This is a genomic window from Rhizobium sp. WSM409 (assembly GCF_057653825.1).
Genome location: NZ_JBYGKP010000002.1, coordinates 339,931 through 396,055 on the forward strand (window position 1 = coordinate 339,931; position 56,125 = coordinate 396,055).

Here is a 56,125-nt window from a genome sequence, read left to right on the forward strand (position 1 = left end):
CTTCCGTCGCCTCGTTGCGGTCGAAGACGGCGGCCAGCTGGCCGTTGCTCAAGACCGCGATGCGATCGGAAAGCGCCATGACCTCCTCGAGGTCGGAAGTCGAAAACAGAATGGCGAGCCCGTTGGCCGCCAGCCGCCGCATGGTGCGGAAGACATCGGCCTTGGCGCCGACATCGATGCCTCGGCTCGGCTCGTCCATCAGAAGCACTTTCGGATTGGTCATCAACGCCTTACCGATGACGACCTTCTGCTGATTGCCGCCGGACATCGAGGTCACCTCGAAATCCGGATTCGGCGCCTTGATCGAGAGATCGCGGATTGCATCGCGAACCGCATTTTTCTCCGCCCCCCTGTCGATATGGAAGAGCCGGGTGAAGCGGCCGAGGCTCGCCAGCGTCAGATTGGAGGCGATCGAGAGCACCTGGACCAGACCTTCCCGCTGCCGGTCTTCCGGAATGAGCGCAAGGCCGCGGCGGATGCGCCGCGTGGTGTCGCGGGCACGAACCTGCTTGCCGTCGATGAAGATCTTGCCGGTCGAGTGTGTGTGACGGCCGATCACGCATTCGAAGAATTCGCTGCGCCCAGCACCCATCAGGCCGTAGATGCCGAGGATTTCGCCCGCCTTGACCGACAGGGAGACATTGTTGACCGAAAGCCCACCCGTCGGCCGCGGCAGGCTAATGTTTTCGGCGCGAAAGACCTCGGCTCCGACGGCGTGGTCCACGGACTTTGCAAAATCCTTGGCATCCGAGCCGATCATGGAACGCACGATCCAGCGCGTGTCGATATCGCGGACCATCGCTTCGCCGGTGACCTGGCCGTCACGCAGCACCGTGATGTAGTCGCCGATCCGCATCAACTCCTCGAGCCGGTGCGAGATATAGACGATCGCCACACCCTGGACCTTGAGTTCCGCGATCACCTTGAACAGGATCTCGACCTCGGCTGCCGAAAGCGCCGACGTCGGCTCGTCCATGATCAGGATACGGGCATTCAACGACATCGCCTTGGCGATCTCGACGAGCTGCTGCTGGCCGATCGGCAAATCCTCGACCATCGCATCCGCCTCGATTCCGGCATCCAGGCGCTTCAAAAATGCATTGGCCTTTTGCACCTGCGCCTTGTGATCGATGCCGAGGATGCCGCGGGTGATCTCACGCGTGGTGAAGATATTCTCGGCGACCGACATGTTGGCGAAGAGATTGAGTTCCTGGAAGATCATGCCGATGCCATTTGCCTGCGCGTGCGCCGGGCTGTCGAAGGATACGGGCTTGCCATCGAGGATGATGCGGCCGAGCGTCGGACGCTCGACACCGGCGATGATCTTCATCAACGTCGACTTGCCTGCACCGTTTTCGCCGACGAGGACGTTCACTGCACCGCGGCGCAGCTCGAGATTGGCGCGCTTGACGGCGACGATGCCAGAATAGACCTTCGACACGTCGTCGAGGCGCAGGATGATGTCGTCCTTTTCTGCCTCTCCTGTGGTCATGGGCCGACCTTCAGTTCCGAAGGTGTTATGAGCGGCAGCTCGCCGCTCTTCGGCAGCGGAAACGCGCCGATCGCGGTCACCGTCTTGCCGGCGAGGCCTTCGCGCGGAACGGCTGACAGAAAGGCCGTATTGGCCTTCTCGTTGAAGGCTTTGCCGAACTGCGCCCACTCGATCTGGTTCTTGAATTCGTTGAAATTGACGAACTCCAGCGTGTCGCGCAGCGCCGTGCCGCGCAGCGCTGGCCCGATTTGCACCTTGGCGTCGGCCTTGCCGTCGCCATCTGCGTCGACATCGAGTGTTGCCGCGCGCGAGGCCGTATCGGCCGCGACAACCTTGCCGGTGATCTTCACCGCATAGGTCCATGGCGAGCTGCTCTGCTTGCGGGGATTGCCGTATTTCTCGCCGGCGGCGTCGGGGCTGGAGGTGGCCAGTTGCATGACGTCCTTGAGGTCGCCGGCGCGCTTTTCGAAATAGGGCACTGCCTCGGACTGCCAGATCGCCTCGACCTTTGCATTCGGATCGAAGGCGGTCTTGGCCGCTGCCGCAGCCTTTTCCTCAGCCGTCGGCGTCTTGATGATCTTGCAACCTGGCAAGGCGGCCGCCACGACGGCAGCGAGCAGGGCGCCCTTCATTCTCAACATGCTTTAAACCTCGACGTCTTGCAAAAATGCATTGCGGAGGGCGCAGCGCTGCGCCCTCCGCAATTCGCGGCTGATCAGTTCATCAGGGCGAAGGTTTCGAGCTTGCCGGCATTGTCGGCGTTGATGAGAACGCAATCCATCAACTGCTTCTCTTCCTTTGGCGTCGTCTTGTTCTTTATGTATGCATCTGCCTGTTCCACCGCCAGCTGAGCCTGCGCATAGGCGGGCTGCAGGACCGTTGCCTTGATGCCGCCCGACTTGATGGAGTCGCGCACGTCGTTGGAACCGTCGAAGCCGACGACGATCACGTCCTTGCGGCCGGCCGCCTGCAGCGCGGCGATGGCGCCCATGGCCATGGTGTCATTGCCTGAAATGACGCCCTTGATGTCGGGATTTGCCTGGAGGATGGTTTCCATCTTTGAATAGGCTTCCGTCTGGCTCCAGTTGGCCGACTGCTTGGCGACGGACTTCAGGTCCGGATAGTCGTCGATGACGTCGTGATAGCCTTGCGAGCGGATGCCGGCATTGGTGTCGGACTCCTTGCCCACCAGCTCGACGTAATTGCCTTTCTCGCCCATCAGCTTGACGAATTCCTGCGCCCCGAGCTGGGCGCCCTGATAGTTGTTCGAGACGATCTGGGCGACGGCAACGCCGGTCGCGTTGATTTCGCGGTCGATCAGGAAGGAGGGGATGCCTGCATCCTTCGCCTTTTTGACGGCCGCGACCGAGGCGTCGGCTCCGGCATTGTCGAGGATGATCGCCTTGGCGCCGCGGCCGATCGCCGTGTCGATCATTTCGGACTGCTTGTTGGCGTCGTCGTCATGCGTCATGAGCAGCGTCTCGTAGCCGAGCTCCTTCGCCTTGGCTTCGGCGCCGACGGCTTCGGCCTTGAAGAAGGGATTGTCATGCGCCGGCGTGATGATGGCGATGAGATCGGCCGAAAAGGCCGGAAGAGCCGTTCCAAGCGCTAGTGCGCCGGCAAAAGCTGCAAGTGTCAGTCTGCGCGTCAGTTTCATATTTTCCTCCCTGTTGTGAATGAAGCCCCTTCTCCCTGGGGCGGTTGAGGGGAGGGCTTGCCTCCCCAAGCCGGTTCACGTGATGCGCCGGATGCTTTCGGCGATCTCCTGTGGTTCGAATACCTTTTTCCAGTCGTCGCGCATCAGCGCCGGGATGCCGAACTCGATCGCCTTGTTGCAGGCATCCGAGAACACGCCGTCGACTTCCTTGAAGATGACCGCGCCGAGCACGTTCATATGGCCGAGCAGGAAGTCGCGGGCGGCCTGTTCCGGCACGCCGCGTGCCACGCATTCGTCCATGGCCTGCCGCATGACGACGAGCAGCGATGCGCAGACGGTTTCCGACAAGCCCGGTTCGAGCATGGCAAGCTGATCGACCGTGACTCGGTGCGAGCGCATGACCGGGGCCCAGATCAGCTTGGCGATTTCCTCGCCGAGCGCGTAGGCGCTTTCCGGACCCTGCATCAGCGCCGAGACGATATGCTGCTTGGCGAAGAGGCCGCCGAAGTGGTCCTTCTTCGCCTGCATGTCCGTCTCGTCATTGAAGATCGGCGGATGGCAGGGATGGGTGACGAAATAGGTAAGATCGTCGCGCTTCGGCAGGTGGCCGGCAAAGGGAGCCGCAGCGTCCAGCGCGATCACCATGGTACCTGAAGTGAGCTTGTCGACGATGCCTGCCGCGACTTTGCCGATTGCCGTGTCCGGCACGGCAAGGATCACCACCTCAGCGCCGTCGAGCCCGATATCGACGGGCACGCAATCGACACCGAGATCGTTCTTCAAACGGGTCTTGCCTGCGTCGCTCACCTCGACATGGCGGACCTCGAAACGCGAGCCTTTGAGATTTTTGGCAAGCCGGTATCCCATTTTCCCGCCTGCGCCGAAGAGGGCAATCTTAGTCATGTTTTCCTCACCTTTTCCGTTCTCAATAGGATCACAAACTGGTATGATGAGTCAATCACCATATCATTACTAAATGTGCTAGGATCCACGCTTTTTTGCGTGAAGCCGGTCGATCGCGCGTTTGATCGATGAAACCTCGGGAAACCATCAGTGCTTCCTTCCGTCGCGGATCTGGACGAAATACTCGTCCGTCCCGACCTGGCCGCCTTTAAGCGCGATCTGCAGGCCGTTGGTCGGCTGATAGTCGCCATGCGCAAGGCAAAGCGGAGAACCCGGCGTCTGGGGCAGCGGAAGAAGCGTCGTCAGGGCGTCGATCTTCAACTGCCTGAGGGCGTGACTGGACGTGTCGCCGCCGGCGACGACCGCACGTGAAAGTCCTTCGCTCTCGATCAGGCGGCGCAAGATCGTGCCGAGCGCGCTGCCGAGCCGATGACGCGCGCCCGGAACCCTGTCGATGTCGGCGCCGCGGTCTGCGCACGGGCCAAGCGCGGTATAAAGGATGACGCTCTTGCCTTGCCGGAGCATCTGGATGCCGGCCTCGACCGCTGCATCCACCGCGCCTTCGCCATGCTCCGAGACCAGTGCAAGCGGATCGAGCGCGATACTCTCGAAGCCGTTGTCGACAGCCGTCCGGATCTGGCGCTCGGTCGTTGGCGATACGCTGCCCGAGACGACGGCGAGGCGATCAACCGGGCCGATATCGGGAAACTCGGCGCCGCTGTTGCCGATGAAGCCGCTCCGCCGCCACGCGTTGAGCAGGGCATATTCGACCCCCGAGGAGCCGGCGACAAAGCTTCCCGAACGGCCGGTGGCACGAAGCAACTGTCGACCCGCGGCCTCCTGCGTCGCCTCGGAGTCGACATCGATGAGCAGGATCCCTTCTGAAGCCGACGCCAGTTCGTCGATCCGCGCATCGGCGTCCGGCGCGGTGATGGCGACGAGATCGGCGAGCAGGACGGGAAGGCGGGTCTGCTTCGACAGGTGCACCGCAAGGTCCGCCTCGTCCATCGGGGTCACCGGATGGCGGCTCATGACGGGATGGCGGTCGATGCGAAAGATCCGGCCCTGGTAAGCGGCAAAGAGATTGCCGAATGCCGTGTAGCGCTTCAGTTGCGGCGCGCCGACGATGACCGGCACCACGGATTGCCCGAATACCGATCGGCCGATTTCGATCGCCTTGCCGATATTGCCGATTTCGGGGCTGGAATCGAAGGTCGAGCAGACCTTGTAGTGGCAGATGTCGGCGCCGAGGGAATTCAGCCACTCGAAAGCGCGCGCAAGGTGCTCTTGCATCCAGGCGGGGGTCTCGCTTCGGCTTGTCCCGGCAATGCCGATTGCCCGGCAATCCCTGAAGCGCGCGAACAGTTCCGGCTTGGGAACGTCGAGGAAGAGCACGGTCGACACGCCGTTCGATGCCAATGCCTCCATGACATCGGTGGAGCCGGTGAAGTCATCCCCGTAATAGCTGACGAGAGGTCCAACCATCGTGGTCACGCGCCCTTGCCGTCGCTGAATTTGGCAATCGAGGCGGCGAGCTCCGGATGATCTTTCGCGTAGGTCTCCAACGGGATGTCCGCGACCGCTGCCTGCCAAGCCTGCTGCACGGCCCGAACGCCGGCCGCCGGTCCGCCGGGATGGCTGACGATGCCGCCGCCGCAGAGATAGAGAAGATCGACGGTGCGGCCGGTCCGCTGATAGGTCTCAGGCGCCTGTCCTCCCCACTGACCCGAACCGGCAACCGGAAGCGGGCAATCGGAGGCATCAAACAGCGGCGTGCTGACGGCCTGGAAGGACGAAACGAAGCTGTCGTCCGGCTCCCAATATTTGACCCTGATGCCGTTGATCTGAAACTGATCGACGCCCAGCAGCCGCCAGAATTGCTGGTAGACCTTGAAATCCATGCCGGCGCCCGGGTCGCGCGTCAGCACGTCCCAACCGTTTCGATGTGCGTGCAGCACCAGACTGGAGCGCTTGCGCAGAAAACTCATGCCGCCGAAGCCGATCGAGTTGATGTTGACGACGGCGCAGTTGCCGGCGGCCTTGGCGACGATGTCGTGGTTGCGCATCATCTCGTCGGGGTCGGCATGCGAGATGCCGAAGGCATACATGACCTTCTTGCCGGTCTTCTGCTCGTGATCGAGAATGCGCGGCATGATCGCCGCAACGCGGTCCTTGAGCGGCGAATAGGCCGGGCTCATCAGTTTTTCGTCATCCTTGATGAAGTCGACGCCGGATGAGATCAACTCGCCGACCAGTTCCGCCGTTTCGTGCGGCCTGAGACCGAGCGCCGGCTTGACGATCGTTCCGATGATGGGTCGGCCTTCGACGGCGGTGAGGCGGCGGCTTCCAGGAATGCCGAACTGCGGTCCGGGATGCGCGCTTTTGAAGGCTTCGGGCAGCGTCATGTCGACGATGCGGATGCCGGTCATGCCCTTGATGGAGTAGACGCCGCTGATCGCAATGGTCATCAATGCCGAAAGGTCGGTGCCGATCGCATCCAGTGGAAAGGCGATGTCGACATCGGCGCGATGAAGCAACGTGCCGGGGGCGATCTCGGGCCAGGTCGGATGACGCGCATCTTCGAGCGGACGGATCGCCAGGACGCGGGCGGCGACGCGCGATTTCAGCTCTTCGGTTTCACCGGGAACAGGCACGAAGGTACCGGTCGACTGGTCGCTCGCGATCTTTTCCGCCATCGCCTCGACGCTGCCGGGCGTTTCGATACGGTAGGTCAGGGTAATTATCATGAAACGGACGGTTGCTCCTCTCGTCACGCAGATTACCATGGCGTCAACTTGTGATCTGGTATAATGAGTATTCCAACTCATGAAAAGTAAAATCTTCGGATCCCCAATTTTTCGCCGACAGCTTTGTTCTCGACCCGGAAACTGTTAGGAGGAAACATTTGAGCCAGCGAGATATGATGACCCAGCCCCTCGAACAAATCGTCCGCCGGAAACTCTCTGACGAAGTGTTTGATCGACTTGAGCGAATGATTACCTCGGGCGAGCTCCAGCCCGGCGACGAAATGCCCTCCGAGCGGGTGCTGATGGAACGCTTCGGCGTCGGCCGGCCGGCGATTAGGGAGGCCATGCAGTCCCTTGCCAACAAAGGGCTTGTCAGCATTTCACATGGCGAGCGGGCCAAGGTTCTCCGGCTGACGGCAAAATCGATATTCCGCCAGGTCGATCTCACCGCCAAGATCATGCTGTCGCAATCGTCGGACTCGCTGGAATATTTGAAGAGCGCGCGCATCTTCTTCGAGCGGGGCATGGCGCGCGAGGCCGCGCAGCGGTCCTCGGCAAGCGATATCGCCGACCTCAGGAACATCATCGAACGCCAGCGAATGTCACTTGGCCGGGCCGAAGAGTTCATCGACGCCGACATGGAGTTTCACACCCGCATCGCGCAGATATCAGGCAACCCGATCTACATTGCCGTCAGCGAAGCAATGCTTGCCTGGCTGAAGGAATATCATACCGAGATGCTGATCTGGACCGGCAAGGAAAAATTCACGCTCGCCGAACACGACGAGATCGTCGACCGCCTTGAAGCAAACGATGTGGATGGCTCGGAAACGGCGCTGCTCAAGCATCTTGAGCGGTCGCGGGCGCTTTACGCGAAATAATCGCCAATTACCTTATGAGCAATCCTCCTGCTTAAAGACCTCGATTGTTGACCGCGTCGCGGCTGTCGGACGCGGCAGTGCATTTATCGGCCGCAGCGGAACAATGATCAAAGAACGAGGTTGTGAATGGGTCAAGCACGCAAAGATCCCCAAGGAGGACATCACAATGCGCATGAAACTTGTAGCAGCTTCCCTCTTCGCTATCGGGATGGCCACATCCGCTTTCGCCCAGTCCAACCCAGCGCCGGCCGGCGCAACGATCGACAAGAATCACGCCGATCAGGGCGGCGGCGCCACTAGCGACACGAAGACTAAAAAGCCGATGGCAACGGATTCCACCACGACGAATTCCACGACCAGCGGCACGATGAAGATGGATAAGACCAAGTGCCCCAATCCGGTCAATAACTCTGCCAATCTTCAGACACAGGGCGGTACGAGCAACGCCACCCCGATGGATGAAGCCTGCGCGGCTCACAACAATTGATCGGCTTCCTCACGAAAATTCCCATCGTGACCTGACCCCCGAAAGTTGGACATCCAACCTCGGGGGTTTTGCGTGGGCGAACTTCAGCAAAGCACGTCCGTCGGGCAGGGCCGCTGCCGGCACGACGGCTTCAGGCCGCTAGCCTTCTTTTCTCGATGGCATGATTCACCAACGCGAAACGTGCCGGATCGGATGAAAGCGACGTGTTTGTCCGATATCGTATGCATTTGGACTTGAAAAACTCCGGCGATGCCGTCCATGCAAGGCCCAACACCGGTTATTAAAAATGCGCCGCCAGACCCCCCAATTCATCCGGCGCCGGCCAAAAGGGGGCGAGAGGACAACTATTGGTGCCGTTGAGTGGCGAACTGGTCCTTTTCTAAGGAGCAGACCAAAGTCATCGTTTCAGGAACTTCGACGCCTGCCGACTGGGAAGGCACCGAACTGGCGACGATCGAGGACGCAAGGCAACAAGCCGTGCAAGATGCGAGAGCGCTGATGAGCCAGCAGTGCTTGCGGGAAAAGACATGTCGGCGAGAAAGATACACATCTGTGACGAACAGGGAACCGTTTTTCTCACTGTGCTTTTCGTCAGAGACGATCAGGAGCTCCGACTAAGACATCCTGTTCTAAATTGATGTCGTCCGAAAACCGCCCACACTTTTCGGCTTCATGCTCTGGCGGAACGCCGGATCGGCAGTCCGATCAAGCGCTCGTATTCCCGTTCCGGAATGCCGTAGCTTCCGGCAGCGATCTCCTCCAGCCTTTCTCGGTCGAGAACCTTGACGTTGGCGCGGGTCGACCTAATGGCTCTCATTCCTTCGATGACATGCAGTTCGTTCGTCACGCCCGAGCGGCGTACGCCGAGCATCAGCGCCAGAAATTCATGCGTGAGCGGCAGGTCGTTGCCATTCAGCCGATCGTGACACATCAACAGCCAGCGGGCGAGCCGCTCATGCATGTTGTAGCGCCCGTTGGCGAGAGCCGACTGAGCCAGTTGTATATCACAGCAATGCATATATTGGAGGAACAGATCGTTGACGGCAGGAAACGCCGCGAGCACCCGCCCGAAGGTCTCGACGGAGACCAGCAGGCCGGATCCCGCGGCCTGCATGAAGGTCCGATTGGGTGTCGTATTCGTCTTCAGAACAACATGCAGTCCTGCCATGCCCTCATATCCGATATGTCCGACCTCGACGGCTTCGTCTTCGGCGTTCGTCGCCACCATCGATGCCAGACCACTTTCGACGAAACAGACATGTTCGTTCGGCTGGTCTGACTCGACCAGCACATGTCTCAACGGCAGCTCGACGCGTTGGGCATCGGCGGCCAGCAGGTCAAAGGCCTCCGCAGGCAAAGCCTTCAACAGCAAGTTATGAACAATACGCTGATCCAGTGCGGGCATGACCCCTCTCCAGCGGGAGGGAGCCCGCGCTCATACCGGCAGCTATGAGATCGCGGTAATGACCAGCTTATGCGTCAAAACAGCAGCCATATCCATATTTGGAAGACGCTTTGTGCGGTTTTGACAAAACTTGCGGGCTGCTCGGGAAATCTGTCAGGGATTTCGGGGCAGACGGATCAGAAAACTCGCGCCGGGCCGCCGATTCTCGATGTGAAGCTCGGCCCTCAACTGCTGCACCAGAACGCGCACGACCTTCATGCCCAAGCTCTTGCCGTCATTTTTAGAGACGGAAAATCCGTCCGGGAAACCTTTTCCATCATCGGCGATTTCAAGGCGGATTTCGTCGGCGGTGGCGCGCGCACTGACGGTGACAGTGCCTGAAATATCGGAATAAGCGTGCTTGAAGGCGTTCGTCACCAGTTCGTTGACGAGAAGGGCAAGCTGGATTGCCCGGTCTGCATCGATAACGCACGCATCCGCGTCGACCGAAACCGTGTGCTTTGATGCCGCCTGCTGCAGGCGCAGACACAGGCTTGACAGAAAATCCGCCAGTTCCACCGTTTCGATGTTCGGTTGGCGCCACAATTGATCGTGTACCTCGGCAATGGTGCCGACGCGCGCTTCGGCATCGCGCAAAGCCTCTCCCACCTCCTGCTGTTCAGCCGAGCGGGCCTGCATCGAAAGCATGGCGGTGACCAGCGTCAGGCTGTTTTTGACACGATGGCTCATCTCGCGCAGCATGATTTGCTGGTGCTCATCTGCAAAGTGACGCTCGGTGTCATCCCGAAGTACCTTGAGATAGCCGGCTCTTTGATGATGGGCGCGCAGCGGCATGGTCAATCCGCTGCCCCAGAACGTGGATCCATCCTTACGCAAATGAAATCGTTCGTTTTCAGCCCGGCCGCGCTCAAGCGCCGTCTCCATCTCGCGGTCAAGCGCCACATGGCCCTCGGTGCGGTCTTCCGGTACGAAGAGAATGCGTGCGTCTTGACCGAGAATCTCATCTTCCAGATATCCAAAGATGCGGCAAGCCCCGGTGTTCCAACTGATGATCCGCCCATCTTGATCAAAGGAAAAGATCGCGTAATCGATCGCGCTTTTAAGAATAAGCTGGAGGCGTTCCTCGCTGGCGCGCAACGCTTCGTCCTGCTGAAGCGTCAGGGTCCGGTCCCGGACGATTTTCGCCAGGCCGTAGATCCCACCCACGTCGTTGCGAAGCGGCATCATCAGCCCTGACGCCCAGAACATGCTGCCGTCTTTTCTGACGTGCCACCGATTGTCGTCGGCGCGGCCGGTGGTCAGCGCAAGCCGCTTCTCTTTGAGCGGCGCTCCGGCGAGTTGATCCTCGAATGAAAAGATGATGACCCCATTCTGTCCGATCATCTCGGATGCCGAATAGCCGAAGAGGTTTTCCGCACCGGCACTCCACGTCGCCACAGTGCCATCGAGATCCATGGCAAAGATCGCATAGTCGAGCGCGCTCTCGACGATGTGGCGATGGATTTCATCCTCGTCGCTCGGGAAGGAATATTGATCCATACCAGTGACCCCCAGCTGGATTACCGTAGGTGAGACTTTAGCATCTGCTAAAGGAATTTCTCGACGCGTGCGATTGCGTACAAAACCCGGTCGGCGAACCGCGTGCTAAAGAGGCACGGTGGGTCAAATGCCTTGCAATCGGCCACCCCGGGGTTCAAAATTTCGGCATCGCCGAGCAGACTTCATGGCGCTCGCGGCTGGGAGACGGCATGCTCTCGCCAAACGACGCGAGCAGAGCGATACGACCGTTCAAAAGCGAAAAATCTATCGCAGCTGGCGGATCCGGAGCTTTCTTTTTCTGGACAGCATTCTCGAGCCATACTCGGCGGCCACCGACGTCGTATGGAGGCTGGCGCCCTTGGATTTCTAGCTAACCGACCTGTCGTTCGTCGATTGGTCGTATATTTGCCGCCGTCCTCAGGCTTTGCACCAGTAGCGATCGGGGCTTGCCCCTCGTCGGCGAGAACAAGTCGTGCTCTGCCTTTGGATAAACAATCTTTTTCCAGTTATGCGGCGGATTGACGCACAACCCAAGGGATGCTACCTATAACTTAATTGGTCAGGCCAATTGACCAGCTGCGCGCTTAAGGAGAAGCCGCCCAGGGAGGCCACGATGTTTTCGCCTGTTGAATCACGGCGCCTGTATCGGCAGGTCGCGGATCAGATTCGTATGATGATCGCCAGCGGCGAGCTTGCCGTCGGCCAGCGGCTGCCGGCCGAGCGCGATCTGGCGGAGCAACTGTCGGTTTCGCGCCCGACCGTCCGCGAGGCGCTGATCGTCCTGGAGGTCGAAGGCCTCGTCAATATCCGCATGGGATCCGGCATTTATGTGGTGCGCCAGCATGCTGCGACCGTCGCTGGGGCCGAGCGCGAGCCGGTGGAGGGGCCTTTCGAACTGCTCCAGGCGCGGGCCCTCATCGAATGCGCCATCGCCGAAGAAGCGGCCGGTCGCGCCAAGCCGGACGATATCGCTCTGCTCGATGAAGCTCTGACGCGCATGGGTGGTGTGGTCAACGATGCAATCGCAGTGCTCGATGCCGATCGCGCCTTCCACACCGGCATTGCCGCCATCATTGGGAATGCGACATTGATTCGCGTGACGGGGGAGATGTTCGACATGCGCATGACGCCTTATTTCGCAAGGCTCGCTAGCCACTTCGAGGGGCCGACGACATGGCGCAGCGCTCTGGATGAGCACCGGGCCATTCGCGACGCGATCGCCGCCGGCGATGCCGCCGGCGCCAAGGCTGCCATGCGCGCCCATCTGACCATGTCGCAGAAGAGGTTTTCCGAAAGCTTCGGGGAGGAGTTCTCGGGGGAAGAGGAGCGCGGACGCAACAAGCGGCCGTCGAAAGGAACTGCCAAGACTTAACCCAAGCTCGGGAGGAGAGAGCAATGAAAAGCAGACTGGCAACGATACTTTGCACTGCAGCCGTAATCATGGCGAGCAGCGCGATCGCACAGGCTCAGACAGTGCTGAAATGGGCTCATGTCTATGAAACGTCAGAGCCCTTCCACACGGATTCCGTATGGGCCGCAGAAGAGATCAACAAGCGCACAGACGGGCGCTATAAGATCGAGGTCTATCCGGCGTCGCAGCTGGGCAAGGAAGCCGACATCAACCAGGGCCTCAAGCTAGGGACCGTCGACATCATCATCTCGGGATCGAGCTTCGCGGCGCGAGACTACAAGCCGATCGGCGTGACTTACTTCCCCTACATTTTCCGCGGTCCCGATCACCTGATCGCCTATACCAAGAGCGATGTCTTCAAGCGTCTTGCCAAAGGCTATGAAGACAAGACCGGCAACCACATCGCGGCCGTCAGCTATTACGGCACGCGCCATACGACATCAAACAAGCCGATCACCAAATGCGCCGATATGCAGGGCTTGAAAATCCGCGTGCCTGACGTTCCGGCCTATCTCGCCATGCCGCGCGCCTGTGGCGCCAACACCACGCCGATCGCCTTTGCCGAGGTCTATCTCGCTTTGCAGAACGGTACGGTCGAGGCGCAGGAAAATCCGCTGACGACGATCGAGGCGAAGAAGTTCTACGAAGTCCAGAAGAACATCATCCTCACCGGCCACATCGTCGATCACCTCAACACCGTAGTCTCGAAGACGCGGTGGGCGAGCCTTTCCGACGAGGACAAGAAGATCTTCGGTGAGGTCATGCAGGAGGCCGCCGAGCGTACGAGCAAGACAATCGCCGGCAAGGAAAACAGCCTCATCGCGACCTTCAAGGAAAAAGGGTTGAATGTCGCCGAGGTCGACAAGGCCGATTTCGAAAAGACCGTGATGGAAAAGGTCAAGTTCGAGGATTTCGGCTACGAGAAGGCCGATTGGGAAGCAATCCGCGCGATCCAGTAAACCTACGCGGCGCGGCGCCTTACAGCGCCGCGCGTCTTTCAGACGCGCAAGGATGCAGTAACACGTTGGTTGCTGCAGGCGCCGCGCTCCTTCATTCCGAACTGGAACAGGGCCGATCATGTCGCAAGAAATTCATACGCAAATCACCGCCGAAGAAATCGGTCACGAGTTCGAAGGGCACGCGCCGACCGCAAACGTCTCGGACTACGCCATTGAAGACTGGATCACGCTGATCGTCTTCTGGCTGATGGCGGGATGCGTCTTCCTGCAGTTCTTCACGCGCTATGTGCTGAACGACAGCTACGCCTGGACCGAGGAGATTGCGATCAACTGCCTGATCGGCGTCGTCTTTCTCGGTTCCGTCATGTGCGTGCGCACCTCGCGGCATATCCAGGTGGATGTGTTCTATCACTATATGCCGGCAGGTCTGGCACGCGTGCTCGCCACTTTCGTCGATATCGTTCGCATTGGCTTCTTCGCCTATGGCTGCCACCTGATGTGGCGTTACGTCGATATCGTCGCGGACGAGCAGATGGTCACCGTCGATCTGCCGCGCAACGTCGTTTTCTACAGCGTTCTCATCGCCTTCGTGCTGATGCTGATCCGCGCGATCGTCGTCTTCATCGCCAATATGCGCCGCGGCTACTCCGTTTTGGAGCGCCCCGAAGAATTCCAGACCGTCGAGGATTGATCTGATGCTACTGCTTCTTGGCTCGTTTCTGGTGCTGATGCTGGTCGGGGTGCCCGTTGCCATCTCGATGGCCGTCGCATCCGTGCTCTACATCGTCCTTTACGACGTGGCGCCCGATATCATCGTCGCCCAGCGCATGATCGCCGGCGTCGAAAGCTTCCCGCTGCTCGCCGTGCCCTTCTTCATCCTGGCGGGCAATCTGATGAACTCGGCCGGCGTCACCGGCCGCATCTATTCCTTTGCCGTCGCTCTCGTCGGCTGGATGAAGGGCGGTTTGGCGCAGGTTAACATCATCGGTTCCGTGATCTTCTCGGGCATGTCTGGCACGGCGCTTGCCGATGCGGCCGGTATCGGCACGATCGAGATCAAGGCAATGAAGGATCATGGCTATCCGGTCGAGGCCGCGGTCGGCGTGACTGCTGCTTCGGCAACGCTTGGCCCGATCTTCCCGCCGTCGCTGCCTTTCGTGATTTACGGCATGATGGCAAACGTCTCGATCGGCGCTCTTTTCATGGCGGGCATCCTGCCCGGCATTGTCATGACGCTCCTGATGATGATCACCGTCGCCGCCTTTGCCTATTGGAAGCGCTGGGGCTCCGACGCGCCATTTGATGTCAGACAGCTGCTGTCGGCGGGGATGGAAATCGTCGTCGTCCTGGCGGTGCCGCTGGCCATCTATCTGCTGATGCAGGCGGGCGTATCGATGAATGTTGCGGCGGGCATTGCCCTTGCCCTGCTTCTTGCCCTCGACTGGTATTTCCGCTTTTCCGCCGTCATGGCGCTGATGACGCCCGTCATCCTGATCGGCGGCATGACGATGGGCTGGTTCACGCCGACGGAGGCAGCGGTTGCGGCTGTCCTCTGGTCTCTGTTTCTCGGTCTGGTGCGTTACCGGACGATGACGCCCTCGACGCTTGCCAAGGCGAGCTTCGATACGATCGAGACGACGGCATCCGTTCTCTTCATCGTCACTGCGGCATCGGTCTTCGCATGGTTGCTGACGGTGAGCCAGGCGGCGCAGTTGCTCTCCGATGCGATCCTGTCGATCACCGACAATAAATGGGTTTTCCTGATCCTCGTGAACCTGCTGATGCTCTTCGTCGGCTGCTTCCTGGATACGATCGCGGCCATTACCATCCTGGTGCCGATCCTTCTGCCGATCGTTCTGAAATTCGGGATCGATCCGGTCCAGTTCGGTCTCATCATGACGCTGAACCTGATGATCGGCCTGTTACACCCGCCGCTCGGCATGGTGCTTTTCGTGCTGTCGAGGGTCGCGAAACTCTCCGTCGAACGTACGACCATGGCGATCCTGCCCTGGCTGGTGCCGCTCTTCCTGGCGCTGATCCTGATCACCTTCGTGCCCGCCATATCGCTGTGGCTGCCGCAGCAACTCGGGCTGCTGAGATAGGAGCGGAAGATGCGGACACGTGTGGCACGGCTTTACCAAAAGGGCGATCTGAGGATCGAGACCGATACGGTTGCGGCCCCTGGTCCCGGCGAGGTGCTTCTCAAAATGGCGGCCGCAGGGATTTGCGGCTCCGACCTGCATTATTATCAGGACGGCGGTTTCGGCCCAGTCCGGGTTCGCGAGCCGATCATACCCGGCCACGAGGCCTCGGGGACGGTGAGCCAAGCGGGCGAAGGCGTCGACCTAAACGCCGGGACGCTGGTGGCGGTCAATCCCAGCCAACCCTGCTGGCATTGCGAATATTGCGAGAAAAACATGCCAATCCATTGCTTGGAAATGCGCTTCATGGGTAGTGCGATGCGCCTGCCGCATGAGCAGGGCATGTTGCGGGAATGGCTGGTGGTGCCGGCCAAGCAGTGCTTCGCGGTCGGAGCAGCGACAACCGCTGCGGAAGCGGCCTGTAGCGAGCCGCTCTCCGTCTGCCTGCACGCGGCATCGCGCGCAGGAGATATCACAGGCAAACGCGTGCTAGTCACCGGCGCCGGCCCGATCGGCGCTCTGATGGTTGCCGTCGCCTCCTATCATGGCGCAAGCGAGATCGTGGTGACCGATCTCGCGGATGCGGCGCTGGACCGGGCCAAAGCGATGGGCGCCAGCCGCACGATCAATGTTTCCAAGAATGCCCAGGCGCTTGCGGAATTCGAGGCGGGAAAGGGCTATTTCGATCTCGTCTTCGAATGCTCGGCCGCCGCCCCGGCCATCCGCGGCGCGATCGCCGCCATCAGACCACGCGGAACGATCGTGCAGGTCGGCGTCACGGGAGACGTCCCGATCCCTCTCAACGCCATCGTCGGCAAGGAGCTTCAACTCCACGGAACGCAGCGCTTCCACGAGGAATTCGGTACTGCCGTCGAGCTGATCTCCAGCCGCAAGATCGATGTGCGGCCGATCATCAGCCACAGCCTGCCGCTCGAACAAGCCACCGCTGCCTTCACGCTCGCCGGCGATCGCGCAGCCGCCTGCAAGGTGCAGCTCACCTTTTAGAGCGCGTTGCGGAAGTGACACCTGCGCGGCGAGGCGATGAACAATCGAATCCGCCCGGCCGACGCAGCATTCGCTTCGCCGTGAAGCAGTAACCTCACTCCCTGAAACTGCTCTATCGCTCAGTCGGCGAGAGGAACCGATTTCGAAGTCCCAAGAAATTTTTGACGTCTACCTTATGTCTACATAATGTATTCCAAAAGGATTATGAGATGGACGATGAAATTATCTCCGAGGTCGGCAACCCCGACCGTAAAACGAATCTAAGCCTGACGCTTCGCAGACGCATCCTGACGATGGAAATGCCGCCGGGTGCGGTACTGGACGAAGTGGCGCTGAGCGAGGAGTTTGGGTTGTCCCGACCGCCGGTTCGCGAGCTGATGCGACAGATGGCTGGCGAAGGCTATATCGAGCTGGAAGCCAACCGTGCTGCGCGGGTCAGTTCGATGAGCTACCAGTCGCTGCATGACTTCTTCCTTCTTGCGCCGATGATCTACATCACCGCCAGCAAGCTGGCGGCCGAGAACGGAACTCGCGGGCAGCTCGACGTGCTGAAGCAGGTTCAGCAATCATTTCGAAAGGCCGTCGACAATTGCGACGTCGAAGGGCGCGTCTTCTACAACGACCAGTTCCACCGGCAGATCGGTGAGATGGCGCACAACGTCTATCTTGTTCCGAGCCTGCGGCGACTGCAGATCGACCATGCCCGCATCGGCAAGGTTTTCTACAAGCATCCGAACACGCCTCGCATGCAGGAAGAACTCGAGCTCGCCACGCAACAACATGATGAGATGATCGAAGCCATCGGGAAACGCAATCCCGACGCAGCCGGAGAACTGGCGCGGCTTCACCTCGAGCTTTCACGACGAAACATGGCCATGTACGCGGCCCCGGAGGGGCTGGAGACGCCGACCCTCTAGGACCTTTGGCTCGACCCTTCGACAGCCTAACGCAGGACACCAAACGAATGTCTGACTTCCAGTTTCCAGGCCTGAATCTTGCCATTACCACGCCGTTCGACGATGCCGGACGCATCGACTACGGCAGGCTCGAATACAATGTCGAGCGCTATCTCTCAGCAGGCGTCAGGAGCTTCCTGTTCAGCTCCGGCACCGGCATGCACGTCTATCTTTCCAAGGAGGAATCCGAGGAGCTGATCCGGCGCGGAGCGCGGATCGTCAATGGCCGGGCGAAGGTGATTGCGCAGACTTCCGCGCTTCTGGTGGAAGACGTCGTCGAACGCACGATCCGCGCGCGCGACGCCGGCGCCGAAGGCGTGATGGTTCTACCGCCCTTCTTCGAAGGGCCGACCGACGACCTAGGCATCGTCGATTTCTACAGCGAGGTTGCGAAGGCCGGTCTTCCGGTGATTGGCTACAACGTTCCCCAGGCGGTCGGCGTCGCCGTCACGCCCGAACTTCTCGACAAGCTGAGCGAAATCCCCGGCTTTTGTGCCGTCAAGGACAGCAGCGGCGATCTTGGAAAGCAGGCAGCACTTATCCGCACCGGCCGTTTCGTCATGAACGGCGCTGACCCTCTCGTTCCCTATGCGCTCTATGCCGGATGCGACGGCCTGATCTGGGGTGGGGCGAACTTCGCTCCGAAAACCTGCGTCGCCCTCGTCGAGGCCGCCGCCGAGCACAAGTGGGACGAGGTTCGCGCGCTCTGGAAAATCTTGGAGCCGTCTATGGGGCTGATCTGGGAAGGCGATTACGTGCAGTCCGTCTATGCGGCGGCGGATCTGGTGGGCTACGGGGCCGGCGTTCCGCGAAAACCGCTGCGCGGTCTTGCCCCAGAAAAGCTTCCGGCCATTCGCCGCTCCCTCGAAACGCTCATGGAGCGGGAAGCGATCTGACGTGACCCAGGCCGCAAGGAATGTCTTCGTCGCTTCCAGGCTGCCGAAACGCGCAGGCGTTTCGGGCTGGGTGGCCATGCTTGCGCCCCGCACGCCACGGCCGGCGCTGACCGGACCGGTCATTGCCGACGTCGCGATCATCGGCGGTGGTTTCGCCGGCCTTTCCGCGGCCCGGCGCATCTCACGTTTGGACCCGGCCGCGCGGGTCGCCGTCCTTGAAGCGGGCATTGTCGGCGAGGGGCCAGCGGGCGCGAATTCGGGCTTCATCATCGACCTGCCGCACGAGGTCTCGTCCGACGATTTCAGCGGAGAGTCGGAGGCCAGGTTCAGGCAATCCGTGCTCATTCAGCGCTCGGCCATCGCTCTGGCGACCGAGATGGCGACGGAAGATGGCTGGGGCAAGGAGGTGTTCGATCCCTGTGGCCGATACAGCGTCGCCATTAGCGCGGAAGGCGACAAGCACCTCGATGACTATGCGCAGCAGCTCACGAACATGGGCGAAGACCATCGGCTCCTGAGCGCCGGGGAGATCGAGGCAGTAACGGGATCGCCGGTTTACACCTCCGGTCTGTTCATGCCCGGCACGATCATCGTGCAGCCCGCCGCCTACATTCGCGCGGTCGCCGACTGCCTGAAGGAGCCTGTCACCCTTTACGAGCGGACGCCGGCGCTCTCGTTCGAGCGCTCCGGTACGGGATGGCTCGTCAAGACGCCGCAGGGTTCCGTGCAGGCGGCAAAGATCATCATGGCAAACAATGGACATGTGGAGAGCTTCGGCTTCTTCCCGCAACGCCTGCTCCACGTCTTCACCTACGCCTCCCTCACCGAGGCGTTCGACCCCTCGCGCCTCGGTGGAGAGCGGAAGTGGGCCGCCACTCCCGCCCTGCCGATGGGAACGACCGTCCGCCGCATCAGCACCGGCGCCGGCGACCGGATCCTGGTGCGCTCGCGCTACAGCTATAATCCGAGCATCGCAGTCAGCGACGCCGCGATCCAGCGGGCCGGCCGCCTCCACGACGGCAAGTTTTCAAAACGCTTTCCCACCCTTGGCGGCGTCGGGATGCAGTATCGCTGGGCCGGCGCGATGGCGCTCACACGCAATCATGTTCCGGCATTCGGCGAGATCGAGCGTGGCGTATTCGCGGCATGCGGCTGCAACGGCCTTGGAGCGTCGAACTCGACAGCATCAGGGATCGCGGCTGCGGAGCTGGCGCTCGGACATGATTCCGAACTCGGCCGCGTCTACGCGCGCCTGGCTGCCCCGACGGCATTGCCGCCGCAGCCGTTCACGACGATCGGAGCAAAGATCCACCTCGCCTATCGCGAGTGGAGCGCAGGATCCGAGTGACGAGGGGTCTCCAGTCTGCGCCAGCGCCGAAGTTGACGATACAGCGAGGCTGGTCATGCGCGCGATCCGGCTGGGTGTGCGGGTGGTATCGCGGTTCAGCCCCGGCCCCTCGTGCGCGTCGCCAGGACATTGCGGATCGAGAAGCTGGAATGAATCCTGAGGACACCGGGCAAGGTCGACAGGATCTCCTTGTGGATCCGCTCGAACTCGCCGGCATTGGCAACCTCCACGCGCAGCAGATAGTCCGAACCGCCCGTCATCAGAAAACATTCCCGGATCTCGGGATGCCGCCGGACTGCCGCCTCGAGGCGGTCGAGATAGTCTTCTGTTTGTCGTTCGAGAGTGATGTTGATGATCACGGCGATCATCTCATCCGCATTGCCGGTGTCTACCAGCACCGTATAGCCGCGGATCACGCCTGATTTTTCCATGATCTTGATGCGCCTGAGGCAGGCCGAGGGAGAGAGACCGATTTCGGCGGCGAGCTTGGCATTGCTCATGCGGGCATCAAGACGCAGCAGTCTCAGAATATTGCGATCGATCGCGTCGAGGGCAGCCATGGTGGATCATTCCAAATTGTGATTGATTATGCGAATATTTAGCAAATCATGCAATAATCGATTGCTGAATGGCCGGCAATTTCGCTCATTCTTTCATAAACTCCTGAGATCGAAAAGGGGTGGACATGGATAGCGATATTTTGGTTTCCCGCACACGCATTGCGACGACCACGCAGGGAGCCACGGGCTATCTGACGATCGATCTTGCCGCCCTTGGTCGTAACTATCGCAAGCTCGTATCGATGCTGGCGTCGGTCCGCGCCGGCGCCGTCGTCAAGGCCGACGCCTATGGCCTTGGCGCCGAGCGGGTCGGAAGAACGCTTTACAGTGAAGGTTGCAGGCACTTCTTCGTCGCCCAGTTTGTCGAGGCCTTGAGGCTCCGGCCGGCCCTTGCGCACGATGCCCAGATTTTCGTGCTGAACGGCTTGCAGCCGGGTAACGAGATCGCCTGCGCCGAGATGGGCGTCGTTCCGGTTCTCAATTCACTGGCGCAGTGGCGGCAATGGTCGACGGCTGCGCGCATTCTGAAGCGCTGCCTGCCAGCCGTCCTGCAGTTCGACACCGGCATGTCGCGGCTCGGTTTTCCCGAGGAGGAAAGGGCGGAGCTGGCGGCAGCCCTTAGCGGCAGCACCAATGTCGAAATCCTGTTCATCATGAGCCATCTGGCTTCGGCCGATGACATGGATAGCGATCAGAACGGCGAGCAGATTGCCGAGATGTCCCGCATCGCCGACGAGTTTCCCGGCTTCGACATTTCCTTCGCCAATTCCGGCGGCGTTTTCCTGGGCGACCCCTATCACGGCGTACTCGCCCGCCCCGGCATCGCGCTTTATGGCGGCGCTCCGAACGCCGGCGAGAAGAACCCGATGGAGCCGGTCGTCAGCCTCAATGTCGCCGTCGTGCAGACGCGCACCGTTCCGGCGGGTGCAAAGGTCGGCTATGGCGGCGCGCATGTGACGCAACGGGAAACGCGTCTCGCCACCATTGCAGCCGGCTATGCCGATGGTCTGCCGCGATGCCTCGGCGACCGCGGCGCCGTCTATTTCAAGGGAATCCGCCTGCCGATCGTCGGCCGCGTGTCGATGGACAGTGCGACCGTCGACATATCAGCACTGCCCGAAGGGGCGCTGACCTTCGGTAGTCTTGTCGAAGTGCTCGGCCGCCATCAGACACTCGAGGACATCGCCTGCGACGCCGGCACCATTTCTTACGAAATCCTAACCGGCCTCGGTGATCGTTACGACAGGCAATATCGCTGAGAGCCGGCGGCTCCAACATTGGGAACATCATGAAGGTCATCGTTCTAGGAGCCGGCATCGTCGGCGTCACATCCGCTTATCAGCTGGCCAAGGCCGGCCATGAGGTCACGGTCGTCGACCGGCAGCCTGGTCCGGCGCTGGAGACGAGCTTTGCCAATGCCGGCGAAGTCTCCTTCGGCTATTGCTCGCCATGGGCGGCGCCCGGCATTCCCATGAAGGCCATGAAGTGGCTGTTCATGAAACATGCGCCGCTCGTCCTGCGACCGAAACTCGATATGGCCATGCTCTCCTGGATGGCCAGGATGCTGTCGAACTGCACCTCCGAGCGCTACGCGATCAACAAGAGCCGCATGCTGCGCCTTGCCGATTACAGCCGCATCGCGCTGGCCGATCTTCGCGCCGAGACCGGCATCGCCTACGACGAACGCATGCAGGGAACCCTGCAGCTGTTCCGCACCCAGCAGCAACTGGAGGCCTCGGCAAAGGATGTCAAGGCGCTGGCTGCCGACGGCATTCCCTATGAGGTGCTGGACCGGGACGGCTGCATCCGCTTCGAACCGGCCCTGAAACATGTGCGCGACAAGATTGTCGGCGGTCTGCTGACGCCGAAGGACGAAACCGGTGACTGCTTCAAGTTCACCAACGCGCTGGCCGCCAAGGCCGAGGCGCTCGGTGTCCGCTTCGTTTACGGAACGACGATCAAGGCGCTGGATGTCGAAGCCGGCCGGGTGCGCGGGGTCATCACCGATCGTGAGCGGATGAGCGCGGAGGCGGTGGTGGTTGCGCTCGGCAGCTATTCGCCGCTGCTGCTCAATCCGCTCGGCATCAGGCTGCCAGTCTATCCCGTCAAGGGCTATTCGCTCACCATCCCGATCACCGAGGCGTCACGCGCGCCGGAATCGACCGTCATGGATGAGACCTACAAGATTGCGATCACCCGGCTCGGCGACCGCATCCGGGTCGGCGGCATGGCCGAAATATCGGGCTATACCAACGATCTCGGCTTGGCTCGCCGCAGCACGCTGGAACATTCTGTCACCGATCTCTTCCCCGGCGGCGATGTTTCCAAGGCCTCCTTCTGGTCCGGCCTGCGCCCGATGACGCCTGATGGCACGCCGGTCATCGGCGCGACCAAGGTCGCCGGCCTCTTCCTCAATACCGGTCACGGCACGCTCGGCTGGACCATGAGTACCGGTTCGGCCCGGCTCATCGGCGATCTCGTTAGCGGCGGCCAGCCGGAAATCGACGTGAGAGATCTCGCAATCAGCCGCTACGGTTGACACCGCCCGGCAACGCAAAAAAGAGACGAACATGATTGCGAAAATCCTTTATCACTTGTGTACATCGTCTTTCGGGGTCACGAATGTCCGTTAATTCTCATATACATAACGATGGCAGCCTCGCCCAACAGCTGGCTGTGCAGAGCATGTTGTTTCGGGAAACGGCGCATAGTGGAACGGACCCGGATGAGCTCTCGGTAGTATTGTCGACGCCAAACTCCCCGATCAAGGTTGTGGCGGAAGGCAATATGCCGATTGCATACCACTGCAATTTCGTCTCCGTCGGAGAAGAGGTAACCGTCGCCGACTGTACCTACGAAGGCACAATCCTGATCAGGCGGGAAGCGCCCAGCGACAGGATGATCGTTTTTCTACCGATGGCAGGGAACGCATCCTTCGAAGGCATGCGGGAGCAAATATATTCTGTTCCCGCCCGTGGCACGATCCTTGAGGCAGGTCGTGCCGCGGGTGCTCGCCTATTCGGCCCCCGCCGTCATTTCTGCCTGTTCGTCGATCAGGCCAAGATCACCAGCCACCTCACGCATATGTTCGAGAGAACGATCAGCGGCGACGTCGATTTTCATCCGCACATCGATCTGACGACCGGCCCGGGGTTTGTATTGCAGCAACTTGTCTCGAGCCTCCATCGCGGCCTCAGCCGGAACGGACCGCTGCAACGGTCGCCGCTGGCCGCCGGTTCGCTCTGCGACGCGGCGATCTATCTGCTTCTGGAGACCTGCCCCAATCGTTATTCGAACGAGCTTGCGCTGCCTGCTCCGGCGCCGGCCCCGCGCCATGTGAAATGGGCCATCGACTTCATGCAGGAACACGTCGCCGAGCCGATTTCGCTCAACGATATCGCGATGGCAGCCAAGGTCAGCGTTCGGACTTTGCAACAGGGTTTCCGGCAATTCAGGGATACGACCCCGATGTCCTACCTGCATGACCTTCGGATGGCCGCCGCCCATCGAGATTTGCTGGAATCCGACGGGAAGCAGGTCATTGCCGATGTCGCGCTCAGATGGGGGTTTTCGCATCTGGGGCGATTTGCAGCCGAATACAGGAAGCGTTTCGGCCAACTGCCGTCACAGACCTTGAAGCGCTGAACTCCTCATCTTGCGCTTGCAGCCGAGGGACGGACGATGCCTCGACCTTCGTCGATTTACCCCGTCTTGCGCATCAGCTTGCCTGAAGCCGTCGACGCACAATCCCTGCGTGGAAGTTTGCCCCATGCAGGAGGCCGGCATCGTTGAAGTCATAGGTCGGGTTATGAAGTGGCGGCGAATGCTCGCCGTTGCCAAGGAACACGAAACAGCCCGGAACCCGCGTAAGGAACTGCGCGAAGTCTTCGGATCCGGTCATGGGCTTGCTCGCGATGGCGACATTTGAAGCGTCGTACAGATCGCGTGCGACGCTCAAGGCCTCCTCCGTCAACGACGGATCGTTCATGAGGGGGATGAATTCCCTGGTGTAGACGACGTCAGCCTTGATGTTGTGCGTCATGGCGGTACCCTCGGCGATCACGCGCATCTGCTTCTCGATCGTCTCGCTGATCTCCGAGCGAAAGCTGCGGGCGTCGCCCAGAACGCGGGCGAAGCCGGGAAGCGCATTCCTCGTGCCGTCGGTGATCAGCTCAGTGACGGAGACGACGGCGATGTCGGCCGGATCCAGTCGCCGCGAGACGATGGTCTGCAGATTGGTCACGAGCGCGCAGGCCGCGACGAGCACTTCATTGCCCCAGTGAGGCCGGGCGGCGTGGCCGCCGACGCCGGTCAGCGTAATCTCGAAATTGTCCTCGGCGGACATGATCGCTTCAGGACGCGTATGGAAGCGGCCAATGTCGATCCCCGGCATGTTGTGGATGCCGTAGATCTCGTCGAAGGGGAATCTTTCGAAGAGCCCATCGGCGATCATTGCCAGCGCGCCTTTGCCCCATTCTTCTGCAGGCTGGAAGATGAAGCGTACCGTGCCGTCGAAACCGCCTTCCCCGGCCAGGACCTTTGCTGCGCCGAGCAGCATGGCGGTGTGGCCGTCGTGACCGCAAGCATGCATGATTCCCGGGTTTTGGGACCGGTGCGAGAGCTCCGCCTGTTCGTTGATCCTGAGCGCATCCATATCGGCACGCAGGGCAATGGCGCGATTGCCGTTGCCGCGTTTCAGCGTTCCGACGACGCCGGTGCCGCCGATGCCCTCGGTGACCTCGTCGAAGCCGAATTCCCGCAGCTTGGCCGCAACGAAGGCGGATGTCCGCCGCTCCTCGAAGCCAAATTCGGGATGAGCGTGGAGATCGCGTCTCCACGCTGTCATTTCCGCATGCAGCGCATCCTTGTCGATTGTCATGCCGGCAGTCCTTCCTTGGCGAGCTGGCGAACGACATCCAGCAGGATGTTCGCTCCGGCAACGAGATCTTCGTCGGCCGTGTATTCCCTCGGGTTATGGCTGATCCCGCCGATGCTCGGGACGAAGATCATCGCCGACGGGGCGATCCTGGCGATCATCTGCGCGTCGTGGCCGGCGCCGGAGGTCATCCGCCGGCAGGCGAGACCCCGGTCCCGCGCAGCCTTTTCGATGAGGCCGACGATCCCTTGGTCGAACTTCACAGGCTCGAACCGGGCAAGCCTTTCCACCGATATGCCGACCTGCTCCTCGGTTGATAGAATCTCCAGGAAGTTGGTGAGCGCGGTCTCCTCTTCTCTGAGGCGATCCTCGTCCGGATCGCGAAGGTCGACGGTGAAGGTTGCCCGCGACGGGATCACGTTGATGACATCAGGTTCGAAGCGCATGCAGCCGACTGTCGCGACCGTCGGCGTGTTCGAAGCCTTCGCCCGCTCGCGCAGGAAGATGACGACTCGCGCGGCGGCATGCCCGGCGTCTCGGCGCATGGAGATCGGCGTTGTTCCGGCGTGATTGGCATCGCCGGTGATGGTCACCCTCTGCCAGGAGATGCCTTGAAGGTCTTCCACGGCGCCGACCGGAATGCCTTCGCGTTCGAGGACCGGGCCTTGCTCGATATGCAGCTCGATATAGGCGTGCGGCAGGAGGAAGCCGGGCTCATGTTCGCCGGCATAGCCGATCCGCTCGAGCTCCTGGCCAAGTATCGTCCCGTCGGTGCCAATGGTGGCAAGAGCCGCGTCGACATCGAGACCGCCGGCATAGACCAGCGACCCCATCATATCGGGCGCGTAGCGCGCACCTTCCTCATTGGTGAAGGCCGCCACGACGATCGGCCGGGATGGCGCCAGGCCTTCGGCCTTCAGCGTCTCGATGACTTCCAGTCCGGATAGCGCGCCGTAGCAGCCGTCATAGATACCGGCGCCGATGACGGTGTCGATATGCGAGCCGAGCAGCAGGGGCGCTTCGTCGGCGACGCCGTCCGGTTTCCAGATGCCGAAGATGTTGCCGATGCGATCGACGGCGACGGCGAGCCCTGCGTCCTCGATCCATACGACGAATTGGTCGCGGCCGAGTTTTTCGGCATCAGAAGCTGCCAGCCGCACGAGCCGGCCGTCGCTATCCCGGCCGATTTCACCGAGCGTCCTGATGCGCCAAAGCAGACGCGCCGCATCGATGGATCGCGCGGTCATATCAAGGCTCCCTCCTGGATCTTCGCGGCGACGACAGCCGGCAGCAGTCCTGTGATTTCTTCATATTTGCCCGGATCGGTCGCGCCTTCCGTGTTGACGACGAAGATGCGGGAGCGTTGGTCGATCGAAAGCGCCGTCTTGATCGCCGGGTCGGCAGCGGCTTTGATGGCGGCTGCGAGGCCGACGCCGCCGCTTTCTCCAGCGACGATCGCCGGATCGCCGGAGATTGGACGGGCAAGGCGGTTCATGATCTCGATCGCGTCCCCTTCGTCCACCGTCATGAAGGCGTCGGCGGCACGGGAAAGAATCCGCCACGCGACAAGAGAAGGTTCATAGCATTCCAGCATTGCCATGACAGTTGGTTCGCCGTGGGCGATCGCAACAGGCCGCCCGGCGCGCGCCGTCTCGAAGAGGCATGCCGCGCGGGCTGGATCGACGACCGTGAAGACGGGACGTCGGTCGCCGAGCGCGATTGCCAGGTGGCCGGCGACCGCCGCGGCAACGCCGCCGACGCCGGACTGGATGAACACATGGGTCGGCGGCTCCGGCATCTGCCTGAGCGCCTCCCGGACGAGGGCGGTATAACCTTGCATCACCAGACCGGGGATCCGTTCGTAGCCCGGCCAGGACGTGTCCGAAACGATGATCCAACCCTTTGCCTCGGCTATGCGGGCCGCCTCCCGTACGGATTCGTTATAGGTTCCCTCAACGCGGATCATCTCAGCGCCAAAGCGGGCGATGGCGCTGACGCGCTCGTTGCTGACGCCTGAGTGTACGAAGATGGCGGCACGCGCGCCGGTGAGCTGCGCGCCCTGGGCAACCGAGCGGCCATGGTTACCGTCGGTGGCGCAGGCGACAGTCATCCCTTGTGCAACGGCGCGGACATCAGGTGAATGCAGCTCGGCCATATCGATGGCGCGGCCGAGCTTCTGCTGCGCCTGTTCGAGAACGAGACGGATCACCGCATAGGCTCCGCCGAGTGCCTTGAAGCTTCCGAGGCCGAGGCGATGGCCTTCGTCCTTGACGTGGATCGCGCCGACGCCGATTTCGCGCGCCAGTCCTGGCAGTGCCACAAGTGGTGTAACCACATGCTCGTCGCGAAAGGCGAGGTAGCGCTCCACCTCCTCGGCGGCAACGATGCCGAGCGCTTTCTCGTCTCTCGGATCAAGCGACAGACGATAGTCTGCCGTGGTGTTCAGAAGAAACATGGCGAACCTCGATTTGGTGATTTCGCTGAACTCTATTGCAAGGCCCGCGAAGAAGGCGCTGATATTCGGCCGCCTATTTGCAATTTTGTTTCGTGGAGCATCCATTTGAGCAAGCGCGTTCAGACTTCCCGTCTCGATGCCTTCGACCGCAAGATCCTCGCCATTCTCCAGCGGGACAACACAACTCCGCAGCGAACGATCGGCGAGGCGGTGAACCTTTCGGCGTTCAGCGCCGGATCAAGCGAATGAGGGAGGAGAGGATCATCCTGGCGGATGTCTCGGTCATCGAGCCGCACGCCGTCGGCCAGGCCATCACGATCTTCGTCGAGGTGGAGGTCATCAGCGAAACCGCCAAGCAGATCGAGCATGCGAAGAAAGAGTTCGCAGCCACAGCCGAGATTCAGCAATGTTATTACGTCACCGGCGAAGCGGATTTCATTCTTGTTGTCGTCGTGTCGTCGATGGCCGACTACGAGGCTCTGACGCGCAGGCTCTTTTTCGGCAACAACAACGTCAAGCGCTTCCGGACTTTCGTCGCGATGGATCGGGTCAAAGTCGGGCTTGGCGTGCCGGTCGAGTAAGACGATGCGGTAACCGGTTTGCCACCGCATCAGTTGCCGATGGCGGGATTACGCCGCGCGCTTCAGCGCATCGCCGAGTATCGCGACGATCGTGTCGATCTGGTCTTTCTCGATGATGAGAGGCGGAGAAAGCGCGATGATGTCGCCGGTCACCCGGATCAGCAGGCCCTTTTCGAAGCAGTCGACGAAGATGTCGTAAGCGCGGGTGCCCGGCGCCCCGTCACGAGGAGCCAGTTCGACCGCGCCGACCAGTCCGAGATTGCGGATGTCGACGACCTGAGGCAGGCCATTCAGCGAATGAAGGGCCTCCTGCCAGTATTCGGCGAGCTCGGATGCGCGCGTCAGCAGGCCTTCCTCCTCGTAGATCTCGAGCGTAGCGAGCCCGGCTGCGCAGGCGACCGGATGGCCGGAATAGGTATAGCCATGGAAGAGTTCGATCGCGTTATCAGGTCCGACCATCAGGCCGTCATAGACCCTGCGGCTGGCAAAGACCGCGCCCATCGGGATCGTGCCGTTGGTGATGCCTTTTGCCGTGGTGATCAGGTCGGGCACGACGCCGAAGTAGTCGGTCGCAAAAGGGGTGCCGAGACGCCCGAAGCCGGTGATGACCTCGTCGAAGATCAGCAGGATGCCGTGCTTGTCGGCGGTTGCGCGCAGCTTCTCCAGATAGCCCTTCGCAGGCAGGACGACGCCTGCTGATCCCGACATCGGCTCGACGATGACAGCCGCGATGGTCTCGGCGCCGTGCAACTGCACCAGGCGCTCGAGATCGTCCGCCAGTTCGACGCCGTGGGCGGGGAGGCCCTTTGAAAACGCATTGCGCCCGATGTCGAGCGTGTGGCGCATATGGTCGGCCGGTATTTGCGGGAAGACCCGCCGGTTGTTGACGAGACCGCCGACAGAAATGCCGCCGAACCCGACGCCATGATATCCCTTCTCGCGCCCGATGATCCGTGTGCGGGTGCCCTGGCCGATCGCCCGCTGATAGGCGATGGCGATCTTGAGCGCCGTATCGACCGATTCCGAGCCCGAGCCGGTGAAGAAGATCCTGTCGAGCTTGGCGTCAGGACCGCCCGGCGCGTTCGCAGCCAATTTCGCAGCGAAGTCGAAGGCGATCGGATGCCCCATCTGAAAAGTCGGCGCGTAGTCGAGGGTTGCAAGCTGTCGCTCGACGGCTTGGGCGATCTTCTTGCGGCCGTGGCCGGCGTTGCAGCACCAGAGCCCGGCCGTGCCGTCAAGCACCTGATGTCCATCGATGTCGGTGTAGTACATGCCCTCTGCGGCTGCGAGTAGCCGCGGCGTGGCCTTGAATTGCCGGTTCGCGGTGAACGGCATCCAGAAATTTTCGAGTACGGGCGCGTTCGTTTTGCTGAGCTGGTCCATCCTGGCCTCCTTTGGGATGGCGCCGAGAATGGCAATTTCTTCCTTTCAAACAAGTCCTTTTCTTTGTCGGTGCAAGCTATTGAAATTCAATGGTTGGAAGGATATTAATTTGGATATTCTGGACAACACAAACGGGTAGCATCATGTCAGTCGATATCGGCAACCGCCTTCGCTATCTCCGCATCGCCCATAAGCTTTCCCAGCGTGAGCTCGCCAAGCGCACCGGCGTGCCGAACTCGACGATCTCGCTGATCGAATCGAACGCCTCCAACCCGTCGGTCGGGGCTTTGAAGCGAATTCTGGACGGTATCCCCATCGGCCTGGCGGAATTCTTCGCCTTCGAGCCCGAGCGTCCAAGGAAGGCCTTCTATGCGGCCGAGGAGTTGGTGGAGATCGGCAAGGGCGCCATTTCCTACAGGCAGGTTGGAGAAAACCTGTTCGGGCGCAGCCTGCAAATACTCAAGGAATGTTACCAGCCGGGCGCCGATACCGGAAAGGTTCCGCTTGTTCACGAGGGGGAGGAGGGCGGGATCGTGCTCTCTGGAAGGCTCGAGGTGACGGTCGATGACGAGCGGCGTATCCTTGGAGCGGGTGACGCCTACTATTTCGAAAGCCGGCGCCCGCACCGCTTCCGCTGCGTCGGACCGGTGCCCTGCGAGGTCATCAGCGCCTGCACGCCGCCGACGTTCTAGTTCTTGCCCTCGATGCGGGCAAGCACGCCATCGAGTGCAGCGGTCAGCGCGGCAACGCCGCCCTTCTTCTCGAAGTCTGAAAGAACCTGCTCGTTCAGTCCTCCCTTGGTCGCGAATTCGCGGCTCAGTGCGCTGAACGGTTCGTTGCCGGGGCTGTTCGCTTTCTGCGCGAGGCTTGCAAAGAGCGGCGCAATGTAGGCCTGTCCCTTCGCCTTTTCGAGGCCGCTTCTTTCCAGCCAGACGGCAACTTGCTCCATGATGCCGAAATAGGTCGACATCATTGCGCTCGCTGCCGCGAGAAGATCATATTCCTTTCTGGACTGGCATTGGACGGCCGTTCCGAGCGTGTCGAAAAGCGCTGCGACGGCGGTATCGGGCGGATAGATGGCGGTGACGCCTTGCCGGCCTGCGACGAAGGGCAGGGGGATCGCCTGCACCAGATGCACGTCGGCGCCGATCCACTCGGATAGGGCCTGGCGCTCCGTCGCCGCAACGAGGCTGACGACCATTTGGCCATCCCTGAACGAAAGCGCGCGCGCGACCTCCTCGGCGACCTGCGGCCGTATCGCCAGGAACACCATGTCGCTGCGTTCGACGACGTCCTGATTGTCCTTGGCAATTCTGACGGCGGCGAATTCTTCTGCCAGCGTCGCGGCGATGTGAGCGCTTCGTGGAGAAACGTGAATTTCGGAGGCATAGGCCGGCTCAGTCAGAAGGCCGCGAACCATGGCCTCGGTAATTGCGCCGGTTCCGACGAAGCCGATACTGTCGATTTTCATTTGATTACTCCGCAGCCCGCAGCGGGCCTAACGCGACATAGGCCAAGCCACATCGCCTACAACACGACAAAGGCGACCGTTGCCACCTCCAAGCCAGTACCCCGCGACTATGCACCCGACAGGGACCGGGTCAATGCCGTCTACGTCACATCCGGGGTCATGCGGTTCTGCGGCCGGATGAGCGGAAGCCGTGGTTGGAAAGGGCCGGTCGAACGCGGTGGCGATATGCCGGACCTGGAGACGATCAATCGTGGAGGACTATAATGATAGTCGCAGCTGTGGGGCCTCCAGGCGATTGCGACAAGCCTGGAGCTTATTTGTAAGTGATCTTGTCGCCGACCCTCGGGCGATTGAAGTAATGGCGATCGAAGCTGTAGCCATTCTGCCCGGTGAAGTTTGAAAAGAACGCCGAGACCGGCGTCGTCAATGTGTACTGCACCCTGGTCAGCACCACCTGCACGCCATCATCCTGGATTTCCGAGGGGACCTCGATTGCGCTCGCCGCGCCGGAGTTAAGGGCGGAGGTGTTGAGTGCTGCAGACCAGTTGACCGTCGCGCTGCCACTCTTGGTGATATCGTCCACCGCGACGGTGATCGTCAGCCCTGTCGTCTCATAGGGCTGCAGGATGAAGCTGGCGCCAGAGAGAAGCTTGGCGACGTCGGACTTCGTCCAGGAGCCCTGCTGTGAAATCATGTCGCCTGTGGAGGAGGCAATCTCGTCTATCTTTCGGCTGACTGTGAGCGCATGGCCGAGATCGACGGTGCCGAACAGGAGCATCACCAGGATCGGCAACACCAGCGCGAATTCCACACCCGAAGCCGCTGACCGGTCGCGCACGAGATGACGGGTGCGGGATCGGGCGAAGCGGAAGAAGGACAGGCTCCGTTTTATGATCATGTCAGAAAGGCTCGTTGCGGAACAGAACGGAAGATCCGAGCAGGTAGCGGCCGTCGGAAAGCTTGGCGCTCGAAAGGCTGAAGAAATTGACGACGGCTGTCCATGGCAGGAACGTCTGAACCAGGATGTAATCGCTGCCTTTGCCGATGTCATAGGTCTCGGTGACGGTGAGATTGCCGCTGTCGTCGATGGGGTCGGTGCTGGCGGCGGACGAGAGGTCGGAAAGCACGATCACCTTGACCAGCAGACCGCTGGAGCAGCTGAACGACAGAAGCATGTCGTTGCAGATTCTGGTCTTGAAATCGGCCAGCGTGATCTTGGAGGATGCAACCTCGCCGGTGCGGATCATTCGGGAGATCTTGTGCACGGAGGCGTCCAGCGCCGAGTTGACGAAGAACATCAGCGACACTTCGATAATGCCGAATATCATGATGAAGAGCGGCAGAGCCAGGATCGCAAATTCGATCGCAGCGACCCCTTTGCGATCGCCGAACAGGCGGCGCAACGATGCGAAGCGTTTCCCTCGCCTCATTGGGTCAACCGGACGGATGCGAGGTATTGGGTGAAAAGCGCCGACAGGCCTGCGGTGATCTCGGTCGACGATGACGCTGATAGGAACAGGCTCTTGGACGATGCGCAGTCGGAAAGCGCATAGGGGATGTAATCCCGTCTCGTGATGCTGGTCGACACGCCAGTTTGCATGATGCCACCATAGGTGCCTTTCCAGTTGGCGCTGGCCATGGTCGAACCGACAGTTGCGTTGTAGCCCCAATCCGATGTGAGCGGCAGGTATTCGGTATAGAGAACCCCCATGGTGGCGGACTGGTTTTTGAGGTAGGCGCACCAAGCTGGATTGAGCGGCGCCACCTTGTTCCAGTATGTCCCGGAAATTGCCTTGTTGTTCGACCATGTGACCTTGTCGGTCACCCATTCGCGCTGCGATTGGACGCCGTCCGTCAGCAGGAGAACCAGCTTGAGCGGCGAGTTCGAGGCCGTCCCGTCCCCGCCCGTGCCGACTTTCTGCTTGAGCGTTGTCAGGGAGACGTCGAAATAGGTGGCTGCCTTCGAGGTCGCGCTGGTGAGGCCGTAGCTTGCGTCCGCGAGGCGATTGCGCGCCGTGTCCGTGCTGAGCGTCGGGGCCAGAACTTCCGTAAGGGTATCGCCGAGGCTATATAATCCGACCTTGATGCGTTGATGATTGCTGTCTGAGGTGTCGATCAGCGCAAGCACGTCCTTGACGGCGTCACCGGCGACATCGGCGCGCAGCTTTATGTTCTTGGCAGTGCTGTATTCGTAATTGTTGTTGTATGTCTTGTTGCCGATTTTGTGCGCGTCGCCCGTGTGGCAGGCGAACTGGCAGCCGATGCCGGAATACATGGTCGCCTGGCCGGCCGTTGTTGCCGCCAGAAGCATCGACGGGGATGTGTCGATGACGATATAGACGTTAAGATAGGAGGTGGCCGGCCCTTTGACGGCGCTTGCCACGCTGACGTCAACGGTGTCGATGTTGGCGATCTTCATCAGCGTCGTCGGAACCGTGCCGCTGGCTGTCGCCGTGATCTTATGGTTTGATGTGTCAATGTTGATGTCGCCAAGCGTATAGCTGTTTTCCACCTGCGCGTGGAACCAGTCGGAAACCTTTTGCTTGAGGGCGACGGCGTCGTCGGTATCGATCTCTTTGACTGCGGCGATCAGCGCCGTGTCCAGGTCGCTCTGCATCCTCTGGCGGACATTGTAGGTCCTGATGTAGTCAAAGCTCGCGCCGACTGCGACGATCATCGGCACCAGGGTGAGGGCAACGACGATCGCGACATTGCCGCCCCTATCCCTACCGAGACCACGAAGGGTTTGGAAGACCCGAGCAAGTGAATATGAAAGACCCGAGCGCAAAAAGACCACCGTCAAATAAGTCATACTAATATGCAAGAAGTATCCGGATTGCTTAAGTCTCTGTTAATTACTGTGTTTTTCGCCACAAAATGGCCGCCGCCGCGCTATTTCCTGCGCAAATTGTATATGTCTGCGAATTATGGATAGGCGCGGAACGACATCGCATGGCCTTTCACGCTGAGCGGATCGCATACGTGCGGCCGGAAGTGGGCACACGCCCGGCCCTCATCCGCGACCTCTCCAGCGTCATCGTTCAACAGCCTTAGCTGTCCAAGCGGAGATCCGCACGTTCGGCAGCATGTTCTTCTAATTTCCACTGCTCTTGCGCCGGAGACCTGACCGAGCTCGAGACACTCAAGGCCGGAGGATTTCTCCCGTCAATAGTGCGAGACATCATGACATCTCGTTGCCAAGGGCGGCGATGACGCGGTCGGCCATGAAAGCGCAACGGACGCCGTCGAACGGGAAAAGGGCCGAGAATGCGCCGGAGAGCTGTTTTTCGATCGACTGGCGCATCATCTTGCGCGCCCGATGCAGCCGGGTCTTGGCCGTTTCCGGTCTTATGCCAAGATAGGAGGCGGCCTCCTCCGTGCTCATGCCCTCGATATCCCGCAGCACGAACACGGCACGAAAATCGTCTGGGAGTTCGTCGACCGCGTTTTCAAGGAGATGCCGCGCCTGGCTCCTGGACAGCTCGGTTTCCGGATCGGTTGCGGACAGGGAGGACGGAAACTGTAACACTTCGCCACCCGGCGCCGTCGTCTGCATGTCGATTTCCTCAAGCCCGGTGGTGTTCTTTCGGGCCCGCACACGGCTGAGCGCCTCGTTAAGCGTAATGCGGGTCAGCCATGTCGAAAGCTGTGCCTCGCCCCGGAATGTCGCCAGACTGGTGAATGCCTTGATGTAGGCGGCCTGGACGACGTCTTCCGCCTCCGCATCATTGCGGATGACGGCGCGCGCCGTCCGGAACAGGCGCTGATTGTGACGTTGAACGATGGCGCGGATGGCGGGCTCGTCGCCTGCTTTTGCCAAGAGCACGAGATCGGTGTCGGACAGTATCGACATCTGCTGCCGGTGTCGCTCGGCCGTAACCGGAATGGCTGTCATAGGGAGTCCTCCGCCCCGCTCGCCTGTCTTTCGATTGGAGCCCGGCCTATGGCCGGACGTCCAGCTTGCCCGTCATGGCGGGATGAAAGCGACAATAGAAATCGACCGCTCCCGCCTGGGCGACCGTCATGCGGGCTTCCGATTTCGGTGGCAGGTCGATATCGAAGCTCTTGTCGCGAGCGGTTGCCGTGTGCCGGAATATATCATCGTTTCGCCAGACGATCACATCGCCGACACGCAGCTCGGCAGGCGGCGAGCCGAATTTCATGCCGGTGATGGTGATTTGATAGTCGGCCGCCGAGGCAACCCCGTTGCCCGCCCAAAGCAGTGCAGACAGCAGCGGGAGCCGCAGCGATTTCATCAGCGAGCCCATTCCTCAAGCCTATTTGATCATGGAAGCCAGATGCTCGGCATGCATCTGGTGCTCCTTGAATAGCGTCAGGCCCGTTTCCAGCAGCGACTTGAGCTCTTTATTCTCAGCCGACGGGATCAAGGTGTTGGCAAGCGCGTCGTTGACCGACTTGTGATAGGCGACTTCGTTTTCGACATAGGCCTTGTCAAACGCCGCGCCGTCGAGCGCCTCCAGCGTCGTCAGTTCCTTCGCTGCCTGTGTCGACAGGGACTGGCTGACGGCGTTGTCTTCGGGCGTCACCTTCAGCTTCTTGACGAGGGCGAGCGCCTTATCATTGACGGCCTTGTGGTCGCGCTCCATGGTTTTGGCGAATGCTATGACGTCGGCATTCTTGCTCTTCTTCAAAGCCTGCTCTGCCGCGGTGACATCGATCTGCCCCGCCGTATAGGCGATGTGGGCGATCTGAGGATCGGTCGGCTTGGCATCGGCGGCGATCGAAGCGGTGCCGAGTGAGGCCGCCATCAGGGTGGCGCCGAGAATTCGTTTCAACATGATCTGTCTCCCTTGTGTCGTGGCCGAATGTCTTCCGGCAGCAACGGTGATGCGCCTTGGGAAGCGAACATTGGATGCAGATCGAGCGAAAAGGTTCCCGGAAATTTCGGGACCCAGAGAAACAGCTTGTCACCGACGCGTCAGTCTTTGCCGAGGAAGCGCTGAAGCACGATGGCATGATTGTGGGCCATGTCTTTTGCAGCGTAGAGAAGCGTCACGTCCTCTTGTCGAATCTGGCGTTTCAACTCCTCGACGGAGGATGGATTTTTCTCCAGCTCGTTTTGATACCGGCGCTGGAACTCGGTCCATTTGGCGGGATCATGGCCAAACCATCGGCGCAGCGCCGGGCTTGGTGCGATATCCTTCGACCAGATATCGACTGCTGCATCCTTCTTGCTCAACCCACGCGGCCATAGCCGGTCGATCAGGATGCGCGTGCCGTCCTTGTCGTCTTTCTGCTCGTAGATTCGTTTGAGGTGCAAGGACATTTGTCCACCCGACATAAGTTCGAAAACCAATCTAGACGAATACGCGTGACGGGGTTTTGGTTCCAGGCTCGAGCCCGCAGCTCGATCGGGTGCGTGCACAGGCAGCCATCGCACTCAACTTAGGAATATAGGTTGTCGGTCGGCCACAGATGAACGCCTCCGATTGCTGTAGCATTGTCGCGGCCAACTGATGCTCTTCGGTCCTTGGCCGCTGATATTTTCGATTCTCCCAATATTGCCAAATGTCACGTTTCGAATATGCCTGTGGCTTTGCGGAGGGATTTGCATTGACGCAGCTTTCGAACGCCCGCGCTTCAATCTTCGAACTGATCGTTCTGATCGGACTCGGCGTTGCTGTCAGCGCTCCAGCGGCATCGGCGGGCCAGAACCAATGCGCCGGCCGCGCCTCAGAAATCATCCGTCTTGCCTATCCGGGTGCCAACAACGCCGACGACGCTTTTCTGTTTGGGGGCGCAACCATCACATTGCCAACAGACGACAATGTCGACAGCGATCCGCGTCGGGTGATTTGCCGGATCTGGCCAGCTCAACCGCAACTGACGCTTGTTGCTGTCCCCTTGATGACAGAGCAGTCGGATTCGGAAAACGAGGGGGACATCGAACTGCTCGTGGTCGACAGCACCAATCTTCGTGTAAAGCAGCGCCTGCGTCTTCAGGGACTTATGTCCGACGATGCCATTCATGTAGAAAGCGTCGCCTTCGATACCGCACGTTATCAACTCGCTCCTCGGAAAACGGCTTTTGGATTGCGTGTTACGCTGGAAGGCAGTTCGCGCGCCAATCCATTCGGCGAAACGACCTTATGGCTCTTCTCAGTCGACCCTGATGGGCTGAAGCCGGTTCTCGACAATATTGTCGTCAGCGAGAACCACGGAGAATGGGATACCGCCTGTGCCGGTGAGTTTAATGAAACCACGCGCACGCTTTCAATGGGTTCACCAGCAAAAGGCGTGTTTGCCGATATAGTCGTAGCCGAAAAAACGACCACTTCCGTTGCCACTGTCGGAAAGGATGGTGATTGCCAGAGCGAAGATAAAACGACGATTGGCAAACACCGGCTGCGTTACGACGGAGCGAAATATATCGTTCCCAAAGATCTGAAGCGCGATGAGTAAGAGGATGTTTGTCCAGGCCGGTGATGGCCGCAATGACCGGGACAACTGCGATAGAGCGCCGCGTGTCCGACAGGACGCTCTATCGCTTGCATTGGCGCGATCTGCCCTTCGCCGCTGTCGACGTCAGAAAGGATAGTGCTGGGCGGAATCCTCGACCGTGATCCAGCGCAGGTCGGTGAATTCAGCGATCGCCGCCTTGCCGCCGAAGCGGCCGTAGCCGCTGCCTTTGACGCCGCCGAAGGGCATTTGCGCCTCGTCGTTTACCGTCGGGCCATTGATGTGGCAGATACCGGATTCGATCCGCGCCGCAACCGCCATGGCCCGCTGGACATTGCGGCTGAAGACGGCGGATGACAGGCCGTATTCGGTGTCGTTGGCGATGCGGATTGCCTCTTCCTCACTGGTAACGCGAATGATCGGCTTGACCGGGCCGAAGGATTCTTCTGCATAGACGCGCATCTCGGGCGTGACATGATCAAGCAGCGTCGCCTCGACCACGGTGCCGGAGCGCTTGCCGCCGGCCACGAGTTTTGCACCCTTGGCCGTCGCATCGGCAATCAGCTCTTCCATTTTCTTCGCAGAATCGAGGCTGATCAGCGAGCCGAGAACGACGTGGCCACGTGGGTCGCCGGCCGGCAGCTGGCTGGCGCGGGCGGCCAGTTTGGCGACGAACTGATCGGCGATCGTCTCGTCGACGATGATCCGCTCGGTCGACATGCAGATCTGGCCCTGATGCATGAAGGCGCCGAAAATGGCGGCGTTGACGGCACCGTCGATATCGGCGTCGTCGAGGATAACAAGCGGCGCCTTGCCCCCGAGTTCAAGAAGGGCGGGTTTGAGATACCTGCCGCAGGTCTCGGCGATGATCTTGCCGACCTTGGTCGATCCGGTGAAGTTCACGCGCTTGACGGCTGGATGGGCAATCAGCGCGGTGACGATCTCAGGCGCGTCCTCCGGCGCGTTGGTGAGGACGTTGATGACGCCGGCCGGCAGGCCGGCTTCGGTCAGCACGGTGGCAATCAGCCGGTGTGTGCCGGGGCATTGTTCGGATGCCTTGAGCACGACGGTATTGCCGCAGGCGATCGGCATGGCGATGGCGCGGGTGGCGAGGATGACGGGCGCGTTCCAGGGAGCGATCGCCAGGCAGACGCCGGCGGCCTGGCGAACACCCATGGCGAGCGTGCCGGGTTTGTCGGAAGGGATGATTTCGCCTGATATCTGCGTCGTCATGGCGCCGGCCTCGCGCAGGATATTGGCGGCGAGCATGACATTGAAACCGGCCCAGGGTGCGGTTGCGCCCGTCTCCTCGATCATCAGAGTGGTAAACTCGCCGACTTTGGAATCCATGATATCGGCAGCCTTCATCAGGATCGCGCGGCGCTGGCCGGGGCCGGTCTTCGACCAGGCGCCGAAGGCAGCGGCGGCGGCACTAACGGCTGCGGCAACGTCGTCCAGGTCTGCCGCTGCGGCGCGGCTTGCGAGCTTTTCGGTGAAGGGATCGATACGATCAAAGGTCCGGCCGCTGGAGGCTGCGCGGTCGGCGCCATTTATGAGGAGGGAAATATTCATCGGAGGTCTCCTTGGGTCAAAAACTAGAAGCCGAGGACTTCGGCGTTGATGGAAGCTTCGAGGCCGCCGTCGACGGCAAGATTGGCGCCGTTGATCCAGCGTGCGCCATCCGAGCAGAGGAAGAGCACCGGCGGCGCAACATCGGCGGAGGTGCCGGCGCGGCCGACGCGGGTGATGTCGCTATCGACCCTGGCATCGCCGAGCACGGCGCGGAACTGCTTGAGGATCGGCGTTTCCACCGGTCCGGGGCTGACCGCATTGACCCGGACGCCGCGGTTTTTGAACAGCGGCTGGTGGCTCGCGCGCATGGTCCAGAGCAGCAGCAGCTCCTTGGAGAGCGGGTAGCCTTCCTCATCCTTGAGACCGTGTTCGGCGACGACCGCCGCCACTTCGGGAAAGCCTTCGATTGATGTCAGCGACTTTGCCCGCTCGAGGTTGGCGCGCCAGCCGTAGCCGGCGATCGAGGCGACGTTGACGATGGCCCCACCTTCGCGCAGGCGGGGCGCCACGGCTTCCGACAGGGCGCGAAGGCCATAGAAATTGACGGCGAGCGTCGAGACGACACCCGTGTTGCCGGAAAGGCCGGCGACATTGGCGAGCGCGTCGAGGCGCACCGGAAGCTGCGCGACGATCTCGGCAACGCCTGATGCCGTGGACAGATCGCCCTTGATGAAGGCGGCACTTCCACCCGCCGGCTCGCGCACATCGACGCCGATGACCTCGGCACCCATCTGACCGGCCAATTCCGCCGTGCGGGCGCCGATGCCGGAAGCCACGCCGGTCACCACGATCGTTTTACCAAAAAGCATGAACGTCACCTTTCGCAAGAGAATCCGGAAACAAGCCGGCTCATTCTTCCCATTTGATTTTATGCGGACCCGGCAATTTCAGCCGGTAGCCGACCGGCAGAAGTTGAAAATCGAAGCGGCGCTCGATTTCGCCCCAAAGGCCGCGCGGCAGGTAGAGCGAGAAAATCAGGGCGGTGGCGCCGAGGCCGATCAGGTACCAGACGCCGGCTGAACCGAAGACGGTCTCGATCACGAAGAACAGGATGGCGCCGAGGATCGCGCCTTCGAACTTGCCGATCCCGCCGACCAGCACCATGAAGATCATGTAGGCCGTCCATTGGACGCTGAAATAGGTCTTCGGCTGGAAGGTCGTGGCGGTCGCCAGCCACAGGCCTCCAGCGACCGCGATGCCGAAGGCGGCGAGCACGAAGAGCAGCCTCTTGGTCGCGATCACCCGCACGCCGACCGAGGTTGCCGCCTCCTCATTGTCGCGGATCGCCTGCATGGCCGCACCGGCGCGGCTGCGCATCAGCATGAAGAGAGCACCGAGCAGGGCGGCCATGGCTATCAAGGCGAGCCAGTAGATCGTTGCCCGCCGCGTCGCGCCATCATAGACGTTGAGCGAGATCAGCGAGGTGCCGGTTTCCCCCTGGATTAGCCGGTCGAGGTTGACGAGCAGGTGGGCGAGTTCCGCTATCACCCACATGCCGATTGCGAACTCGCCGCCCTTCAGGCGCAGCATGAACAGCGAAAGCGGTATCGACAGCGCGCCGGTCACGACCGCGGCGGCAAACAGCGAGACGAAGGGATTGAGTCCCGCATCCGCCAGGCGGATGGTGAAATAGGCGCCGAGGCCGAAGAACACCTGCTGGCCGACCGAGACCAGCCCGCCGAAACCGGCAAGCGCATTCCACATGGCGGCAAGGATCACGTAGATGAACAGGGCCGTCATCCGGTCGATCGCGCCGGCGCCGAGGACAACGGGGGCAAACATCAGCAGGACAAGCACCGCGGCCATGCAGCCGAGCGCCACCCGCGACGTCTTCGTCCAGCGTTCTATCGATATTCCGTTGGAGGCAAGGGTCGCGTTTGGGCTCATGTCGGGCTCCGGAGACGGGTGCGCAGTTTGAGAAAGGCGCCAAGTTTGTCGAGAGACGGCATGCCGAACCGGGATAGCCTGACGAAAAGCACCAGCAGGAACACGGCATGGCCGCCGATCAGGAAGCCTTGCGGATGCAACTGCGCGCCGAGCGATTGGGCAAGACCGAGAACGATGCCGCCGGCAAGCGTGCCCCATAGCGATCCCGCGCCGCCGATGACGGCCGCCTCGAAGGCGAAGAGAAGTTGTGGGCCGCCGGAGTAGGGGCTGAAGGTTGCCCGCATCCCGAGAAAAGCACCGGCGATCCCGACCGTGACCATGGTGATCGCGGTGGCGACGGCGTTGACCCTGCGGGCGTCGATGCCGACCAGCCCCGCCGTATCGGGATCTTCCGCCGTGGCGCGGATCGCGCGGCCAAGCGCAAAGCGGCTGAGGAAGAACTGCAGCCCGCCGAGAACGAGGACTGCCGTCACCATCATCAGGACGGCAAGCTTGCCGACGTAGATGTGGCCCGGCAGCTGCCAGGATGCATAGGACAGGTTGCCGATGAACGGTGCGAGCGACCGGGTGTCGGCGCCGAACTGCTCGAACAGCAGGTTGTCGATGACGATCGACAGGCCGAAGGTCGTGAGAATCGGCAGGAGCGTGCCGCCGCGGGCGCTGCGTTCCAGAATGAAACGCTGCAGCAGCCATCCCGCCGCCGCCATGACCGGCAGCACGATCAGCAGGCCGGCGAAGGGTGGAATGCCGGCTTTGGCGGCCAGCAGCCACAGCCCATAAGCGGCTGCGACCGCCAGGCTGCCATGCGCGAGATTGATGATCCGCATGACCGAGAACATGAAGGACAGTCCGCAGGCGATAACGGCGTAGTAGCCGCCGAGCAGAATGCCCTGGAGCAGGGTGTTGATCACGATGCGCTCCTTTCGCCTGATGTCCGGTGCAATCCGAAATAGGCTTGAGTGACATGTTCGCGCGTGACGGCGGCGGCCGGCCGGTCGAGGACGATGCGTCCTTCCAGCATGCAGATGACACGGCTTGCCACGCTCATGGCGCGAGCGAGATCCTGCTCGACGAGCACGATGGTCGTTCCCGACGTGAGCAGCGCCTGCAGCTGGGCATAGACGCGATCGACGACCAGAGGCGAAAGTCCGAGCGAGACCTCGTCCAGGAGAAGAATATCGGGATTGCTCATCAGCGCCCGGCCGATGGCGGTCGCCTGCTGTTCCCCGCCCGAGAGGTGTCCTGTCTTGGCGTGACGGCGCGGTTTCAGGTTTGGAAAAGCGTCGAGGACGCGCTCGATGTTCCACTCGCCCTTACGGCCGGAACTCTTTCCGAGAAGCAGGTTCTCTTCCACCGTCATCTGTGAAAACAGGCGCCGGCCTTCCGGCACCAGGGCAATGCCCTTGGCGATCCGTTTGTGGGACGGGACGGCGGCCAGATCTTCGTCGTTGAGGAGGACGCGGCCGGAGGATGGCAGATGGGCGCCGGCGATCGATCTGAGCAGCGTCGTCTTGCCGGCGCCATTTGCGCCGACCAGCGCCAGCACCTCGCCCCTGGCAAGATCGAAGCTGACGCCGCGCACCGCCTGAAGCAGGCCGTGGCGGACGTCGAGGTCGCGGATGGAGAGAAGGCTCATGCAGGTGTCCCTCCGAGATAGGCCTTCACGACCTCCGCATCGCTCATGACCGTTTTCGGTTCGCCATCGGCGATGATCCTGCCGGCGTCCATGCAGATCAGCCGCTCCGCCACCTGCAGGAGGATATGAACGATATGCTCGATCCAGACGATGCCGATGCCGCGGCGGCGCAATTCGAGGATGGTTTCGACGAGTTCGCTCGCCTCGCCATCGGTCAGGCCGCCGCCGATCTCGTCGAGCAGCATCAACCTTGGCTGCGTGGCAAGCGCACGGGCAAGCTCCAGGCGTTTGCGATCGAGCAGGCCGAGCGTGTCGGCAGGGCGGTTGGCGACGCCAAGCATGCCGCAGAGCGAAAGCGAATCCACCACGCGCTCATAGGCCTCGTCGCGGCTTGCAACATTGCCGTGCGATGCGGCGACGAAGACATTCTCAAAAGTCGTCATGCCGCCGAAGGGTTTGGGAATCTGATGGGTCCGAACGAGCCCGGAGCGGCAGCGCTCCGCCGCCGTCCGGCGCGTGACGTCGACGCCGTCGAAGGTGATGCTTCCCTCATTCGGCGGGAAGGCGCCGGCGAGCACGCTGAGCAGGGTCGTCTTGCCAGCGCCGTTCGGCCCGACAATGCCGATCGCCTCGCCATCGCCCATGGAAAAATCCAGATTCTCCAGCACCACCAGCGCGCCGAACCGCTTGTGGATCCCCTTGGCCGAGAGAAAGGCTCCTCCCGGCCGTCTTTGAGCTTCCCGCTGCAGCACTGTGCGTTACCCGTTATAGGCGGTGAGCTTGGCGCCGACCGGGACATTGGGGTCGGTGGCGTTTTCGGTGACAACATAGTCTAGCGCGAATTTCGAGCCCTCCGGCGCTTTCACCCATTGCGTGCCGATGATCGGTCCGGGAGAGACGTTGGCGACGGGGCCGCTGGTGAAATCGACCTTGCCGGCGATGGTCGTGGTCTTCAGCGTGCTGATCGCCTTGGCGACGGCCTCCTTGCTCTTGACGTCGGTGCTCGCCTTCAGCGCATCGAAGCCGGCGTCGAGAAGCGCAAGGCTGGCGCCGAGCTGTTGCGTCCACTGCTTGCCGCTTGCGGTTTCATAGCCGTCGGCGAGTTCGGTTCCGGAGACACCCGTGAGCGTGGATTTGTAGGGGAAGGCCTTGTGCCAGTAGGCGGCGCTGCCGATGTTCAGGCCGAGATCGCCGAGTGCCTCGATGTCGGAGGGAAACAGGCCGGTCTTGGCGATCTGGCAGATCTTGATCTGCTGGGTGAGGCCCTGCTGTGCGGCCTGACGCCAGAAGGCGGCAAAATCAGGCGGTATCGGGAACGAATTGAAGATCTCCACGCCCTCCTGCCTGAAGAGAGCGATCTGCGCGGTAAAGTCGGTGGTTCCGGTTTCATAGGCGCCGGGATCGACGATGGTGAAGCCCTCCTTGGCGAGTGCCGGCGCCAGATGGGTGCGGATCGCATTGCCGTCGGCGTCGTTCGGATACATGACGCCGACCTTCTTGTTGGTCTCGATCAGGTTCCACTGCGAGACATAGGCCTTGTGGAACTCTTCGACGCCGAAGCCGAAATGATAAGTCCACTTGAACGGCGAGGGTGCGCCCGGCTTGGCGCCGCGGCCGAAATACCACGCTTCCCAGGGCATGACCGTCGAGAGGCAGGGAATGCCGGCCGCTTCACAGGCATCGGCCACCGGATTGATGGTTTCGGGCGTCGAGACGGCAAGCATCAGATCGATCGCCTGGTTGTTGATCAGGTCCTTCGCCAGTTGGCCGGCACGCGAGGGATCGGACTGGGTGTCCTGGTCGACGATCTCAACCTTCCAGGTCTTGCCGCCTGCCTGCAGGCCGTTCGCCAGCGCCTTGCGCGCCAGTTCCAGCACATAGCCGTCCGTCTCGCCGAAGCCGCCGAGAGGGCCGGTGCGCGGGCTGATGAAGCCGACCTTCAGCGTATCACCGCTCTGAGCAAAGGCCGTGCGGCCGGAAAGCGCCAGCGCTGCACCACCCGCCACGGTCGATGCGATGAAAGAGCGGCGGCTCAGCGATGCCGCGTTGATTTTTCCGCTGCGGAAAATGCCGTTCATGAAATCATTCCTCCCTCTTGATCGGGCCTCCCAGCCCGTTCCCAGTGTTCATGTCGGCCGATCGATTCAGATCGGGTAGTGACGTTTTGCCGAGGCCATGGTGATCCATCTGAGCTCGGTGAATTCATCGATCGCCGCCTTGCCGCCGAAGCGGCCGTAGCCGCTTGATTTGACGCCGCCGAAGGGCATTTGCGGCTCGTCGGAAACTGTCGCCTCGTTGATGTGGCAGATGCCGGATTCGAGCCGCATGGCAACGGCAAGCGCTGCATTGACGTCGGCGCTGAAAACGGCGGCCGACAGCCCGTATTCGTTGTCGTTGGCGACCGTCACGGCCTCGTCGACGCTGCCGACCCGGACGATCGCCGCGACCGGTCCAAAACTCTCTTCGCGATAGATGCGCATGGCAGGCGTCACGTGATCGATGACGGTCGCGTCCATCAGCGTGCCGTTGGCCTGGCCACCGCAGACGAGAACCGCGCCCTTTTGCAGGGCATCCTCGACGAGCGACCGGACGCGGCGGACGGCCTCAGTGTTGATCAGCGTGCCGAGCGGCGTGTTGCCGTCCTTGGGATTGCCGGCGACGAGGGTTGCGGCTTTGGTGCGGAATTTGCCGACGAAGCCGTCGGCGATCTCGTCCATCAGGATGATCCGCTCGGTGGACATGCAGATCTGGCCCTGGTTCATGAAGGCGCCGAAGGCGGCCGCACGCACCGCCTCATCGATATCGGCATCGGCAAGGACGATGAACGGCGCCTTGCCGCCGAGTTCGAGCAGGCAGCGCTTGAGATGCCTTGCCGCGGACTCGGCAATGATCCTGCCGACGCGGGTGGAGCCAGTGAAGTTGATGCGGCGCACGGCCGGATGGGCAATCAGCGCATCGACGACGGCGGCGGCATCGCTCGGCGCATTGGAAACGACATTGACGACGCCGCGCGGAAAGCCGGCGTCACACAGGATGTCGCCGATCAGGCCATGGGTCTTCGGGCAAAGTTCTGACGCCTTGAGGACGACGGTGTTGCCGCAGGCAAGCGGCATGGCGACGGCGCGGGTGCCTAGGATAATTGGCGCATTCCAGGGGGCAATGCCGACGCAGACGCCTGCCGGCTGGCGGACCGCCATGGCAAGGCTTCCCGGAATGGCGGAGGGAATGATCTCGCCGGATATTTGCGTGGTCATCGCCGCAGCCTCGCGAAGAATATCCGCGCCGAGCCCGCAATTGATCGCCGCCCATTGCGCGGTGGCGCCGGTTTCACCGGTCATGGCGGCAACGAGTTCGGGGGTGCGGGCCTCCAGGATGTCGGCGGCGGCATTCAGGAGCCTGCGTCGTTCGCCCGGGCCGGTCTGCGACCAGTTCGGAAAGGCCGCTGCTGCCGCATTGGCTGCCCTCGTCATGTCAGCAACGGATCCTGCCGAGGCGATCGTTGCGACATCGCCGGTCAACGGATCGCTGCGTTCGAAGGTGGCCCCTTCGGAAGCATCCATCGCCTCGTTGTTGATCATCAGCTTTGCCGAAAACACCGTTCCACCATTCCCCACGCGTTGGTTCCACGTGATGACGCTCGCATTGTTGCCATGGGAGAAAACGAGCGGACGCGGCGCCACGAGGGCCGCCTGACCGTTCCTGCATCTGTTGAAGTGCCTCCTCCCAAAGGCTGATGGAGAAAAGGTTACGCCGATCTGGCACGGATGGAATGCGATTTATTGGGTTAATATTGTAATTATCCGGTGATATCAGCATTGTTTGACTTGGGAGTGGAGGAGAAGCGTTGGCGACGGACGGAGGGATTCATCACTATGCCAGGGGCGAGTGGCACGCTCCGTCGCTGTCGCACCGGCGCATCCGTTTTCAAAAAGGGCTGTATGCCGATTTCCATCATTTCCTTCTGCTCGGCGAGGGGAGCGGGGAACTTCACTTCGAGAATGGCGAACATCGGCCGCTGCACGGACCGCTGCTCGCCTTCCTGCCGCCACAGGCGCGATGCGACCTGTCGATATCAGCCGGAACCGCGGCTCATCTGGTCGGCGCTTCGCCGCAGATCATGGTCGATGCGATCGGCGACAAGGTGGAATCCTATTCGCTGCGCATCTTCACCGAACAGAGCAAGCTGGTCGAGGCACTGGATCCCTTGACGGTTACCGAAATCAGTCCGCTGATCTCCGGCTTCGTGCGGGAACTCGGCGATCCCTCCCGCTCCTCCTGGATGGTCGCATCCGCCTATATCAGGCTCATCCTGATGGCGCTTTGGCGCGGTTCCGATAGCGAAAGAAACGAGCAGCGCGGGCAGGGCGAAGTGGGATCGATCCTGCAGCGATATCGGCAACTCGTCGAGGCCGGCTTCCGCCAGCACCGGCCGATCAGCGATTATGCCGCGGAGCTGGGCGTCACGGCCGACCGGCTGCATTCCACCTGCCAAAGGGCGCTCGGCCGCTCGCCGATCCAGCTCCTGCATGAGCGCGTGGTGCAGGAGGCAAAGCTCAGATTGGAGCGATCAGCCCGCAATATCCAGGAAATCTCCGACAGCCTCGGCTTTCGCGACCCGACCTATTTCAGCCATTTCTTCAAACGCAAGACCGGCCTTTCACCCGCCAGCTACCGCGAAATCGCCCGCGCTTCGGCCGGCTCGGGAAACAGCATGCTGTCTTCAGGCTACGCCGACTGGCCTTAGGCTTGGAGCACATTGGGCAAAGTTGGAATTTGTCGGTTCTGGATCGCAAATCATGCTGACTTGGAATCCCAAGCCGGCGTAGGATTGCGATGCGCCGATATCGTTGAAAAACTCGTTGGACTGGTTGCTGACCCGCTCATTCCTGACCTCTGAGCGGGATAGACCTGCCATTGAACCCCGCGCCTCGGGGCAGGTATCGATCATTGCCGCTCTCAAGCGGCAATGATGCTATGTAGCGGCCTTAGCTTTGCCAGCCTCCTTAGGTTTTGGGCGGTTGCTGCAAGCAAGAATTCGTCTCTCGCACCGCACGGTCCTCGCAGTCTTAAACGTGCCATCCGGAGGATGCGCTTGAGGTGTGCGAAGAGCATCTCGACCTTCTTTCGCCGATGGCGGGACTGTTCGTATTCCGGCGTCACGGCAATAGCTCGGGCAACATCACGGGCATCTTCGTTGAGATCACGCGGAACCTTACGCATCGGCATATTTGGACAGCAGCGAGGCTTCAGTTCGCAGCGATCACAGTCCTTTTTGCTGGCACGATAAAGTCGCGTTCCCTCGGCCGTGATCCCCGACCTGGGTGTCGCATAGGTTCGATGGAACTGCTTCAGCTCTTTGCCCGCGGGGCAGATGTAACGATCATTCTCGGCTTCCCATGTGAAGTCGGAACGGGAGAAGGTGCCGTCCGTCCTGTTCGATTTATCGAAGACCGGAATGTGCGGCGCGATCTTTCTCTCTTTGACCAGCCAGGCGAGATTGTCTGCGGAACCGTAGGCACTGTCGGCAGCGAGGTAGTCAGGCCGCAGGCCGAAGCGGTTCTCCGTCCTGTCGAGCATCGTGCGGGATGCTCCGACCTCCGCCTGGCGGATTGCCCGTGTCGCCTCTACATCCAGAATGACGCCGTGGTCTGTATCGATCAGGTAATTGGCCGCGTAGGCGAAGAAGGCATGGCCTTTGTGGGCACCGGTCCATGGGGCGGCCGGATCGGACGGGGAGATAAACTTCGGCGTGACCGGCGAGGCAGCTCCGAAAGCGGCATCATCGAGAACAGCCAGATATTCCTGTACCGAGCGGCCAGCGTCTCCTTTGGCCTCCCACTCCGTTCCCGGTACAGAACGCTGCTTGTTGGCATCCGCTGCAATCAGGCTGGCATCGACTGCAAATCCCTCCGCGCCGACCAGTCCTTGCGCAAGGCAGCGCTCCACCACAGTCTCGAACATATGTCGAAGGATGTCACTCTCCCGGAACCGGCCGTGGCGGTTCTTCGAGAAGGTTGAGTGATCCGGGACCTTTCCATCCAAACCGAGGCGGCAGAACCAACGATAGGCGAGATTGAGGTGAACCACTTCGCAAAGCCGCCGCTCCGAGCGAATGCCCATGGAATAGCCGATGATCAGCATCCGCATCATCAGCTCGGGATCAATCGAGGGGCGGCCCGTCGTGCTGTAGAAAGGCTTCAACTGCGCTCGAACGCTGTCGAGTTCGAGATGGCGGTCGATCCCGCGCAGCATGTGGTCGGCGGGGACATGATCATCAATGCAGAAATCGTAGAATAGCTGGGCCGGAGCCGCCTGACATCCCATCATCGCTCAATCCTCCGCAAATCAATGCGACGATTGAATCACGAGCATCTTATGGTAGCAATCGCAATACTTGCTTTTAACGCCAGGGCTTTGAGCAAAGCGGCAACCATCGAGATGAAGCCATGAGAGTCAATATTCTTTGCCAGGAAACCATCATCGGACATGCTGACCTTGAACCGATTGATCCGCCAATGGGTGTTGCTGGAGGACGTTTTGTGCCCGGCTCAGAGTATGAAGCACGCCTCCATGCATATGTAATTGACGGAGACTATAGCGATCTCGACGCTCGCCGCGACCTTTCAGCACGCTCGGACCAATACGGCATGCTAGAATGCCAGGGTGTTACCCTTGAGGACTTCAACGAAACTTGCGGAGAGATCAACTTGACGGTTTTGGGCATGGCTTATCCCGACTATGAAACCATCTTCGCGTCCCATCCGCTTTTCAAGGCTTACTGGCCCAATGACGTCTAGGTGAGTTTTTCAACGGTATCCGCCAAAAGCGGACGCTCAAACAATCAGCGGATGGTGGACGATCTCTCATCGCCCATAATTTTTCGAATACTTTCAGATGTCAACGCTAGGTAGTGTGGACAGTTAGTCGGACCAACCCGTTGACTTGTTGATGTATCCGGGCATTGTGCACGCGTTTAGGTTGGGGGAAATTTATGTTTAGAACAACTGTTGCGGTCTCGGCTTTCGCCGTGCTGTTGAGTTCCTGCGTTCAGTCTAGCACTATGCGCGTGTCCAAGAACCAAATGATAATTCAGACCAGCGCAGAGCCGATGTGCGGCAGCGTGGGGGCGGCGAAGGCTGCACAGAAGCAGGCTGCCGTCGAGACCATCAAGGCGGGCTATGATCGTTACATCATCACGTCTGCGGCGGCAGCAAGCAACGTAACGGCAACTCAGATGCCAGGACATTACAACACCTACGGCACAATAAACTCCTATGGTGGCTATGGCACGGTCAATGCGACGACAACTTACACGCCGGGCCCGATCATCTATGGCGGCTCACACGACCAGTCTATTGGCGTGGTGATGTTCAAGGACGGCGAGCCGGGCAGCAATCAAGCAGTGTCCGCTCGCGAAGTACTCGGTCCTAAATGGGCAGTGATCGTCAAGGATGGCGTAAACCTTTGCAACTAAAGGCTGCGATATCAAGGATAGGGAATTAGAGGCTCCATCTCATCCGCAGGATACTACGCGTACAGCGGGCCGGATTCTGTCAATTGCCCCCATAATGCTTGGCGTGCATCTCCATCCAAAGCCGTTGACCGTTCGTCTTCGCCTCTAGGCGCTGCCTACCTGATGTCCGCAGCGCGGTTAGGTGTGCGTATAGCTGTTGCCTGCTCAATGAGCCTATGCAATGCGGAGACACTAAAGGGAGACATCGTGTCCCCTTAACCATCCCAGACGGTTTTTAAGGCTTTTTAGGTGATGGTGGGCGCTCCCTCCCGACCTACCGTTTTGCCCGCTTTGGCCCCTTAGCGGAAACCGCTGAAGGTGGCTCGAGGCTGAAGAGAAGAGCAAGCTCACGACAGCGCAAAAATCCTCACCTCGCGCCCGATTCCCTGGAGCTCCGCCATTCGGGAGGCCGATGTGATGCCGCTGTCGCGGAGGATTTCTGAAACCTGGGCATCCTCGACGATTGCCTCCGTGGTCATGATCACATTGGGATCGGCAAGGCCCTGGACGCGGGAGGCGATATTGACGGTCTGGCCGAAGTAGTCCTGCCGGTCGTTGAGGTTGACTGCGAGGCATGGTCCCTCATGAATGCCGATCTTCAGGAGAAGGTCGTCGCTGCCGTGTTCGGCATTTAACCGAAGCATCGCCTCGCGCATCTTGAGTGCCGCCGCCACCGCGCGGTCCGGGCTCGGAAAGGTGGCCATCACGGCATCGCCTATGGTCTTGACGACTGCTCCGGCCTCGGTGGCGACGATCTCGTGAAGAACCCGGAAATGCGCTCGCACCAGATCGAAAGCGGCAAGATCTCCGACGCGTTCGTAAAGCGCGGTGGAGCCCCTCAAGTCGGTGAAGAGGAAGGTCAGGCTGGTGATCTTGAGGCGCTGGTCGACGTCGAGTGTGTCGGTCCGATAGATGTCGCGGAAGCTCTGGTTCGTCAGCAGACGCTTGGCTGTCAGGAAAGGCCGCCTGCGGCCCAAGAGGTCGTGCAGTTCGTCTCCCGCGATGCAGACGTTCGGCACCACTCTGCGATCGGTGTGGTTCTCGAGGGTGAGCCGCAGTGAGCCGGGGCGCAGGGTCAGCGTTTCGTTCAGCGCATGCGTTCGGCTGATGATCATAGAGAGGGTTTGACGTTCGTCGGTCGGCTCACCCTGCACGTCGATGAACTGCGCCGAGTGTGTCACCGCATCGAAAATGATGACGAACTGCGCCGGCAGTTGCAGGGAGACGAAGGCCTTTTCGCCCGGAGCCAACTCAATCATCTCCAGCTGGATGCGTGAAAACCTCGCTTCGAGATCGTCAGGCAGGTCGACGCCGGAACTGAAGAAGATCTGCCGGTAGTACTCGAGCGGCGGTAACCGATCGGGATCGTGACCGGCAATCCTGCGCACGCGCGGGCTGACCGTGAACGTGACCTCGACCATCTCGTCGAGGGTCGGCTCGTATCCGGCGGCGCAGAGCGCGCAATGGTACGTCTCGTGGACGACGGTTTTGAGGGTTGCGCCGCTGTCGAGGACGCCGCCGCATCCCGGGCAAAGGACATTCCACGTCATCTCGAATGCGCCTATGCGGGCTGCATGGAGAAACGCGGCGATGGTTTTCTCTTGGTCGAGATCATGCTTATCGGCGAAAGCGAGCGCATTGATGCGATTGAGCTCGCGATCCGAGCCATGCGTGACGACGTTTTCGATGCACTCGACCGTCTGCGGGTCAGCCGCCTGTCGCAGGGAGGCAAAAAGTACGTCCACTTCGCTCATGAGACAAGTCTCCGTGTGCAGAACCCACGGCGGACGACGCCAGGATGGGGATCATAACACGGGGGTTACCCAATAGAAATCTAAAGGCTTGGATGCTGCTTGCTTCCCAAGCGAAGGCGGGTTTCACTTCCCCTTGTATATCCGCTTCAGCGCCGTCAGCAGCGCATCCAATTCGTCGCGCGAAAACAGCTCGATGAAACGCTGCTCGTGCCTATCGATCAGCTCACGCGCCCGGGCGAGCATTCCGTGTCCCGCCTTCGTCAGATGAAGTTCCTGGCGGCGGCGGTCGGCCGCGGAGGGGCGGCGCTCGATCAGGTCGCGGGCTGCCAGCCGGTTGACGAGGGCCATCATCGTCGCCCGGTCGGTGCCGAGCGTATTGGCAAGGTCGATCTGCGATGCGCCCGGATTGCCGGCGACGAGTTCCATCACCGCCAGCTGCTTCTGCGTCAGCGCCAGCTCCTCCATGGTTTCGGCGAAATCGCGATAGACCGCGACATGGGCCATGCGCAGATGAAATCCCAGCAGATCGCCTAGCCGGCCGACGTCGAGGCCCGGTGTCGCGGGCGCATCTTCGCCGTCGAAATCGTCCTGCGGTGATTTTGTCGCCATCGTTCGTTCTCGCCTCGTCCAGGCGCCATAACCATCAAAATCAGCGGGTTAGTCAATATCCGGAGTGTGGATTTCCTCGCGCCATTCGCGCGATCGGATTTGCTTTAAACAGCCTCTTGCATCACAGGAAAAAGATATTAGTATGTGTTGCATACAAATTTGATGCCGGCCGCGGGGAGCGGTGGGCATGGGAGGAGAAAATGGCGCATTCCTTTTCCGGGATGGCTTCGTCGGCGGATTGCGGACTGGTGACGGATGATCCGATCCTTTACCGCGCCCGCGTCGCACCGGACCGTCCCGCTCTGTTCGAGATCGCCACCGACCGGCAGCTCACCTATGCCGAGCTCGATAAGCGGATCGCCCGCTGCACCGGCTTCCTCAGCGATGTGCTCGGAGCGCGCCGCGATGGCGCGCGTGTCGCCATGCTGGCGCGCAACTCGATGGATTCGATCGTGCTTGCCTTTGCCTGCCAGCGTGCCGGCGCCATCTACGTGCCGCTCAACTGGCGCCTCAACGCCGCCGAGCTTCGGCCGATCCTTGCCGATTGCGCGCCGGTTCTGCTCGTTCACGACGAGGAGTTCGCGGCAACCGTCGCCAGCCTTGCGAGCGTCGATCCCGAGATGGCGGTGATATCGACGGCCGACGGCCCGGCCGGGCTCGCCGCGCGGATCGAGGCAAGCCTTCCAGCCGCCCCCTTGTCCGCCGATGCCGACGGCCCCTGCGTCCTTCTCTACACCTCGGGCACGACGGGACAGCCGAAAGGTGTCGTCATCACCCGCCGCAACGCCTTCTTCGCCGCGATCAATTTTTCCGTCGTCGGAGAGATCGGGCCGAGATCCGTCGCCCTGTGCGATCTGCCGTTCTTCCACACGATCGGCCTGATCGCGGTGGCGCGAACCACATTGATGCTGGGCGGCACGCTCGTCGTCTCCGATCGCTTCACGCCGGCGCGCACACTCGCAGCCCTTGCCGACCGGCAGCGTGCCATCACCCATTATTTTGCCGTGCCGCAGATCGCGCTCGCCTTGCGCAACGATCCCGCCTACAGCGCCGCGGCGCTCGCCGGCCTGCATGCGCTCTTTGTCGGCGGCGCGCCGCTGACGCAGGCGCTGATCGAAAGCTATCTCGATGACGGCGTTGCGCTGGTCAACGGTTATGGCATGAGCGAGGCCGGAACGGCGCTGCACGTGCCGATCGATCGGCGCGCCGTGCAGGACAATCCCGGCAGCGTCGGTCTTCCGGCACCCTTGCTCGACATTCGCATCGTCGGCCAGGACGGCCGCGAGGTTGATGAAGGCGAGATCGGCGAACTCTGGCTGCGCGGGCCGGCGGTGACGCCTGGCTACTGGAACAAGCCTCAGGAAACCGCTGCTGCCTTCACCGACGGCTGGTACCGCACCGGCGATCTCGGCCGACGCGAAGCGAACGGCTTCTATCGCATCGTCGACCGACTGAAGGACATGTACATCAGCGGCGGCGAGAATGTTTATCCCGCCGAGGTCGAAGCAGCGCTCGCAAGTCATCCCGATGTTCTCGATGCCGCTGTCGTCGGCATTCCCGATATCAGGTGGGGCGAATGTGGCCTCGCCTATGTCGTGCTGCGGCCGGGTGCCGTGGCAACGGGCGATGAGATCGCCGGCCATTGCGCGGCAAGGCTCGCCGCCTTCAAGCGCCCGGCGCGCATCCTCTTCGTCGAGGCCATTCCCCGCACCGCCTCCGGCAAGGTGCAGAAACATGTCCTGCGCCAGTTCCATTCCGACGAAACCCCTCAACGACAGGCCCTGTGAAGCGGCCCCCGGCATTGACGCCGAAACACATGGAGTAACCTCATGACTGAAGAGAACATGAATGATAGGCAATCGCCGGTTCTGGTCGAATTCGACAACGGCATCGCCTTCGTGACCCTCAACCGTCCGGAAAAGCGCAATGCGATGAACCCGGCTCTGAATGCCCGGATGCTCGAGGTGCTCGACGAGCTCGAGGGCGACGAGCGCTGCGGCGTTCTCGTCCTGCGCGGCGCCGGCGAATCCTGGTCCGCCGGCATGGATCTGAAGGAATATTTCCGCGACAATGACGACAAGCCGCGTGACGTCACGCTGAAGGCGCGGCGCCAGTCCGGCAACTGGTGGGGCCGGCTGATGTATTTCGAAAAGCCGACGATCGCCATGGTCAACGGCTGGTGCTTCGGCGGCGCCTTCACCCCGCTCGTTTCCTGCGATCTCGCCATCGCCGCCGAGGAGGCGAATTTCGGCCTCTCCGAGATCAACTGGGGCATTCTGCCGGGCGGCAACGTCACCCGCGCGGTCGCCGAAGTGATGCGCCATCGCGACGCTCTCTATTACATCATGACCGGCGAACTGTTCGGCGGGCGCAAGGCCGCGGAAATGGGTCTCGTCAACGAGGCCGTGCCGCTGGCGGAGCTTGAAACCCGGGTCCGCAAGATCTGCGCCAGCCTGCTCGAAAAGAACCCGGTGACGCTGAAGGCCGCTAAGGACACCTACAAGCGCGTGCGCAACCTGCCCTGGGATCTCGCCGACGATTACATCTACGCCAAGCTGGAGCAGATGCTGTTTCTCGACAAGACCAAGGGGCGTGATGAGGGGCTGAAGCAGTTCCTCGACGACAAGACCTATCAGCCGGGGCTCGGCGCCTACAAGCGCGGCCGCTGAGGACAGGCCCGACATGCCGGGCCGTTTGCGAGCCGATCATCTGGAGGAGGAAAGCAATGAAGATCCATGCCGCGGTGGCGCGTGCGCCCCATACGCCGTTTTCGCTGGAAAGGCTCGATCTGGAGGAGCCGCGCGAGGGTGAGATCCTGGTTCGCGTCGTGGCAACAGGGGTTTGCCACACCGATATCGTCATGCGCGACCAGCACCTGCCGGTGCCGCAGCCGGTCGTGCTCGGTCATGAGGGCGCCGGCATCGTCGAGCGTGTCGGGCCGGGCGTTGCCAAGGTCAAGCCCGGGGATCACGTGGTCATGACCTTCAATTCCTGCGGTCATTGCCCGAGCTGCAACGATCACGAGGAGAGCTATTGCCACGAATTCTTCCCGCGCAACTTCTTCGGTGCGCGCGCCGATGGTTCGAGCGGGCTCTCATGCGAGGAAGAGCGGGTTCACGGTAATATTTTCGGGCAATCCTCCTTTGCCAGCCATGCGCTCTGCCATGAGCGCAATATCGTGAAAGTGCCGAAGGAAGCGAACCTAGCGCTGCTCGGGCCGCTCGCCTGCGGCATCCAGACCGGCGCCGGTGCGGTCATGAACGCGCTGAAGATCGAACCAGGAAAAGTGCTCGCGGTTTTCGGCATGGGCTCCGTCGGGCTTGCCGCCGTGATGGCGGCGCGGATCGTCGGCGCGTCACGGATCATCGCCGTCGATGTCAACGAGACGCGGCTGGCGCTTGCGGCGGAACTCGGCGCGACCGACATCATCAACGGCAAGGCGAGCGACGCGGTTGCCGCGATCATGGCGCTGACCGGCGCTGGCGTCGATTATTCGATCGATGCCTCCGGCGTGCCCGCCGTCATCGACCAGTGCGTGCGGGTGCTGGCGCCGCGCGGCACCTGCGGCATCGTCGGGGCCT

The 56,125-nt window shown here is 61.2% G+C and carries 54 protein-coding genes and 1 pseudogene (2 of these 55 running past the window's edge); 23 read left to right on the plus strand and 32 right to left on the minus strand.

Translation table 11 applies throughout. The features are described from left to right. From AC25BC_RS25135 to oiaX, 6 genes are all read right to left on the minus strand, one after another. Positions 1-1,492, minus strand: the 5' portion of a protein-coding gene (locus tag AC25BC_RS25135; protein ID WP_128438761.1) for a sugar ABC transporter ATP-binding protein. The gene continues 59 nt to the left of window position 1, outside the view; only the first 1,492 of its 1,551 coding nucleotides appear in the window; the start codon lies at positions 1,490-1,492; its stop codon lies off the left edge, out of view. Continuing rightward, entirely contained in the window at positions 1,489-2,133 is a 645-nt protein-coding gene (locus AC25BC_RS25140; RefSeq protein ID WP_017996051.1) for a DUF2291 family protein, read from the minus strand. The genes AC25BC_RS25135 and AC25BC_RS25140 overlap by 4 nt, the downstream gene beginning before the upstream one ends. A gap of 74 nt (positions 2,134-2,207) precedes the next feature. Beyond that, a complete protein-coding gene (locus tag AC25BC_RS25145; RefSeq protein WP_128438760.1) occupies positions 2,208-3,149 on the minus strand; it encodes a D-ribose ABC transporter substrate-binding protein in 942 nt (313 codons plus the stop codon). A 75-nt stretch (positions 3,150-3,224) separates the two neighbouring features. Further along, entirely contained in the window at positions 3,225-4,052 is an 828-nt protein-coding gene (locus tag AC25BC_RS25150; protein WP_128438759.1) for a phosphogluconate dehydrogenase C-terminal domain-containing protein, read from the minus strand. A 147-nt stretch (positions 4,053-4,199) separates the two neighbouring features. Continuing rightward, entirely contained in the window at positions 4,200-5,537 is a 1,338-nt protein-coding gene (locus AC25BC_RS25155) for a four-carbon acid sugar kinase family protein (protein WP_128438857.1), read from the minus strand. A gap of 5 nt (positions 5,538-5,542) precedes the next feature. Continuing rightward, the gene (gene oiaX, locus AC25BC_RS25160; protein ID WP_128438758.1) at positions 5,543-6,799 is read right to left on the minus strand and encodes a 3-oxo-isoapionate-4-phosphate decarboxylase OiaX; all 1,257 of its coding nucleotides are present in this window, start codon (positions 6,797-6,799) and stop codon (positions 5,543-5,545) included. Positions 6,800-6,975: 176 nt separating this feature from the next. On the opposite strand from oiaX, the gene AC25BC_RS25165 reads away from it, so the two are divergent. The 3 genes from AC25BC_RS25165 to AC25BC_RS25175 all read left to right on the plus strand — a co-directional run bounded on the left by AC25BC_RS25165 (position 6,976) and on the right by AC25BC_RS25175 (position 8,785). Further along, the gene (locus tag AC25BC_RS25165; RefSeq protein ID WP_026157568.1) at positions 6,976-7,680 is read left to right on the plus strand and encodes a transcriptional regulator NanR; all 705 of its coding nucleotides are present in this window, start codon (positions 6,976-6,978) and stop codon (positions 7,678-7,680) included. Positions 7,681-7,846: 166 nt separating this feature from the next. Next, positions 7,847-8,167, plus strand: coding sequence for a hypothetical protein (locus AC25BC_RS25170; RefSeq protein WP_128438757.1), 321 nt, complete (start codon positions 7,847-7,849; stop codon positions 8,165-8,167). Between the two features lie 360 nt (positions 8,168-8,527). After that, positions 8,528-8,785: a DUF6894 family protein gene (locus tag AC25BC_RS25175; RefSeq protein WP_432431575.1), complete on the plus strand. Its 258-nt coding sequence runs from the start codon at positions 8,528-8,530 to the stop codon at positions 8,783-8,785. Positions 8,786-8,837: 52 nt separating this feature from the next. Here AC25BC_RS25175 and AC25BC_RS25180 read toward each other — a convergent pair whose 3' ends face one another. Together AC25BC_RS25180 and AC25BC_RS25185 are read right to left on the minus strand one after the other, a co-directional pair. Next, positions 8,838-9,572, minus strand: a complete 735-nt coding sequence (locus tag AC25BC_RS25180; protein WP_128438756.1) for a Crp/Fnr family transcriptional regulator — start codon at positions 9,570-9,572, stop codon at positions 8,838-8,840. Between the two features lie 153 nt (positions 9,573-9,725). Then, positions 9,726-11,111, minus strand: coding sequence for a sensor histidine kinase (locus AC25BC_RS25185; RefSeq protein WP_017996045.1), 1,386 nt, complete (start codon positions 11,109-11,111; stop codon positions 9,726-9,728). 613 nt (positions 11,112-11,724) lie between these two features. Here AC25BC_RS25185 and AC25BC_RS25190 point away from each other — a divergent pair. The 8 genes from AC25BC_RS25190 to AC25BC_RS25225 all read left to right on the plus strand — a co-directional run bounded on the left by AC25BC_RS25190 (position 11,725) and on the right by AC25BC_RS25225 (position 19,827). Beyond that, positions 11,725-12,483, plus strand: coding sequence for a FadR/GntR family transcriptional regulator (locus AC25BC_RS25190; RefSeq protein WP_012755228.1), 759 nt, complete (start codon positions 11,725-11,727; stop codon positions 12,481-12,483). Between the two features lie 23 nt (positions 12,484-12,506). Then, complete coding sequence (locus AC25BC_RS25195) at positions 12,507-13,481, plus strand: sialic acid TRAP transporter substrate-binding protein SiaP (protein ID WP_003562281.1); 975 nt, start codon at positions 12,507-12,509, stop codon at positions 13,479-13,481. 118 nt (positions 13,482-13,599) lie between these two features. Next, positions 13,600-14,172 (plus strand): TRAP transporter small permease, encoded by a 573-nt coding sequence (locus AC25BC_RS25200; RefSeq protein ID WP_128438755.1) that lies wholly within the window; start codon positions 13,600-13,602, stop codon positions 14,170-14,172. A gap of 4 nt (positions 14,173-14,176) precedes the next feature. Beyond that, positions 14,177-15,583, plus strand: coding sequence for a TRAP transporter large permease (locus AC25BC_RS25205; RefSeq protein WP_003562279.1), 1,407 nt, complete (start codon positions 14,177-14,179; stop codon positions 15,581-15,583). A 9-nt stretch (positions 15,584-15,592) separates the two neighbouring features. Next, a complete protein-coding gene (locus AC25BC_RS25210; protein ID WP_128438754.1) occupies positions 15,593-16,627 on the plus strand; it encodes an L-idonate 5-dehydrogenase in 1,035 nt (344 codons plus the stop codon). Between the two features lie 209 nt (positions 16,628-16,836). After that, a complete protein-coding gene (locus AC25BC_RS25215) occupies positions 16,837-17,544 on the plus strand; it encodes a GntR family transcriptional regulator (protein ID WP_128438856.1) in 708 nt (235 codons plus the stop codon). 47 nt (positions 17,545-17,591) lie between these two features. Next, positions 17,592-18,479 carry a dihydrodipicolinate synthase family protein gene (locus AC25BC_RS25220; protein ID WP_128438753.1) on the plus strand — a complete coding sequence of 296 codons (888 nt, stop codon included), beginning with the start codon at positions 17,592-17,594 and terminating at the stop codon, positions 18,477-18,479. A 1-nt stretch (position 18,480) separates the two neighbouring features. Further along, positions 18,481-19,827: an NAD(P)/FAD-dependent oxidoreductase gene (locus AC25BC_RS25225; protein ID WP_128438752.1), complete on the plus strand. Its 1,347-nt coding sequence runs from the start codon at positions 18,481-18,483 to the stop codon at positions 19,825-19,827. A 95-nt stretch (positions 19,828-19,922) separates the two neighbouring features. Here the strand turns inward: AC25BC_RS25225 and AC25BC_RS25230 are convergent, their stop codons facing one another. Next, on the minus strand, positions 19,923-20,387 hold the full coding sequence (locus tag AC25BC_RS25230; RefSeq protein WP_128438751.1) for an Lrp/AsnC family transcriptional regulator: 465 nt from the start codon (positions 20,385-20,387) through the stop codon (positions 19,923-19,925). 125 nt (positions 20,388-20,512) lie between these two features. On the opposite strand from AC25BC_RS25230, the gene alr reads away from it, so the two are divergent. From alr to AC25BC_RS25245, 3 genes are all read left to right on the plus strand, one after another. After that, the gene (alr, locus tag AC25BC_RS25235) at positions 20,513-21,646 is read left to right on the plus strand and encodes an alanine racemase (protein ID WP_003562273.1); all 1,134 of its coding nucleotides are present in this window, start codon (positions 20,513-20,515) and stop codon (positions 21,644-21,646) included. 29 nt (positions 21,647-21,675) lie between these two features. After that, complete coding sequence (locus AC25BC_RS25240; RefSeq protein ID WP_003562272.1) at positions 21,676-22,926, plus strand: D-amino acid dehydrogenase; 1,251 nt, start codon at positions 21,676-21,678, stop codon at positions 22,924-22,926. Between the two features lie 83 nt (positions 22,927-23,009). Further along, entirely contained in the window at positions 23,010-24,032 is a 1,023-nt protein-coding gene (locus AC25BC_RS25245; protein ID WP_128438750.1) for a helix-turn-helix transcriptional regulator, read from the plus strand. 73 nt (positions 24,033-24,105) lie between these two features. On the opposite strand, the gene AC25BC_RS25250 is transcribed toward AC25BC_RS25245, so the two are convergent. From AC25BC_RS25250 to AC25BC_RS25260, 3 genes are read right to left on the minus strand one after another with little or no spacing between them, the layout of a single operon-like run. Continuing rightward, a complete protein-coding gene (locus AC25BC_RS25250) occupies positions 24,106-25,266 on the minus strand; it encodes a M20 aminoacylase family protein (RefSeq protein WP_003562270.1) in 1,161 nt (386 codons plus the stop codon). Continuing rightward, on the minus strand, positions 25,263-26,510 hold the full coding sequence (locus AC25BC_RS25255; protein ID WP_128438749.1) for a Zn-dependent hydrolase: 1,248 nt from the start codon (positions 26,508-26,510) through the stop codon (positions 25,263-25,265). Before AC25BC_RS25255 ends, AC25BC_RS25250 begins: the two co-directional genes overlap by 4 nt. Continuing rightward, on the minus strand, positions 26,507-27,718 hold the full coding sequence (locus tag AC25BC_RS25260; RefSeq protein WP_128438748.1) for a diaminopropionate ammonia-lyase: 1,212 nt from the start codon (positions 27,716-27,718) through the stop codon (positions 26,507-26,509). Before AC25BC_RS25260 ends, AC25BC_RS25255 begins: the two co-directional genes overlap by 4 nt. 105 nt (positions 27,719-27,823) lie before the next feature. On the opposite strand from AC25BC_RS25260, the pseudogene AC25BC_RS25265 reads away from it, so the two are divergent. Continuing rightward, positions 27,824-28,299: pseudogene (locus AC25BC_RS25265) on the plus strand (Lrp/AsnC family transcriptional regulator). Positions 28,300-28,347: 48 nt separating this feature from the next. On the opposite strand, the gene aptA reads toward AC25BC_RS25265, so the two are convergent. Then, a complete protein-coding gene (gene aptA / locus AC25BC_RS25270; RefSeq protein WP_003562266.1) occupies positions 28,348-29,682 on the minus strand; it encodes an omega-aminotransferase AptA in 1,335 nt (444 codons plus the stop codon). A 143-nt stretch (positions 29,683-29,825) separates the two neighbouring features. Here aptA and AC25BC_RS25275 point away from each other — a divergent pair, with 143 nt between their 5' ends. Beyond that, complete coding sequence (locus AC25BC_RS25275; RefSeq protein ID WP_017996032.1) at positions 29,826-30,374, plus strand: cupin domain-containing protein; 549 nt, start codon at positions 29,826-29,828, stop codon at positions 30,372-30,374. Here AC25BC_RS25275 and AC25BC_RS25280 read toward each other — a convergent pair. The 8 genes from AC25BC_RS25280 to AC25BC_RS25315 all read right to left on the minus strand — a co-directional run bounded on the left by AC25BC_RS25280 (position 30,371) and on the right by AC25BC_RS25315 (position 36,440). Beyond that, a complete protein-coding gene (locus AC25BC_RS25280; protein WP_003562264.1) occupies positions 30,371-31,153 on the minus strand; it encodes a pyrroline-5-carboxylate reductase in 783 nt (260 codons plus the stop codon). The two genes, AC25BC_RS25275 and AC25BC_RS25280, sit on opposite strands and share 4 nt — an antisense overlap. A 313-nt stretch (positions 31,154-31,466) precedes the next feature. Continuing rightward, the gene (locus tag AC25BC_RS25285; protein WP_128438747.1) at positions 31,467-32,051 is read right to left on the minus strand and encodes a TadE/TadG family type IV pilus assembly protein; all 585 of its coding nucleotides are present in this window, start codon (positions 32,049-32,051) and stop codon (positions 31,467-31,469) included. A gap of 1 nt (position 32,052) precedes the next feature. Beyond that, positions 32,053-32,583, minus strand: coding sequence for a TadE/TadG family type IV pilus assembly protein (locus tag AC25BC_RS25290; protein WP_017996029.1), 531 nt, complete (start codon positions 32,581-32,583; stop codon positions 32,053-32,055). Continuing rightward, positions 32,580-33,965 (minus strand): TadE/TadG family type IV pilus assembly protein, encoded by a 1,386-nt coding sequence (locus tag AC25BC_RS25295; protein WP_128438746.1) that lies wholly within the window; start codon positions 33,963-33,965, stop codon positions 32,580-32,582. The genes AC25BC_RS25290 and AC25BC_RS25295 overlap by 4 nt, the downstream gene beginning before the upstream one ends. A 369-nt stretch (positions 33,966-34,334) precedes the next feature. Beyond that, the gene (locus tag AC25BC_RS25300; protein WP_128438745.1) at positions 34,335-35,048 is read right to left on the minus strand and encodes an RNA polymerase sigma factor; all 714 of its coding nucleotides are present in this window, start codon (positions 35,046-35,048) and stop codon (positions 34,335-34,337) included. A gap of 46 nt (positions 35,049-35,094) precedes the next feature. Beyond that, complete coding sequence (locus tag AC25BC_RS25305; protein ID WP_003562258.1) at positions 35,095-35,421, minus strand: cupredoxin domain-containing protein; 327 nt, start codon at positions 35,419-35,421, stop codon at positions 35,095-35,097. Positions 35,422-35,430: 9 nt separating this feature from the next. Beyond that, positions 35,431-35,952 carry a DUF4142 domain-containing protein gene (locus AC25BC_RS25310; protein WP_128438744.1) on the minus strand — a complete coding sequence of 174 codons (522 nt, stop codon included), beginning with the start codon at positions 35,950-35,952 and terminating at the stop codon, positions 35,431-35,433. Between the two features lie 140 nt (positions 35,953-36,092). Beyond that, entirely contained in the window at positions 36,093-36,440 is a 348-nt protein-coding gene (locus AC25BC_RS25315) for a DUF488 domain-containing protein (RefSeq protein ID WP_128438743.1), read from the minus strand. Between the two features lie 242 nt (positions 36,441-36,682). On the opposite strand from AC25BC_RS25315, the gene AC25BC_RS25320 reads away from it, so the two are divergent. Continuing rightward, positions 36,683-37,576: a PA3715 family protein gene (locus tag AC25BC_RS25320; RefSeq protein ID WP_487778572.1), complete on the plus strand. Its 894-nt coding sequence runs from the start codon at positions 36,683-36,685 to the stop codon at positions 37,574-37,576. Positions 37,577-37,699: 123 nt separating this feature from the next. On the opposite strand, the gene AC25BC_RS25325 is transcribed toward AC25BC_RS25320, so the two are convergent. The 8 genes from AC25BC_RS25325 to AC25BC_RS25360 form a co-directional block, all read right to left on the minus strand. Beyond that, a complete protein-coding gene (locus AC25BC_RS25325) occupies positions 37,700-39,145 on the minus strand; it encodes an aldehyde dehydrogenase (protein WP_128438741.1) in 1,446 nt (481 codons plus the stop codon). A 23-nt stretch (positions 39,146-39,168) separates the two neighbouring features. Then, the gene (locus AC25BC_RS25330; RefSeq protein ID WP_128438740.1) at positions 39,169-39,954 is read right to left on the minus strand and encodes a coniferyl-alcohol dehydrogenase; all 786 of its coding nucleotides are present in this window, start codon (positions 39,952-39,954) and stop codon (positions 39,169-39,171) included. A gap of 40 nt (positions 39,955-39,994) precedes the next feature. After that, the gene (locus tag AC25BC_RS25335) at positions 39,995-41,032 is read right to left on the minus strand and encodes a branched-chain amino acid ABC transporter permease (RefSeq protein WP_128438739.1); all 1,038 of its coding nucleotides are present in this window, start codon (positions 41,030-41,032) and stop codon (positions 39,995-39,997) included. Next, positions 41,029-41,943, minus strand: coding sequence for a branched-chain amino acid ABC transporter permease (locus AC25BC_RS25340; RefSeq protein ID WP_128438738.1), 915 nt, complete (start codon positions 41,941-41,943; stop codon positions 41,029-41,031). The genes AC25BC_RS25335 and AC25BC_RS25340 overlap by 4 nt, the downstream gene beginning before the upstream one ends. Continuing rightward, positions 41,940-42,668: an ABC transporter ATP-binding protein gene (locus AC25BC_RS25345; protein ID WP_128438737.1), complete on the minus strand. Its 729-nt coding sequence runs from the start codon at positions 42,666-42,668 to the stop codon at positions 41,940-41,942. The genes AC25BC_RS25340 and AC25BC_RS25345 overlap by 4 nt, the downstream gene beginning before the upstream one ends. Further along, on the minus strand, positions 42,665-43,420 hold the full coding sequence (locus AC25BC_RS25350) for an ABC transporter ATP-binding protein (protein WP_003562248.1): 756 nt from the start codon (positions 43,418-43,420) through the stop codon (positions 42,665-42,667). The genes AC25BC_RS25345 and AC25BC_RS25350 overlap by 4 nt, the downstream gene beginning before the upstream one ends. Positions 43,421-43,426: 6 nt before the next feature. Then, the gene (locus AC25BC_RS25355; RefSeq protein ID WP_128438736.1) at positions 43,427-44,746 is read right to left on the minus strand and encodes an ABC transporter substrate-binding protein; all 1,320 of its coding nucleotides are present in this window, start codon (positions 44,744-44,746) and stop codon (positions 43,427-43,429) included. A 66-nt stretch (positions 44,747-44,812) separates the two neighbouring features. Continuing rightward, complete coding sequence (locus AC25BC_RS25360) at positions 44,813-46,246, minus strand: aldehyde dehydrogenase (RefSeq protein WP_206642374.1); 1,434 nt, start codon at positions 46,244-46,246, stop codon at positions 44,813-44,815. A gap of 266 nt (positions 46,247-46,512) precedes the next feature. On the opposite strand from AC25BC_RS25360, the gene AC25BC_RS25365 reads away from it, so the two are divergent. Then, a complete protein-coding gene (locus AC25BC_RS25365; protein ID WP_128438735.1) occupies positions 46,513-47,412 on the plus strand; it encodes a helix-turn-helix transcriptional regulator in 900 nt (299 codons plus the stop codon). A gap of 212 nt (positions 47,413-47,624) precedes the next feature. On the opposite strand, the gene AC25BC_RS25370 is transcribed toward AC25BC_RS25365, so the two are convergent. Then, positions 47,625-48,995: a transposase gene (locus AC25BC_RS25370; RefSeq protein ID WP_128438734.1), complete on the minus strand. Its 1,371-nt coding sequence runs from the start codon at positions 48,993-48,995 to the stop codon at positions 47,625-47,627. 119 nt (positions 48,996-49,114) lie between these two features. Here AC25BC_RS25370 and AC25BC_RS25375 point away from each other — a divergent pair, with 119 nt between their 5' ends. Both AC25BC_RS25375 and AC25BC_RS25380 read left to right on the plus strand, forming a co-directional pair. Further along, the gene (locus AC25BC_RS25375; RefSeq protein WP_128438733.1) at positions 49,115-49,465 is read left to right on the plus strand and encodes a hypothetical protein; all 351 of its coding nucleotides are present in this window, start codon (positions 49,115-49,117) and stop codon (positions 49,463-49,465) included. A gap of 284 nt (positions 49,466-49,749) precedes the next feature. Next, a complete protein-coding gene (locus tag AC25BC_RS25380) occupies positions 49,750-50,142 on the plus strand; it encodes a hypothetical protein (RefSeq protein ID WP_487778573.1) in 393 nt (130 codons plus the stop codon). A 386-nt stretch (positions 50,143-50,528) separates the two neighbouring features. On the opposite strand, the gene AC25BC_RS25385 is transcribed toward AC25BC_RS25380, so the two are convergent. After that, positions 50,529-51,935 (minus strand): adenylate/guanylate cyclase domain-containing protein, encoded by a 1,407-nt coding sequence (locus AC25BC_RS25385; RefSeq protein ID WP_128438731.1) that lies wholly within the window; start codon positions 51,933-51,935, stop codon positions 50,529-50,531. 123 nt (positions 51,936-52,058) lie between these two features. Then, positions 52,059-52,544, minus strand: a complete 486-nt coding sequence (locus AC25BC_RS25390) for a MarR family winged helix-turn-helix transcriptional regulator (RefSeq protein WP_128438730.1) — start codon at positions 52,542-52,544, stop codon at positions 52,059-52,061. Positions 52,545-52,744: 200 nt separating this feature from the next. Here AC25BC_RS25390 and AC25BC_RS25395 point away from each other — a divergent pair, with 200 nt between their 5' ends. The 3 genes in view from AC25BC_RS25395 to AC25BC_RS25405 are tightly spaced (at most 57 nt apart) and all read left to right on the plus strand, a layout consistent with a single transcriptional unit that may run on beyond the window. Further along, a complete protein-coding gene (locus AC25BC_RS25395; protein WP_128438729.1) occupies positions 52,745-54,331 on the plus strand; it encodes an AMP-binding protein in 1,587 nt (528 codons plus the stop codon). A gap of 57 nt (positions 54,332-54,388) precedes the next feature. Further along, complete coding sequence (locus AC25BC_RS25400; protein ID WP_128438852.1) at positions 54,389-55,213, plus strand: p-hydroxycinnamoyl CoA hydratase/lyase; 825 nt, start codon at positions 54,389-54,391, stop codon at positions 55,211-55,213. Positions 55,214-55,269: 56 nt separating this feature from the next. Next, a protein-coding gene (locus AC25BC_RS25405) for an NAD(P)-dependent alcohol dehydrogenase (protein ID WP_128438728.1) crosses the window boundary here: on the plus strand, positions 55,270-56,125 show its 5' portion. 251 nt of this gene lie beyond the right edge of the window; 856 of the gene's 1,107 nt are visible here — the first part of the coding sequence; it begins with the start codon at positions 55,270-55,272; the stop codon falls past the right edge of the window.

Coding starts and splice junctions, on each gene's coding strand:
- AC25BC_RS25140 (WP_017996051.1), bottom strand. CDS start 2,133: ATGTTGAGAATGAAGGGCGCCCTGCTCGCTGCCGTCGTGGCGGCCGCC.
- AC25BC_RS25145 (WP_128438760.1), bottom strand. CDS start 3,149: ATGAAACTGACGCGCAGACTGACACTTGCAGCTTTTGCCGGCGCACTA.
- AC25BC_RS25150 (WP_128438759.1), bottom strand. CDS start 4,052: ATGACTAAGATTGCCCTCTTCGGCGCAGGCGGGAAAATGGGATACCGG.
- AC25BC_RS25155 (WP_128438857.1), bottom strand. CDS start 5,537: ATGGTTGGACCTCTCGTCAGCTATTACGGGGATGACTTCACCGGCTCC.
- oiaX (WP_128438758.1), bottom strand. CDS start 6,799: ATGATAATTACCCTGACCTACCGTATCGAAACGCCCGGCAGCGTCGAG.
- AC25BC_RS25165 (WP_026157568.1), top strand. CDS start 6,976: ATGACCCAGCCCCTCGAACAAATCGTCCGCCGGAAACTCTCTGACGAA.
- AC25BC_RS25170 (WP_128438757.1), top strand. CDS start 7,847: ATGCGCATGAAACTTGTAGCAGCTTCCCTCTTCGCTATCGGGATGGCC.
- AC25BC_RS25180 (WP_128438756.1), bottom strand. CDS start 9,572: ATGCCCGCACTGGATCAGCGTATTGTTCATAACTTGCTGTTGAAGGCT.
- AC25BC_RS25185 (WP_017996045.1), bottom strand. CDS start 11,111: ATGGATCAATATTCCTTCCCGAGCGACGAGGATGAAATCCATCGCCAC.
- AC25BC_RS25190 (WP_012755228.1), top strand. CDS start 11,725: ATGTTTTCGCCTGTTGAATCACGGCGCCTGTATCGGCAGGTCGCGGAT.
- AC25BC_RS25195 (WP_003562281.1), top strand. CDS start 12,507: ATGAAAAGCAGACTGGCAACGATACTTTGCACTGCAGCCGTAATCATG.
- AC25BC_RS25200 (WP_128438755.1), top strand. CDS start 13,600: ATGTCGCAAGAAATTCATACGCAAATCACCGCCGAAGAAATCGGTCAC.
- AC25BC_RS25205 (WP_003562279.1), top strand. CDS start 14,177: ATGCTACTGCTTCTTGGCTCGTTTCTGGTGCTGATGCTGGTCGGGGTG.
- AC25BC_RS25210 (WP_128438754.1), top strand. CDS start 15,593: ATGCGGACACGTGTGGCACGGCTTTACCAAAAGGGCGATCTGAGGATC.
- AC25BC_RS25215 (WP_128438856.1), top strand. CDS start 16,837: ATGGACGATGAAATTATCTCCGAGGTCGGCAACCCCGACCGTAAAACG.
- AC25BC_RS25220 (WP_128438753.1), top strand. CDS start 17,592: ATGTCTGACTTCCAGTTTCCAGGCCTGAATCTTGCCATTACCACGCCG.
- AC25BC_RS25230 (WP_128438751.1), bottom strand. CDS start 20,387: ATGGCTGCCCTCGACGCGATCGATCGCAATATTCTGAGACTGCTGCGT.
- alr (WP_003562273.1), top strand. CDS start 20,513: ATGGATAGCGATATTTTGGTTTCCCGCACACGCATTGCGACGACCACG.
- AC25BC_RS25240 (WP_003562272.1), top strand. CDS start 21,676: ATGAAGGTCATCGTTCTAGGAGCCGGCATCGTCGGCGTCACATCCGCT.
- AC25BC_RS25245 (WP_128438750.1), top strand. CDS start 23,010: ATGTCCGTTAATTCTCATATACATAACGATGGCAGCCTCGCCCAACAG.
- AC25BC_RS25250 (WP_003562270.1), bottom strand. CDS start 25,266: ATGACAATCGACAAGGATGCGCTGCATGCGGAAATGACAGCGTGGAGA.
- AC25BC_RS25255 (WP_128438749.1), bottom strand. CDS start 26,510: ATGACCGCGCGATCCATCGATGCGGCGCGTCTGCTTTGGCGCATCAGG.
- AC25BC_RS25260 (WP_128438748.1), bottom strand. CDS start 27,718: ATGTTTCTTCTGAACACCACGGCAGACTATCGTCTGTCGCTTGATCCG.
- aptA (WP_003562266.1), bottom strand. CDS start 29,682: ATGGACCAGCTCAGCAAAACGAACGCGCCCGTACTCGAAAATTTCTGG.
- AC25BC_RS25275 (WP_017996032.1), top strand. CDS start 29,826: ATGTCAGTCGATATCGGCAACCGCCTTCGCTATCTCCGCATCGCCCAT.
- AC25BC_RS25280 (WP_003562264.1), bottom strand. CDS start 31,153: ATGAAAATCGACAGTATCGGCTTCGTCGGAACCGGCGCAATTACCGAG.
- AC25BC_RS25285 (WP_128438747.1), bottom strand. CDS start 32,051: ATGATCATAAAACGGAGCCTGTCCTTCTTCCGCTTCGCCCGATCCCGC.
- AC25BC_RS25290 (WP_017996029.1), bottom strand. CDS start 32,583: ATGAGGCGAGGGAAACGCTTCGCATCGTTGCGCCGCCTGTTCGGCGAT.
- AC25BC_RS25295 (WP_128438746.1), bottom strand. CDS start 33,965: ATGACTTATTTGACGGTGGTCTTTTTGCGCTCGGGTCTTTCATATTCA.
- AC25BC_RS25300 (WP_128438745.1), bottom strand. CDS start 35,048: ATGACAGCCATTCCGGTTACGGCCGAGCGACACCGGCAGCAGATGTCG.
- AC25BC_RS25305 (WP_003562258.1), bottom strand. CDS start 35,421: ATGGGCTCGCTGATGAAATCGCTGCGGCTCCCGCTGCTGTCTGCACTG.
- AC25BC_RS25310 (WP_128438744.1), bottom strand. CDS start 35,952: ATGTTGAAACGAATTCTCGGCGCCACCCTGATGGCGGCCTCACTCGGC.
- AC25BC_RS25315 (WP_128438743.1), bottom strand. CDS start 36,440: ATGTCCTTGCACCTCAAACGAATCTACGAGCAGAAAGACGACAAGGAC.
- AC25BC_RS25320 (WP_487778572.1), top strand. CDS start 36,683: ATGTCACGTTTCGAATATGCCTGTGGCTTTGCGGAGGGATTTGCATTG.
- AC25BC_RS25325 (WP_128438741.1), bottom strand. CDS start 39,145: ATGAATATTTCCCTCCTCATAAATGGCGCCGACCGCGCAGCCTCCAGC.
- AC25BC_RS25330 (WP_128438740.1), bottom strand. CDS start 39,954: ATGCTTTTTGGTAAAACGATCGTGGTGACCGGCGTGGCTTCCGGCATC.
- AC25BC_RS25335 (WP_128438739.1), bottom strand. CDS start 41,032: ATGAGCCCAAACGCGACCCTTGCCTCCAACGGAATATCGATAGAACGC.
- AC25BC_RS25345 (WP_128438737.1), bottom strand. CDS start 42,668: ATGAGCCTTCTCTCCATCCGCGACCTCGACGTCCGCCACGGCCTGCTT.
- AC25BC_RS25355 (WP_128438736.1), bottom strand. CDS start 44,746: ATGAACGGCATTTTCCGCAGCGGAAAAATCAACGCGGCATCGCTGAGC.
- AC25BC_RS25360 (WP_206642374.1), bottom strand. CDS start 46,246: ATGATCAACAACGAGGCGATGGATGCTTCCGAAGGGGCCACCTTCGAA.
- AC25BC_RS25370 (WP_128438734.1), bottom strand. CDS start 48,995: ATGATGGGATGTCAGGCGGCTCCGGCCCAGCTATTCTACGATTTCTGC.
- AC25BC_RS25375 (WP_128438733.1), top strand. CDS start 49,115: ATGAGAGTCAATATTCTTTGCCAGGAAACCATCATCGGACATGCTGAC.
- AC25BC_RS25380 (WP_487778573.1), top strand. CDS start 49,750: ATGATAATTCAGACCAGCGCAGAGCCGATGTGCGGCAGCGTGGGGGCG.
- AC25BC_RS25385 (WP_128438731.1), bottom strand. CDS start 51,935: ATGAGCGAAGTGGACGTACTTTTTGCCTCCCTGCGACAGGCGGCTGAC.
- AC25BC_RS25390 (WP_128438730.1), bottom strand. CDS start 52,544: ATGGCGACAAAATCACCGCAGGACGATTTCGACGGCGAAGATGCGCCC.
- AC25BC_RS25395 (WP_128438729.1), top strand. CDS start 52,745: ATGGCGCATTCCTTTTCCGGGATGGCTTCGTCGGCGGATTGCGGACTG.
- AC25BC_RS25400 (WP_128438852.1), top strand. CDS start 54,389: ATGAATGATAGGCAATCGCCGGTTCTGGTCGAATTCGACAACGGCATC.